At 55.3% G+C, this 55,915-nt stretch carries 60 protein-coding genes and 1 pseudogene; 19 read left to right on the top strand and 42 right to left on the bottom strand.

Translation table 11 applies throughout. The annotated features are described in order from the left end of the window. Window positions 1-436: 436 nt before the first annotated feature. Window positions 437-1,402, top strand: coding sequence for a L,D-transpeptidase family protein (locus INF68_RS05265; protein ID WP_063440351.1), 966 nt, complete (start codon window positions 437-439; stop codon window positions 1,400-1,402). A 74-nt stretch (window positions 1,403-1,476) separates the two neighbouring features. On the opposite strand, the gene bhsA is transcribed toward INF68_RS05265, so the two are convergent. Further along, entirely contained in the window at window positions 1,477-1,734 is a 258-nt protein-coding gene (bhsA, locus tag INF68_RS05260; RefSeq protein ID WP_032639138.1) for a multiple stress resistance protein BhsA, read from the bottom strand. A 244-nt stretch (window positions 1,735-1,978) separates the two neighbouring features. Between bhsA and INF68_RS05255 the strand changes: the two genes are divergently transcribed. After that, on the top strand, window positions 1,979-2,614 hold the full coding sequence (locus INF68_RS05255) for a TetR/AcrR family transcriptional regulator (protein WP_024909039.1): 636 nt from the start codon (window positions 1,979-1,981) through the stop codon (window positions 2,612-2,614). A 61-nt stretch (window positions 2,615-2,675) separates the two neighbouring features. Here the strand turns inward: INF68_RS05255 and INF68_RS05250 are convergent, their stop codons facing one another. From INF68_RS05250 to yceD, 22 genes are all read right to left on the bottom strand, one after another. After that, window positions 2,676-3,215, bottom strand: a complete 540-nt coding sequence (locus INF68_RS05250) for a glycine zipper 2TM domain-containing protein (protein WP_126786208.1) — start codon at window positions 3,213-3,215, stop codon at window positions 2,676-2,678. Between the two features lie 193 nt (window positions 3,216-3,408). Further along, window positions 3,409-4,713, bottom strand: coding sequence for an NAD(P)/FAD-dependent oxidoreductase (locus tag INF68_RS05245; RefSeq protein WP_047742198.1), 1,305 nt, complete (start codon window positions 4,711-4,713; stop codon window positions 3,409-3,411). A 238-nt stretch (window positions 4,714-4,951) separates the two neighbouring features. Continuing rightward, entirely contained in the window at window positions 4,952-5,494 is a 543-nt protein-coding gene (ycfP, locus tag INF68_RS05240; RefSeq protein ID WP_008500781.1) for an alpha/beta hydrolase YcfP, read from the bottom strand. 34 nt (window positions 5,495-5,528) lie between these two features. Then, complete coding sequence (gene nagZ, locus INF68_RS05235) at window positions 5,529-6,554, bottom strand: beta-N-acetylhexosaminidase (protein ID WP_023311162.1); 1,026 nt, start codon at window positions 6,552-6,554, stop codon at window positions 5,529-5,531. Window positions 6,555-6,565: 11 nt separating this feature from the next. Continuing rightward, a complete protein-coding gene (gene thiK / locus INF68_RS05230; protein ID WP_193525275.1) occupies window positions 6,566-7,390 on the bottom strand; it encodes a thiamine kinase in 825 nt (274 codons plus the stop codon). Beyond that, window positions 7,371-8,018 carry a penicillin-binding protein activator LpoB gene (gene lpoB, locus INF68_RS05225; protein ID WP_126786210.1) on the bottom strand — a complete coding sequence of 216 codons (648 nt, stop codon included), beginning with the start codon at window positions 8,016-8,018 and terminating at the stop codon, window positions 7,371-7,373. The genes thiK and lpoB overlap by 20 nt, the downstream gene beginning before the upstream one ends. Before the next feature lie 10 nt (window positions 8,019-8,028). Further along, entirely contained in the window at window positions 8,029-8,403 is a 375-nt protein-coding gene (locus tag INF68_RS05220; RefSeq protein WP_023311159.1) for a YcfL family protein, read from the bottom strand. Window position 8,404: 1 nt separating this feature from the next. Beyond that, complete coding sequence (hinT, locus tag INF68_RS05215) at window positions 8,405-8,764, bottom strand: purine nucleoside phosphoramidase (protein WP_006809243.1); 360 nt, start codon at window positions 8,762-8,764, stop codon at window positions 8,405-8,407. A 248-nt stretch (window positions 8,765-9,012) separates the two neighbouring features. Continuing rightward, complete coding sequence (gene ptsG / locus INF68_RS05210; RefSeq protein WP_023311158.1) at window positions 9,013-10,446, bottom strand: PTS glucose transporter subunit IIBC; 1,434 nt, start codon at window positions 10,444-10,446, stop codon at window positions 9,013-9,015. A 297-nt stretch (window positions 10,447-10,743) separates the two neighbouring features. Further along, a complete protein-coding gene (locus tag INF68_RS05205; protein WP_023311157.1) occupies window positions 10,744-11,538 on the bottom strand; it encodes a metal-dependent hydrolase in 795 nt (264 codons plus the stop codon). A gap of 10 nt (window positions 11,539-11,548) precedes the next feature. Beyond that, window positions 11,549-12,553 (bottom strand): DNA polymerase III subunit delta', encoded by a 1,005-nt coding sequence (gene holB / locus INF68_RS05200; RefSeq protein WP_126786211.1) that lies wholly within the window; start codon window positions 12,551-12,553, stop codon window positions 11,549-11,551. Then, window positions 12,550-13,191, bottom strand: coding sequence for a dTMP kinase (gene tmk, locus INF68_RS05195; RefSeq protein WP_023311155.1), 642 nt, complete (start codon window positions 13,189-13,191; stop codon window positions 12,550-12,552). The genes holB and tmk overlap by 4 nt, the downstream gene beginning before the upstream one ends. Next, window positions 13,181-14,203 carry a cell division protein YceG gene (yceG, locus tag INF68_RS05190; RefSeq protein ID WP_126786212.1) on the bottom strand — a complete coding sequence of 341 codons (1,023 nt, stop codon included), beginning with the start codon at window positions 14,201-14,203 and terminating at the stop codon, window positions 13,181-13,183. The genes tmk and yceG overlap by 11 nt, the downstream gene beginning before the upstream one ends. 2 nt (window positions 14,204-14,205) lie before the next feature. Beyond that, a complete protein-coding gene (gene pabC / locus INF68_RS05185; RefSeq protein ID WP_126786213.1) occupies window positions 14,206-15,015 on the bottom strand; it encodes an aminodeoxychorismate lyase in 810 nt (269 codons plus the stop codon). 120 nt (window positions 15,016-15,135) lie between these two features. Further along, window positions 15,136-16,377, bottom strand: coding sequence for a beta-ketoacyl-ACP synthase II (gene fabF / locus INF68_RS05180; protein WP_023311152.1), 1,242 nt, complete (start codon window positions 16,375-16,377; stop codon window positions 15,136-15,138). Between the two features lie 93 nt (window positions 16,378-16,470). Further along, window positions 16,471-16,707 (bottom strand): acyl carrier protein, encoded by a 237-nt coding sequence (gene acpP, locus INF68_RS05175; protein WP_003857954.1) that lies wholly within the window; start codon window positions 16,705-16,707, stop codon window positions 16,471-16,473. A 154-nt stretch (window positions 16,708-16,861) separates the two neighbouring features. Continuing rightward, window positions 16,862-17,596, bottom strand: a complete 735-nt coding sequence (fabG, locus tag INF68_RS05170; RefSeq protein ID WP_008500795.1) for a 3-oxoacyl-ACP reductase FabG — start codon at window positions 17,594-17,596, stop codon at window positions 16,862-16,864. A 12-nt stretch (window positions 17,597-17,608) separates the two neighbouring features. Beyond that, window positions 17,609-18,538, bottom strand: a complete 930-nt coding sequence (gene fabD / locus INF68_RS05165) for an ACP S-malonyltransferase (protein ID WP_109844466.1) — start codon at window positions 18,536-18,538, stop codon at window positions 17,609-17,611. A 15-nt stretch (window positions 18,539-18,553) separates the two neighbouring features. Beyond that, entirely contained in the window at window positions 18,554-19,507 is a 954-nt protein-coding gene (locus tag INF68_RS05160) for a beta-ketoacyl-ACP synthase III (RefSeq protein ID WP_023311150.1), read from the bottom strand. A gap of 6 nt (window positions 19,508-19,513) precedes the next feature. After that, window positions 19,514-20,548 (bottom strand): phosphate acyltransferase PlsX, encoded by a 1,035-nt coding sequence (gene plsX, locus INF68_RS05155; protein ID WP_059290957.1) that lies wholly within the window; start codon window positions 20,546-20,548, stop codon window positions 19,514-19,516. A gap of 80 nt (window positions 20,549-20,628) precedes the next feature. Then, window positions 20,629-20,802 (bottom strand): 50S ribosomal protein L32, encoded by a 174-nt coding sequence (rpmF, locus tag INF68_RS05150; RefSeq protein ID WP_003857964.1) that lies wholly within the window; start codon window positions 20,800-20,802, stop codon window positions 20,629-20,631. 16 nt (window positions 20,803-20,818) lie between these two features. After that, window positions 20,819-21,340 carry a 23S rRNA accumulation protein YceD gene (gene yceD, locus INF68_RS05145; protein WP_014883375.1) on the bottom strand — a complete coding sequence of 174 codons (522 nt, stop codon included), beginning with the start codon at window positions 21,338-21,340 and terminating at the stop codon, window positions 20,819-20,821. A 140-nt stretch (window positions 21,341-21,480) separates the two neighbouring features. Between yceD and INF68_RS05140 the strand changes: the two genes are divergently transcribed. Next, window positions 21,481-22,065, top strand: a complete 585-nt coding sequence (locus INF68_RS05140; protein WP_047648098.1) for a nucleoside triphosphate pyrophosphatase — start codon at window positions 21,481-21,483, stop codon at window positions 22,063-22,065. Window positions 22,066-22,131: 66 nt separating this feature from the next. Here INF68_RS05140 and rluC read toward each other — a convergent pair whose 3' ends face one another. Further along, window positions 22,132-23,079, bottom strand: a complete 948-nt coding sequence (gene rluC, locus INF68_RS05135) for a 23S rRNA pseudouridine(955/2504/2580) synthase RluC (RefSeq protein WP_024909023.1) — start codon at window positions 23,077-23,079, stop codon at window positions 22,132-22,134. A gap of 572 nt (window positions 23,080-23,651) precedes the next feature. Between rluC and rne the strand changes: the two genes are divergently transcribed. Beyond that, complete coding sequence (gene rne / locus INF68_RS05130) at window positions 23,652-26,768, top strand: ribonuclease E (RefSeq protein WP_126786214.1); 3,117 nt, start codon at window positions 23,652-23,654, stop codon at window positions 26,766-26,768. Window positions 26,769-26,808: 40 nt separating this feature from the next. Here the strand turns inward: rne and INF68_RS05125 are convergent, their stop codons facing one another. After that, window positions 26,809-27,711, bottom strand: coding sequence for a LysR family transcriptional regulator (locus INF68_RS05125; protein WP_370552419.1), 903 nt, complete (start codon window positions 27,709-27,711; stop codon window positions 26,809-26,811). Window positions 27,712-27,856: 145 nt separating this feature from the next. Here INF68_RS05125 and INF68_RS05120 point away from each other — a divergent pair, with 145 nt between their 5' ends. Continuing rightward, on the top strand, window positions 27,857-29,071 hold the full coding sequence (locus tag INF68_RS05120) for an MFS transporter (RefSeq protein WP_193525273.1): 1,215 nt from the start codon (window positions 27,857-27,859) through the stop codon (window positions 29,069-29,071). 74 nt (window positions 29,072-29,145) lie between these two features. Here INF68_RS05120 and flgL read toward each other — a convergent pair whose 3' ends face one another. The 11 genes from flgL to flgB all read right to left on the bottom strand — a co-directional run bounded on the left by flgL (window position 29,146) and on the right by flgB (window position 39,042). Then, window positions 29,146-30,099: a flagellar hook-associated protein FlgL gene (flgL, locus tag INF68_RS05115; protein ID WP_047648101.1), complete on the bottom strand. Its 954-nt coding sequence runs from the start codon at window positions 30,097-30,099 to the stop codon at window positions 29,146-29,148. Between the two features lie 14 nt (window positions 30,100-30,113). Continuing rightward, on the bottom strand, window positions 30,114-31,754 hold the full coding sequence (flgK, locus tag INF68_RS05110) for a flagellar hook-associated protein FlgK (RefSeq protein WP_109844470.1): 1,641 nt from the start codon (window positions 31,752-31,754) through the stop codon (window positions 30,114-30,116). A 75-nt stretch (window positions 31,755-31,829) separates the two neighbouring features. Beyond that, on the bottom strand, window positions 31,830-32,783 hold the full coding sequence (flgJ, locus tag INF68_RS05105) for a flagellar assembly peptidoglycan hydrolase FlgJ (protein WP_109844471.1): 954 nt from the start codon (window positions 32,781-32,783) through the stop codon (window positions 31,830-31,832). Then, window positions 32,783-33,880, bottom strand: coding sequence for a flagellar basal body P-ring protein FlgI (locus INF68_RS05100; protein WP_029740346.1), 1,098 nt, complete (start codon window positions 33,878-33,880; stop codon window positions 32,783-32,785). The genes flgJ and INF68_RS05100 overlap by 1 nt, the downstream gene beginning before the upstream one ends. Window positions 33,881-33,892: 12 nt before the next feature. Continuing rightward, window positions 33,893-34,591: a flagellar basal body L-ring protein FlgH gene (flgH, locus tag INF68_RS05095; RefSeq protein WP_023311139.1), complete on the bottom strand. Its 699-nt coding sequence runs from the start codon at window positions 34,589-34,591 to the stop codon at window positions 33,893-33,895. Window positions 34,592-34,648: 57 nt separating this feature from the next. Next, window positions 34,649-35,431: a flagellar basal-body rod protein FlgG gene (gene flgG, locus INF68_RS05090; RefSeq protein ID WP_008500810.1), complete on the bottom strand. Its 783-nt coding sequence runs from the start codon at window positions 35,429-35,431 to the stop codon at window positions 34,649-34,651. A gap of 11 nt (window positions 35,432-35,442) precedes the next feature. Next, a complete protein-coding gene (locus INF68_RS05085; protein WP_023311138.1) occupies window positions 35,443-36,198 on the bottom strand; it encodes a flagellar basal body rod protein FlgF in 756 nt (251 codons plus the stop codon). Between the two features lie 20 nt (window positions 36,199-36,218). Next, the gene (gene flgE, locus INF68_RS05080) at window positions 36,219-37,469 is read right to left on the bottom strand and encodes a flagellar hook protein FlgE (RefSeq protein WP_023311137.1); all 1,251 of its coding nucleotides are present in this window, start codon (window positions 37,467-37,469) and stop codon (window positions 36,219-36,221) included. Window positions 37,470-37,495: 26 nt separating this feature from the next. Then, a complete protein-coding gene (gene flgD / locus INF68_RS05075) occupies window positions 37,496-38,206 on the bottom strand; it encodes a flagellar hook assembly protein FlgD (RefSeq protein ID WP_023615711.1) in 711 nt (236 codons plus the stop codon). Window positions 38,207-38,217: 11 nt separating this feature from the next. Then, window positions 38,218-38,622, bottom strand: coding sequence for a flagellar basal body rod protein FlgC (gene flgC, locus INF68_RS05070; RefSeq protein ID WP_008500814.1), 405 nt, complete (start codon window positions 38,620-38,622; stop codon window positions 38,218-38,220). A gap of 3 nt (window positions 38,623-38,625) precedes the next feature. Further along, complete coding sequence (flgB, locus tag INF68_RS05065) at window positions 38,626-39,042, bottom strand: flagellar basal body rod protein FlgB (RefSeq protein WP_023311135.1); 417 nt, start codon at window positions 39,040-39,042, stop codon at window positions 38,626-38,628. A 157-nt stretch (window positions 39,043-39,199) separates the two neighbouring features. Between flgB and flgA the strand changes: the two genes are divergently transcribed. The 3 genes from flgA to flgN all read left to right on the top strand — a co-directional run bounded on the left by flgA (window position 39,200) and on the right by flgN (window position 40,676). Beyond that, complete coding sequence (flgA, locus tag INF68_RS05060) at window positions 39,200-39,859, top strand: flagellar basal body P-ring formation chaperone FlgA (protein WP_023311134.1); 660 nt, start codon at window positions 39,200-39,202, stop codon at window positions 39,857-39,859. 93 nt (window positions 39,860-39,952) lie between these two features. Then, window positions 39,953-40,246: a flagellar biosynthesis anti-sigma factor FlgM gene (flgM, locus tag INF68_RS05055; protein WP_023311133.1), complete on the top strand. Its 294-nt coding sequence runs from the start codon at window positions 39,953-39,955 to the stop codon at window positions 40,244-40,246. 4 nt (window positions 40,247-40,250) lie between these two features. Continuing rightward, on the top strand, window positions 40,251-40,676 hold the full coding sequence (gene flgN / locus INF68_RS05050; protein ID WP_008500818.1) for a flagella biosynthesis chaperone FlgN: 426 nt from the start codon (window positions 40,251-40,253) through the stop codon (window positions 40,674-40,676). Between the two features lie 59 nt (window positions 40,677-40,735). On the opposite strand, the gene murJ is transcribed toward flgN, so the two are convergent. From murJ to rimJ, 4 genes are all read right to left on the bottom strand, one after another. Next, window positions 40,736-42,271, bottom strand: a complete 1,536-nt coding sequence (gene murJ, locus INF68_RS05045; protein WP_045357088.1) for a murein biosynthesis integral membrane protein MurJ — start codon at window positions 42,269-42,271, stop codon at window positions 40,736-40,738. A 129-nt stretch (window positions 42,272-42,400) separates the two neighbouring features. Next, on the bottom strand, window positions 42,401-43,324 hold the full coding sequence (locus INF68_RS05040; protein WP_126786218.1) for a Gfo/Idh/MocA family protein: 924 nt from the start codon (window positions 43,322-43,324) through the stop codon (window positions 42,401-42,403). A 2-nt stretch (window positions 43,325-43,326) separates the two neighbouring features. Beyond that, complete coding sequence (locus INF68_RS05035) at window positions 43,327-43,983, bottom strand: YceH family protein (protein WP_109844475.1); 657 nt, start codon at window positions 43,981-43,983, stop codon at window positions 43,327-43,329. 9 nt (window positions 43,984-43,992) lie between these two features. Next, window positions 43,993-44,577 (bottom strand): ribosomal protein S5-alanine N-acetyltransferase, encoded by a 585-nt coding sequence (gene rimJ, locus INF68_RS05030; RefSeq protein ID WP_008500822.1) that lies wholly within the window; start codon window positions 44,575-44,577, stop codon window positions 43,993-43,995. A gap of 236 nt (window positions 44,578-44,813) precedes the next feature. Here rimJ and mdtH point away from each other — a divergent pair, with 236 nt between their 5' ends. The 9 genes from mdtH (at window position 44,814) to INF68_RS04985 (ending at window position 51,491) form a co-directional block, all read left to right on the top strand. After that, complete coding sequence (gene mdtH, locus INF68_RS05025; RefSeq protein ID WP_126786219.1) at window positions 44,814-46,022, top strand: multidrug efflux MFS transporter MdtH; 1,209 nt, start codon at window positions 44,814-44,816, stop codon at window positions 46,020-46,022. A 123-nt stretch (window positions 46,023-46,145) separates the two neighbouring features. Then, a complete protein-coding gene (locus INF68_RS05020; RefSeq protein WP_023311126.1) occupies window positions 46,146-46,706 on the top strand; it encodes a lipoprotein in 561 nt (186 codons plus the stop codon). Window positions 46,707-46,833: 127 nt separating this feature from the next. Next, window positions 46,834-47,880, top strand: coding sequence for a dihydroorotase (gene pyrC, locus INF68_RS05015; RefSeq protein ID WP_023311125.1), 1,047 nt, complete (start codon window positions 46,834-46,836; stop codon window positions 47,878-47,880). 74 nt (window positions 47,881-47,954) lie between these two features. Next, on the top strand, window positions 47,955-48,200 hold the full coding sequence (dinI, locus tag INF68_RS05010) for a DNA damage-inducible protein I (RefSeq protein WP_126786220.1): 246 nt from the start codon (window positions 47,955-47,957) through the stop codon (window positions 48,198-48,200). A 273-nt stretch (window positions 48,201-48,473) separates the two neighbouring features. Beyond that, on the top strand, window positions 48,474-48,728 hold the full coding sequence (gene bssS / locus INF68_RS05005) for a biofilm formation regulator BssS (protein WP_008500827.1): 255 nt from the start codon (window positions 48,474-48,476) through the stop codon (window positions 48,726-48,728). 116 nt (window positions 48,729-48,844) lie between these two features. Next, entirely contained in the window at window positions 48,845-49,963 is a 1,119-nt protein-coding gene (gene solA / locus INF68_RS05000; RefSeq protein WP_109844482.1) for an N-methyl-L-tryptophan oxidase, read from the top strand. A gap of 60 nt (window positions 49,964-50,023) precedes the next feature. Then, entirely contained in the window at window positions 50,024-50,137 is a 114-nt protein-coding gene (locus tag INF68_RS04995; RefSeq protein ID WP_032639612.1) for a YceO family protein, read from the top strand. 207 nt (window positions 50,138-50,344) lie between these two features. Then, window positions 50,345-50,911 (top strand): cytochrome b, encoded by a 567-nt coding sequence (locus INF68_RS04990; RefSeq protein WP_126786221.1) that lies wholly within the window; start codon window positions 50,345-50,347, stop codon window positions 50,909-50,911. 1 nt (window position 50,912) lies between these two features. Continuing rightward, complete coding sequence (locus INF68_RS04985; RefSeq protein ID WP_063928061.1) at window positions 50,913-51,491, top strand: YceI family protein; 579 nt, start codon at window positions 50,913-50,915, stop codon at window positions 51,489-51,491. Between the two features lie 41 nt (window positions 51,492-51,532). On the opposite strand, the gene INF68_RS04980 is transcribed toward INF68_RS04985, so the two are convergent. After that, entirely contained in the window at window positions 51,533-52,582 is a 1,050-nt protein-coding gene (locus INF68_RS04980) for a rhodanese-related sulfurtransferase (protein WP_039261862.1), read from the bottom strand. Window positions 52,583-52,803: 221 nt separating this feature from the next. Here INF68_RS04980 and INF68_RS04975 point away from each other — a divergent pair, with 221 nt between their 5' ends. Both INF68_RS04975 and mdtG read left to right on the top strand, forming a co-directional pair. After that, on the top strand, window positions 52,804-53,730 hold the full coding sequence (locus INF68_RS04975; RefSeq protein ID WP_126786222.1) for a Kdo(2)-lipid IV(A) acyltransferase: 927 nt from the start codon (window positions 52,804-52,806) through the stop codon (window positions 53,728-53,730). Window positions 53,731-53,870: 140 nt separating this feature from the next. After that, complete coding sequence (mdtG, locus tag INF68_RS04970) at window positions 53,871-55,088, top strand: multidrug efflux MFS transporter MdtG (RefSeq protein ID WP_126786223.1); 1,218 nt, start codon at window positions 53,871-53,873, stop codon at window positions 55,086-55,088. A gap of 389 nt (window positions 55,089-55,477) precedes the next feature. Here mdtG and INF68_RS23195 read toward each other — a convergent pair. After that, window positions 55,478-55,915 (bottom strand): annotated as a pseudogene (locus INF68_RS23195) (methyltransferase); the annotation flags it as partial.

Raw genomic sequence — 55,915 nt, 5'->3', positions numbered from 1 at the left:
CAGGGATGCGCCGAGAGGGCGGGCTTTACAGGGATGTTACCTCCGCCCGTCCCCGAAAAGCCGGAAGGAATAAGCCGAAGGTACCGCGTAGCGGCTATTTACCGCCGGGAGCCCGGGTCGCCAGGGTGGTGGCGACTGAGCCACCCTGGCACGTTCACAGGTCATGTCGTTACAGAGTACTAAGGAACATAAAGTGAACGGAATGACCACCAGAGTCGTATGTTCCCCCTCACCCCAGCCCTCTCCCTCAAGGGAGAGGGGGTCGTCCGTGCAGGCATTATTTTATGGGGATCCCTTCCCCTGTTAGCCCGGCGCTACGGGGGGACAATTTACAAACTCTTTGCACTTCACCCGATCTTCCCGACACACCCATTCGCCATAATTATGTTTAACGCCTTATAAAACAATAACCTTATCGTTTACATGGATTATGGTGATGATGACCTCTTCGCGTTTTACTCGCTGGATGACCCTGTTTGCGCTGGCAGCCACCGTCGCGGTTGCGCTTCCCGCTCGGGCAAACACCTGGCCCCTTCCCCCTCCCGGCAGCAATGTCGTGGGCGAAAACCGCTTTCATGTGGTTGAAAATAATGGTGGTTCACTGGAAGCGATTGCCAAAAAATATAACGTCGGTTTTCTGGCCCTGCTGCAGGCGAACCCCGGCGTCGACCCGTATGTCCCGCGCGCGGGCAGCGTACTGACCATCCCGTTACAAACTATCCTGCCGGATGCCCCGCGCGAGGGGATGGTGATAAACCTCGCCGAGCTGCGCCTGTACTATTACCCGCCGGGTAAAAATGAAGTCACCGTCTACCCTATCGGTATTGGTCAGCTGGGCGGCGACACGCTGACGCCAACGATGGTCACCACCGTCTCGGATAAACGCGCGAATCCAACCTGGACCCCGACGGCCAATATTCGTGCCCGTTATAAAGCTCAGGGCATCGATCTTCCAGCCGTGGTGCCGGCAGGTCCGGATAACCCGATGGGACACCACGCGATACGCCTCGCGGCATATGGCGGCGTCTACCTGCTGCACGGAACGAATGCGGACTTTGGCATCGGCATGCGCGTCAGCTCCGGCTGTATTCGTCTGCGCGATGACGATATCAAAACGCTGTTTAACGTCGTTACGCCGGGAACCAAAGTGAATATTATCAATACGCCGATTAAAGTTTCAGAAGAGCCGGGCGGCGTGCGGCTGGTTGAGATTCATCAGCCGTTATCGAAAAACATTGGCGACGATCCGCAGACGCTGCCCATTAACCTGAATGCCGCGATGGTAAGCTTCAAAACGAATGCGAATACCAACAGCGTGGTGATGGAGCGCGCGATGGAAGCCCGGTCAGGTATGCCGACCGATGTCACCCGGCATCACGATGTCGTCCAGCAGTCGATGTAAATCAGAAATAAAAAACGCCCTGCTGAGCAGGGCGTTTTTTATTGCAGTGGCATAAATGAGGGTTTATGCCCGGCTTATTTGTAGATAACCGCCGTGCCGTGCAGGGTGTTAGGACCGGTCACAGAGGTGATGCGGTAAGATTTTGCACCCATCTCTTGCGCTTTTTGTGCCAGCTGATCTTCCAGGGAACTCAGGTTAGTACCGGCAGAGGCAGAGATTGTCCCGACTTTATGCTGGTCAGCAGGGGTGGATTGCACTTGTACAGCAGCAAAGCTTGCGAAAGAGAGTGAACTCAGAACAGCAGCAGCGATGAGGGTTTTTACGTTTTTCATGATGTTTACCTTTAGCAGATGAATTTGGAGGTCGTTAATCATTTAGTTAACGATCGATAGGTAAATCATAAACGTGATCCAGGTCACGCGTCAACATAATTTTATAACGACCATTAACTTAATTTTAAAATTGTTATTTTTCATACATATATGATTAATTTATTTTTAAGCATTCTGCGCTGGTGGTGGGTTGCGTTTATTTTTATAATGGTCATTCACCAAACCAACAGAGGACCAACGGCAAATGACAACCGATGTCACGAGTTGTGCGAAGAAAAGCCGTGGCCGACCAAAAGTGTTTGACAGGGATGCAGCGCTTGATAAGGCCATGACTCTCTTCTGGCAACATGGGTATGAAGCAACCTCGCTTTCCGATCTGGTAGAAGCTACCGGAGCCAAAGCGCCGACGCTGTATGCCGAATTTACCAATAAAGAGGGGCTGTTCAGGGCGGTGCTGGACAGATACATTTCGCGCTTTGCGGCGAAACACGAAGCCCAGCTGTTCTGCGAAGAGAAAAGCGTTGAACAGGCGCTTCGGGACTATTTCACCGCCGTCGCGACCTGCTTCACCAGTAAAGAGACGCCTGCGGGCTGCTTTATGATTAACACCTCTGCCACCCTGGCGGCGTCCTCGAAAGAGATTGCCAATACGGTGAAATCGCGTCATGCGATGCAGGAGGAGACGCTGAGCGCCTTTCTGGCACAGCGCCAGCAGCGCGGTGAAATCCCTGCGCAGTGCAACCCTCAGCTGCTGGCACAATACCTGAGCTGTATTTTGCAGGGGATGTCGATCAGCGCCCGTGAAGGGGCAACGCTGGAAAAACTGCAGAATATTAGCGAAACCACGCTGCGGCTGTGGCCTGAGCTACTCAAAATCTGAAGCAAAAAAAAAAGCTCCTCAGCCTGAGCGCATGAGGAGCTAAATTCAGAGAACATCTTTTTTACACTTTGTTATTCAGAACCAGCTGGCCGTTTCCATCGAGCGGAATTTGCGTGCCCGGGTCTTTATCCATGCGGATTTTGCCCTGCTGATCGCCAATTTTGTACGTCACGTCATAACCCAGCATTTTTTCCGACTTGTCATAGACGGTTTTGCAGCGTTGCTGAGTCGTGGTGTAGGTATCGTTATCCTGCATCGCACCCTGCACCTGGTTACCGGCATAGCCGCCACCCAGCGCGCCGACCACGGTCGCTACGTCTTTACCCCGGCCGCCGCCAAACTGGTGACCAATCACGCCACCCGCTACCGCACCCAGAAAAGAACCGGCAATGCGGTTTTCATCCTGCACCGGACGACGGTGCGTCACGGAAACGTTGCGGCACTCCTGACGAGGGGTTTTTACGGTTTCTTTAATCGGTGTAGCAGAAACCACCTGTGCATACTGCGGGCCGCGATCTAATACGTTGAGACTGGCAACGGCAGCCACACCTAACGCAGCTGCGACGCCAATCCCTATACCCGCCAACATTGATTTATTCACGGGACTTCCTCCTTTGTTGCTATTGGTAACAATTTTGCAATGGAGGCACGGCTTCGCCAATAAGATAAAGGATCAAAAAAGGAGCGTAGAGAGGAGATATATTGTATTTAGGAGAACTCTTAAGCAGTCAAACTGTGATCTACAGCATGAAATGCTAAAAACTCCCTCCGGAGGGCCCGGAGGGAGTGAAAGATTAGTGCAGCTTCAGACGCGGACGGATCACGCGGTTGATTCTGCCCACCAGCATCATCAGCCCGGTTTTGAAGTAGCCGTGCAGCGCAATCTGGTGCATGCGGTACAGGGAGATATACACGAAGCGGGCAATGCGCCCTTCTACCATCATTGAGCCGCGCATCAGGTTGCCCATCAGGCTGCCGACGGTAGAGAAGTTTGACAGCGACACCAGTGAACCGTGGTCTTTGTAGACATAGGCTTTCATTGGCTTGCCTTTGTACTGCGCCAGAATGTTGTGCAGCACCAGGCTTGCCATCTGGTGAGCGGCCTGCGCGCGCGGCGGCACGAATCCACCTTCAGGACGCGCGCAGGAGGCACAGTCACCGATGGCAAAGATTTCAGGATCGCGCGTGGTTTGCAGCGTTGGCTCGGTTACCAGCTGGTTAATGCGGTTGGTTTCCAGACCGCCGATCTCTTTCATAAAGTCAGGCGCTTTGATACCTGCCGCCCAGACCATCAGATCCGCTTTGATATACTCGCCGTCTTTGGTATGCAGGCCGCCTTCGTCGGCGCTGGTCACCATGGTCTGCGTCAGCACCCGCACGCCCAATTTGGTGAGCTCATTGTGCGCCGCACCGGAAATACGCGGAGGCAGCGCAGGCAGGATGCGTTCACCGGCTTCAACCAGCGTGACGTTCAGCGCTTCGTTAGTTAACCCTTTATAACCGTAGCTGTGCAGCTGTTTCACCGCATTGTGCAGCTCCGCTGACAGCTCAACGCCCGTCGCGCCGCCGCCGACAATAGCGATATTCACCTTACCGTTCGCACCCATATTGCTGGTGTACTTCAGGAACAGGTTCAGCATTTCCTGATGGAAACGACGCGCCTGGTGCGGGTTATCGAGGAAGATACAGTGCTCTTTCACCCCCGGCGTGTTGAAGTCGTTGGAGGTACTGCCCAGCGCCATGACCAGCGTGTCGTACGCCAGTTTACGCTCGGGAACCAGCAGATCCCCTTTCTCATCGCGCAGCTCTGCCAGGGTGATCGTTTTGCTTTCACGGTTGATGTCCACCACCGAGCCCAGCTGGAACTGGAAATGATGGTTGCGCGCGTGCGCCAGATAGCTGAGCGCGTCCACGCCCTCATCCAGAGAACCGGTCGCCACTTCGTGCAGCAGCGGTTTCCACAGGTGGCTGTGGTTACGATCCACCAGCGTGATTTTGGCTTTTTTACCGCGCCCCAGCTTCTTACCCAACTGTGTCGCCAGCTCCAGCCCGCCAGCACCACCGCCTACAATCACTATCTTTTTCAATGGCGTAGTCAACGTGACCCCCTCAAATTATTAACCAATTGTTAATTAAAAGTTATAAAAATAACCCTTAATTAACAACAGGTTACAGCACTGAAACCATTCAGGTGCATTGAGAATACCACGTCAGGCGCATTGGTCATACCAAAATTGATATGCATCAAGTTTTGATGGCTTAAAAGTAGACAATTCTGGTCAAAAAGAAAGCCCGGTACGCTTTCGCGGCCGGGCTTTGATGCATGCGGGTAATTGATTAACCCAGCGTTTTAAACGCTTTGATACGCTGCAGATGCGGAGAGATGTTTTTGAACTTGTGGGTCTGTTCTTCGTCCCAGACGATCTCATAGTAATGATGCAGGAGCTCGGCTGCACGATGGCTGTTGAGCGCTTCATCATTACGCGAAAGGATCACCAGGCAGCGGTCGCGATTTTTCTCACGGAAGTTGCTCACGCACTTGGTCGCAATATCGACATACTCTTCCGGGCGGTCAATTTTGCCTTCCATGTTCTCGTTCGGGAACAGATTAGGATTGAACACCACCTGGCGAATGTCGCACAGGAAGCCAATCCGCTCCGCCCAGTAGCCGCCCAGCCCCACGCCGCAAATCAACGGGCGATCGTCGACGTTGAGCTGCAGCATCTTGTCCACCTCTTTGAGCAGATGCTGCATATCATGCTTCGGATGGCGCGTGCTGTAGCTGATCAACCGTACATCCGGATCGATAAACTGCAGCTGCAGCACCTTCTCATGATTACCAGGACTGTTTGAGTCAAAACCGTGTAAATAGATGATCATCGTCTTCTCACCACGCTACGCCTTCCGGGAGGGTTTACAGGCTGGCTTTATGTGCCTGCCAGCGCTCATTCAGGTCTTCAAGCCGGGCGTTGACCGTCTTCCAGCGCGCCGAATCCATCAGCTCCTGACGGCTAAATGAACCTTTATGATACAATTGTGTAACACGCTCTGCATTGATCGGCGACAGGTTATCCAGCACGCTAACGGCACCTTTACGATTATTGCAGACGAGGATCATATCGCAACCCGCATCCAGCGATGCCTGACCGCGTTCAGCGTAGCTGCCCATGATCGCGGCCCCTTCCATCGACAAATCGTCAGAGAAAATCACGCCGTTGAAGCCCAGCTCCTGACGCAGAACGGTTTTCAGCCAGTGCGGAGAGCCGCTGGCAGGACGCGGGTCGACGTCGCTGTAAATCACGTGCGCGGGCATAATGGCATCCAGCTTGTTATCGGTGATAAGCGACTGGAAAACCGACATATCTTTGGCGCGAATCTCCGCTTCCGGGCGCGGATCGCGCGGCGTCTCTTTGTGGGAATCGGCCGTCACCGCCCCGTGACCCGGGAAGTGCTTCCCGGTGGTTTTCATCCCTGCGTCGTGCATGCCGTCGATGAACCGGGTGGCCATTGCCAGCGCAATACGCGGGTCTTCATGGTATGAGCGCTCGCCAATGGCAGCGCTGATATGCCCTACATCCAGCACCGGGGCAAAGCTGATGTCGATATCCATGGCAATCATTTCGCTGGCCATCAGCCAGCCGGCCTCCTGCGCCAGTTTTCCACCCTCTTCTGTGCCGAGCAGCGCGGCAAATGACTGGGCTGCCGGGAGACGGGTAAAACCGTCGCGAAAACGCTGCACGCGCCCGCCTTCCTGATCGACGGCCACCACCAGATGATTGCGCGATGCGGCGCGGATCTGACGCACCAGCTCACGCAGCTGCGCCGGATCGTGATAGTTGCGGGTAAACAGGATCAGTCCACCCACCAGCGGATGCGCCAGAATTTCACGCTCCTCCGCATCCAGCTCAAACCCTTCTACATCCAACATGACTGGACCCACATCCACCTCTCTTATCCTTTAGTTTGTAACTGACGCCAGGCATCGTCTGCCAGCGCAATAAATTGTTTGTCTCTGGACTGCCGATAGCGCATTTCAAACCAGCCAGCCATTAACATGACGACCCAGGGCCGCCAGCGTTTGACCTGACGCCTCAGCGCGTCGGGATCAATATGTGCCATCCGGGCGTAGCCCCTGATGAGCATCTGCCGCGCGGCTTCACTCTCTGTCCAGACTGCCGCCAGCTCCAGCGCCACATCGCCATCTCCCGCATATTCCCAGTCGATAAGCCTGATGCCTGCTGGCGTATGAACAATATTCCCGGCATGAACATCCATATGCAACGGCGCGAGCCGAATCGGCTGCGGCTCGCCCGTTTTACGCAGCCGCTTAAGACGTGCCAGCCACACTGGAGTACGTCTGTCTGGCAGGGCTTGCTGCCAGTAATGTTCCAGTAGAGGGAATAACGTCGTTCGCCACCCCAGTCGTGGCTGCCGGTGCAGATGATACAGCATCGCCGCAAGCTCAGGCGTGTCCGGCAGCTCGCTTTTAACTTCACCTTCCAGATAGTCCACGGCCATCCAGCCCTGTCTGAAAAAACGAGGGGTAGGTACGAGATCCGCCGGAAGACGTCTCAGGGCACGAAACTGACGACGAAAATGAGAGGCAGGAGCAGAGGGGTCGTGATTTTGCCGCAAGACCAGCCGTCGTTCGCCCTGCTCTATAATGCAACTCGCGCCGCCAAGCCCGGAATGGGCCTGCGGCGCGATAAGGCGGTACTGAGGAAAATAGCGCGTCAGAATCCCTTCACGCGTGCTGTCATTGTTGCGTAACCGCACCTTTACCTGACCAGATAATTTCGCCTGTCTGAACCAGCATCAGCTGCATCTGCAGGGCTGGGGTATTCACGTTACCGGTGGCGTTAGAGTACAGCACATACTGTGCGCCAACGTTACGGGCAATGCCGATCGCCTTGCTGCGGGTGCCGAGGCTATCCTGCGGCGACAGGCCCAGCTGCTGTTTGGCGACGGCGAGCTGCTGAGCCGAGACCAGCGTAAACTTGCCGTTGTTAGCCAGAGCATTACGCAGGGTTTCCGTCGCTTCACCCGCGTTCAGCGAACCGTTGGTACGGTTGTTGACGCTGTCGACCAGCAACACGCTGCCCGCCGTCACGCCCTGCGCCTGCAGCATTTTGCCTACCATCGGCTGCATTGCCCCGTTCCAGTCGTAATGGCGCACGCGCGGCGTGGGCTGTGACGTCTGGTCCGGATGTTCAATCGGGCCTGGCTGCGCCGGAATAGCCGGTACAGACGGCACGGTTGGCTGCTGCTGCGTTGGCGGCGTCGGCTGTTCAGTACCCGGTTTAGCCTCTTCCACAGGCGCAGGCTGTTCAGTTCGGGTCACACACCCTGCGAGAAACAGAGCGAAAGCTGTCACGAGCGCATAGCGGCTCAAATTTTTAATCAAGGTTCACCCCTCAGAGATAAAGATAAAGTCTCACCTTATGCGCACCCAGATAGTTGGCGCTGCCATAGAGCGTTACCGACGACCTGGCCGGAATGGTGACGCTGCGCGGCGCCTCCAGCGGATGCATTTCAAGACCTCTTACGTCATACCAGAAAAAACGGTAGTGGACCGTCACTGGTTCATGTCTTTCATTAAAGAGCGTAGAGGAGGCAGATGAGTTGATTTCGCTGATGGTCAACGCGGGCTGTTGCGCCGTAATACCCGCGGCAAGCACGGAGGACTCCATGACCAGCGTCTGTTCATCATTCACGGGGATCGCCGGACGCGAGCTGCACCCCACAATCATCATCGCCATTACCAGCGCTGCAATACGCCCTTTCAGCATGTCAAAGACCTTTATGTGCCAGCATCGGCCCCAGAGGACGACCACCCAGCAGATGCATGTGAATATGATAAACTTCCTGACCACCATGGCGGTTGCAGTTCATGATCAGACGGTAACCGTCTTCTGCAATCCCTTCCTGTTCAGCGATTTTGGCAGCCACCGTCAGCATACGACCTAACGCCACTTCATGCTCGGTTTTTACGTCGTTTACAGTCGGAATCAGAATATTGGGAATGATAAGGATGTGCGTCGGAGCCTGAGGGGAAATGTCCCGGAAAGCCGTCACCAGTTCATCCTGATAGACGATATCTGACGGAATTTCGCGGCGGATAATTTTACTGAAAATCGTTTCTTCAGCCATGACCTTTTCCTTTTTTGTTTAATCTGGCGCAATGCGTCCGCTGTAAACACACTCCCGGGGTTCGGTGTGTGACACAATCCAAGAGTATGAGCGAGTTTCTCCTGTCCTTTCAACCTCCTCCCTCGATTTCTTTCCTGAATGTTCATCAGCTGACTGAAGAGTGACCGCTCTCGCGTCTCAGTGGCGTTTTTTAAGACACAAATAAAAAAGGCAGCCATTCGGCTGCCTTAGTCTCCCCAGGTCACAACTTAGTTGCTGCGGATGTACTCATCCATTTCGGTTTTCAGGTTATCGGATTTGGTACCGAAGATTGCCTGTACACCAGAACCTGCAACAACTACGCCCGCTGCGCCCAGTTTTTTCAGACCCGGCTGGTCTACTTTCGCTACGTCGGCAACGCTCACACGCAGACGAGTGATGCACGCGTCCAGGTTAGTGATGTTCTCTTTACCGCCGAACGCTGCGACCAGTGCCGGAGCCATTTCGCTGGTCGCGCCAGCTTTGCTGTCTTCTGTCGCATCTTCACGACCCGGAGTTTTCAGGTCCAGTGCTTTAATCAGCACGCGGAAGATGGTGTAGTAAACGACGGCATAGCACGCACCCACGATTGGGAACAGCCACAGTTTGCTGCTGTTACCGGACAGAACGATGAAGTCGATCAGACCGTGAGAGAAGGACGTACCGTCACGCATACCCAGCAGGATACAGATTGGGAACGCCAAGCCCGCCAGAATCGCGTGGATAACGTACAGGATCGGCGCAACGAACATGAAGGAGAACTCGATCGGCTCGGTGATACCGGTCAGGAACGAGGTCAGCGCTGCGGAGATCATGATACCGCCCACTTTTGCACGGTTCTCTGGCTTAGCAGAGTGCCAGATAGCAATCGCCGCGGCCGGCAGACCGTACATTTTGAACAGGAAGCCACCAGACAGTTTACCTGCAGTTGGGTCGCCCGCCATATAACGTGGGATATCGCCGTGGAATACCTGGCCTGCTGCGTTGGTGAATTCACCAATCTGCATCTGGAATGGAACGTTCCAGATGTGGTGCAGACCGAATGGCACCAGGCAACGCTCGATGAAGCCGTAGATACCAAACGCCACAACCGGGTTCTGGTAAGCAGCCCACTGAGAGAAGGTCTGGATAGCAGAGCCGATTGGTGGCCAGATGAAGGACAGGATCACGCCAGTGAAAATCGCTGCCAGACCAGAGATGATCGGAACGAAACGCTTGCCCGCGAAGAAGCCCAGATACTCAGGCAGCTTGATGCGATAGAAGCGGTTAAACATATACGCTGCAATCGCACCGGAGATGATACCGCCCAGAACACCGGTGTCCGCCAGGTGTTTCGCGGCGATCTCTTCTGCCGGTAAATGCAGAACCAGCGGCGCAACCACAGCCATGGTTTTCACCATGATGCCGTAGGCAACCACTGCAGCCAGCGCAGAAACGCCGTCGTTATTGGTGAAGCCCAGAGCCACACCGATCGCGAAGATCAGTGGCATGTTAGCAAAGACAGAACCGCCTGCTTCGGCCATCACGTGGGACACTACGGCTGGCAGCCAGCTGAAGTTAGCAGAACCGACACCCAGCAGGATACCTGCGATAGGCAGTACGGATACTGGCAGCATCAGCGATTTACCGACCTTTTGCAGGTTAGCAAATGCATTCTTAAACATAATTGAGAGTGCTCCTGAGTATTTGTGCTTTTTTTACGCTTTCACGCATTGGCCCGGGGGGAGTACCGTGCCGTGGACAGGACATCTAAGCGCCCTTTATTTATTACACAGAGTAAAATAATTCCCTCTGAGTTTGTTTGACGGCTATCACGTTTCAGCTTAAGGCGGTCGAAAAACTTTCAGTTATTTACAAAAAGCATGTCCGGATGTGTCTAAATACACACTCACCGCCCCAAATGAGGCGGTGAACTTTACTCGCTTTACTTATTAATTACGAGCCTAAAAAAAACAGGTGTATCAGACAGATTGCAGGCGGGCGGGGTCGATATGGAACAGCGTGGAGAAGTTTTCCGTCGTCACACGGGCCAGCTCATCGATGCTGACGCCCTTCAGTACGGCCATGTACTCAGCCACGTCTCTCGTCATAGCGGGCTGGTTCTCTTTACCGCGATGCGGTACCGGTGCCAGGTACGGAGAATCCGTCTCCACCAGAATGCGATCGAGCGGAACATAACGTGCAGCATCACGCAGCTGCTCAGCGTTACGGAACGTCACGATCCCCGAAAACGAGATATAAAACCCCAAATCAAGCAGCTTCCCCGCCGTTTCTCTGTCTTCTGTGAAACAGTGTAGTACGCCACCGCAATCCGTCACCTTTTCTTCCCGGAGGATAGCCAGGGTATCCGCGCGCGCATCGCGGGTGTGGACGATAACCGGCTTGTTCAGTTCCCGGCCAATGCGAATATGGTTGCGGAAGGACTCCTGCTGGCGCGGTTTGGTTTCCGGCGTGTAAAAATAGTCCAGCCCGGTCTCGCCCATCGCCACCACGCCCTCTTCGGCTGCCAGTCGGCGCAGATCCTCAACGTCGTAGGCCTCGTCCTGATTCAACGGATGTACGCCGCAGGAGAACACCACGTTATCGCGAACGCCCACCAGCTCACGCATGGAGCGATAGCCCGGCAGCGTCGTCGCCACCGCAAGACAGAATTTCACATCGCGGGCAGCGGCTTTTGCCAGCACGTCATCCACGTTTTTGTGCAGGGATTGATAATCCAGGCCATCAAGATGGCAGTGTGAGTCGACTAAAAACATAATGTCTCTCTCAGAGATGGGAAACTGGCGGTGTGACGCCGGGTTGCAGGTAATGTTCGATACGCAGTAACTGGTCGGTCAATAAAAGCTCGCGATTAAGCCCCGTCACGGTTAAAAGCTGTTCACGGCTTTGGCAAATTTCATGAAGCATAGCGTGAAGAACCGTCCCTGAGAGGCGGTTCGCCAGCGTATTCACCAGCGGCCACGCGTCCGGGTTGGTCAAAAGCGTTGCCCCTTGCTGGATTTTGAGCGCATCCAGCAGCAAGGAGGCCAGCCAGTGCAGCCGATCAACGGCCCGCTCGCTGTTAAGCGCAGGTAGTAAACTTAGCCAGTCGTGGTTATTCAGTGCCGTTTCGATGGCACGGCAGAGCGTTTCTCGCTCTGACCAGACGTCAGGCTGCAGTAATGCCAGCGCCGCCGCAGGCGCGCCGCTGCTCAGACGCAAGGCGGACAGCGCGCTCTCAGGTAACGTTGTCACCTCTCGTTCCAGCCAGCTCAGCGCCCACGATTCCTGAGGAACCGCAAGGTGATGAAGACGACAGCGGCTACGCAGCGTCGCCAGTAATCTTCCCGGGTCGCGGCACGAGAGGAAAAACCACGTTTTTACCGGCGGCTCTTCCAGGGTTTTCAGCAGGGCATTAGCGGCCGCCTCGGTCAGCTGCGTGGCGTCTTTAAGCCAGACCACTTTAGCGCCGCCCAGTCGCGCATGTTCATACAATTTTTCACTGACCTCACGCACGGCATCAATACCGAGCGCGCTTTTGCCCTTCTCAGGCTCAAGAGTGTAGTAGTCAGGATGCGTGCCCGCCTGCATCAGCTGGCAGCCACGGCATTTACCACAGCTCTTGTGCCCTTCCGGCTGCTGACACAGCAGAAAACGGGTGATGGCATAAATCAACGCATCATCACCCATTCCTGGCAATGCCTGAATCAGTAACGCATGATGCCCCCGACCCGCCTGATAGCTGCCGATCAGCTGTTCAAAGTGTGGGCGCAACCATGGATACCATTTCATGCCTGCTGCTCCTGCACCCACTGCGTAATGGTGTGCTGAATGTCGCGCGTGACGTCGTCCAGGGACTGCGTCGCATCGATGGTACAAATTGAGCTGTCCTGTGCGGCCAGCTCAAGATAGCGCGCACGAGTGCGGTTAAAGAAATCAAACGACTCTTGTTCAATGCGGTCCAGCTCGCCGCGCGCGCGCGCACGTTTGAGACCCACTTCCGGGGTCACATCCAGATAGAGCGTCAGGTCGGGGCGAAAATCACCCAATACGGCATTACGCAGCGTTGCGAGCATTGTCTGGTCGATGCCACGTCCTCCGCCCTGATACGCCTGAGTCGACAGATCGTGACGGTCGCCGATCACCCACTTGCCCTCGGCCAGGGCGGGTTTGATCACCGTCTCAACCAGCTGAACGCGCGCCGCGTAGAACATCAGCACTTCGGCCTTGTCAGTGATAACCTCGTCGCCGACGGATTTGATATCCAGCACCAGGCTGCGCAGCTTTTCAGCCAGCTGCGTGCCGCCCGGCTCGCGGGTAAATACCATGTCCGCCACGCCAAGCGCTTTGAGCGTATCCACCACCACGTTGCGGGCAGTGGTTTTACCCGCCCCTTCGAGTCCCTCAATGACAATGTATTTACTGCGCATTTTTTTCCTTAAGTGCCTTCAGATAGTCCTGAACAGAGCGATTGTGGCTGGCAAGGTTGGTGTTAAAGGTATGCCCCCCTTTTCCATCAGCCACAAAATAGAGATACGGTGTTTTAGCCGGATGCGCGGCGGCTTTCAGCGACGCTTCGCTCGGCGTGGCAATCGGGCCCGGCGGTAAACCGCTAATCACGTAAGTATTATACGCCGTTGGCGTCTCCAGATCTTTTCTTGAGATTTTGCCCGTGTAGCTCTCGCCCATGCCGTAGATTACGGTAGGGTCGGTTTGCAGACGCATGCCGATGCGCAGACGGTTGATAAATACTGACGCCACCCGATCGCGCTCAGCAGCGACGGCCGTCTCTTTCTCGATGATCGAGGCCATGGTGACGAACTGGTTCGGATCGCTGTAAGGCAATCCTTCCATCCGCCCTTCCCAGGCGGCATCTACGGCGGCAACCATTTTTTTGTGCGCCCGCTTCAGGATAGCCACATCGGTCGTGCCTGCCGTGTACATCCAGGTGTCTGGCCAGAACCAGCCTTCCACCCATTCCGGATGTTCAAGCTTCAGCGCTTCTGCCACCGTCTGATAGCTATCGTCTTGTAAGGTATGTTTGATATACGGCGCGTCACGCAGCTGTTTAAGGTAATCGCTCAGGCGCATCCCTTCCACAAACCGCAGTGGGAACTGGGCTTCTTTACCGCTTTCCAGCAGCTGCAGCATCTCTCTGACGGTCATTCCCGGCGTAAAGCGATAGGTACCAGCTTTGAAATGTGACAGCTCAGGCTCCACACGCAATAGCCACTGGAATACCCGTGGACGATTGATAATCTTGTCGCCATAGAGCTGTTCCCCAAGCGCCTGACGGCCGGTTCCCGCTTTCAGGGTAAAGATCGTTTCGTCTTTAACCAGGATCTTGCTGTCCGCCAGCTGGCGAACTTTCCATATGCCCGCTCCGCCGGCGACGCCCAGCGCAACGATGAGGATAAGGACAAAGCGCAACATTTTTTTCATGACTATCTGGTTTGCTCACATATCGGGGCTAAAAAATGAAACAGTTCGCGCGAAGACCATCGTTGTTGACCATACGCACGGACGGGTACAACAGGCATCAGCGCATTGCAGATGATGACTTCATCGGCGGTCTGTAGCGCGGCTTCTCCTGCGCTAACTTCGACAACGCGAAAGCCAGAGCGTGCCAGCTGTTGCAGACAAAACTGACGCATTAACCCATTTACGCCAGCGTATTCCAGCGACGGAGTGAACACCTCTTCCCCCTGCCGCCAGAGTAAATTAGCCGCACAGCATTCCGTAATGAACCCTTCGCTGTCAAGAACCAGCGCCTCATCGGCGTCCGTCTGTTCAAGATGAGTACGAATGAGCACCTGCTCCAGGCGATTGAGATGCTTAAGCCCGGCCAGCATCGGGTTTCGTCCCAGTCGTACAGGGCTCAGCGTCAGCGTGACGCCGTCTTCTCGCCAGCGAGAATAATGCGCGGGATAAGCAGAAACGGAGAGGATACGCGTTGGGTTGAGGCACGATGCAGCGCTGTAACCCCGGCCACCACTGCCGCGGCTGATGATGACTTTGAGTACGCCGCTGTCCTTCCCGGTTCCCAGCTCGCACATTTCCTGACGCAGCGTGTCCCATTGCGTAAAGGGGATCATTAGCTTTTCACAGCCATGCTGCAGGCGTCGAATGTGCGCCTCCAGCAGGCAGACATCACCGTCCAGAATGCGCGCCGTCGTAAAGCAACCATCACCGAACTGTATCGCCCTGTCGCTGGCAGGCAGCGTGTCCTGCTCAAGGCCATTGATTAAAAACATGGTGGCTCCTTATGCGTGGGCAATTAGTCTGGCAGGATGTCATGCAGCCGACAAGAAGATTAGGCTTAATAAAAAAGGCCCGGCAAGCGGACCTTTTTAAATGCGACAGGGACGTCAGGATCAGATCTTTTTGAAGATCAGAGAACCGTTGGTACCACCGAAGCCGAAGGAGTTACACAGGGTGTACTCCATACCGCTAACCTGACGCGCTTCGTGAGGAACGAAGTCCAGATCGCAACCTTCATCCGGGTTATCCAGGTTGATGGTTGGCGGAACAGCCTGATCGCGCAGCGCAAGGATGGAGTAGATTGACTCTACCGCACCCGCCGCACCCAGCAGGTGACCGGTCATGGACTTGGTGGAGCTCACCATTACGCGGCTGGCAGATTCGCCGAAGATAGACTTAACCGCCTGAGCTTCAGCTTTATCGCCTGCAGGTGTAGAAGTACCGTGCGCGTTCACGTAGCCAATTTGTGCTGGGGTAATACCCGCATCACGAATCGCGTTTTCCATCGCCAGCGCAGCACCCGCGCCGTTCTCAGGAGGAGACGTCATGTGGTAAGCATCGCTGCTCATGCCGAAACCAACGATTTCAGCATAAATTTTCGCGCCGCGTTTTTTCGCGTGTTCGTACTCTTCCAGTACGATCATGCCCGCCCCGTCGCCCAGCACGAAGCCGTCACGGTCTTTATCCCACGGACGGCTCGCCGCCTGCGGGTTATCGTTACGGGTAGACAGCGCACGCGCCGCACCGAAACCGCCGACACCCAGTGGGGTACTGGCTTTTTCAGCACCGCCCGCAACCATAGCATCTGCATCGCCGTACGCAATAATGCGCGCGGCCTGGCCGATGTTATGTACGCCAGACGTACAGGCAGTCGCGATTGAAATGCTTGGCCCACGCAGGCCGAACATGATGGTCAGGTGACCTGCCACCATGTTAACAATCGTGGACGGAACGAAGAACGGGCTGATCTTACGCGGGCCGCCATTCATCAGAGATGTATGGTTTTCCTCGATCAGGCCAAGACCGCCAATCCCGGAGCCGATAGCGGCGCCGATACGGGTTGCGTTCTCTTCCGTAATCTCAAGACCAGAATCCTGCATGGCCTGAACGCCAGCGACAATTCCATATTGAATGAAGGCATCCATCTTGCGCTGTTCTTTGCGCGAGATGATATCTTCACAGTTAAAATCCTTTACTAAGCCAGCAAATTTTGTTGCATAGGCGCTAGTATCGAAATGGTCGATTAGGCTGATGCCGCTCTGACCGGCAAGGAGAGCTTTCCAGGTGGACTCTACGGTATTGCCGACAGGAGACAACATGCCAAGTCCGGTCACAACTACACGACGCTTAGACACGTTTGTCCTCCAGGGAGGGATAAAAAAAAGAGATTCGTGGGACTAAATAAAGATAAAACTCAGGCGGTCGAATGACCGCCTGGAGATGTTCACTTACGCCTGGTGACCGTTGATGTAATCAATGGCAGCCTGAACGGTGGTGATCTTCTCAGCTTCTTCGTCCGGAATCTCAGTATCAAACTCTTCTTCCAGAGCCATTACCAGCTCAACGGTGTCAAGAGAATCTGCGCCCAGGTCTTCAACGAAGGAAGCGGAGTTCACAACTTCTTCCTGCTTAACGCCCAGCTGTTCGCCGATAATTTTCTTAACGCGTTCTTCGATAGTGCTCATACTCTTAAATTTCCTATCAAAACTCGCTTTCGCGATGGTTTTCGTAGTGTATAAAATGTTGAAAAATTTGCAACTAAATCCCGGCAGTTCGTACCACGATTTTACGTTATTTTGAGGCCATTCGCCCTAATAACGCAAATATTTTTCATCGTGGTTAAACCATATACATCCCGCCGTTGACGTGGAGGGTCTCACCAGTAATGTAACCCGCTTCGTCAGAGGCTAAAAATGCAACCGCACTGGCGATTTCTTTAGGGTCGCCAAGACGACCCGCCGGAACTGCCGCCAGCGTACCCGCACGCTGCTCATCAGTCAGCGCACGCGTCATGTCCGTTTCAATAAAGCCCGGAGCAACAACGTTTACAGTAATACCGCGGGACGCGACTTCACGCGCCAGCGACTTACTGAAACCAATCAGACCTGCTTTCGCCGCAGCGTAGTTAGCCTGACCAGCATTTCCCATGGTACCAACCACAGAACCGACAGTGATAATACGACCATGACGCTTTTTCATCATAGCGCGCATTACCGCTTTTGACAGACGGAATACAGATGACAGGTTGGTTTCGATGATATCGTTCCACTCGTCGTCTTTCATTCGCATTAACAGGTTATCGCGAGTGATCCCGGCATTGTTTACCAGAATATCCACTTCACCAAACTCTGCGCGAATATTTTCCAGAACAGATTCGATAGATGCAGGTTCGGTCACATTCAGTACCAGACCTTTACCGTTTGCACCCAGATACTCGCTGATGGCCTGAGCGCCATTCTCGCTGGTTGCTGTACCAATCACCTTCGCGCCGCGCGCAACCAGTGTTTCAGCAATTGCACGCCCGATACCGCGGCTTGCGCCAGTGACCAGGGCGATTTTTCCTTCAAAACTCATGGTATTCCTCTTTTATTGCGAGAGTGCCGCTGACATCGCTTCCGGCTCGTTAATCGCCGAGGCTGTCAGGGTGTCAACAATACGTTTTGTCAGACCGGTGAGGACTTTACCTGGGCCGACTTCATACAGATGCTCAACGCCCTGAGCGGCCATAAACTCAACGGTTTTGGTCCACTGTACCGGGCTGTAGAGCTGGCGAACCAGTGCGTCACGGATAGCTTCCGGCGTGGTTTCGCATTTCACATCGACGTTGTTCACAACGGAAATCGTCGGTGTGTTAAACGTAATTTTTTCCAGCTCAACCGCCAGCTTCTCGGCGGCAGGCTTCATCAGAGCACAGTGAGACGGCACGCTGACCGGCAGCGGCAGCGCACGCTTAGCACCCGCTGCTTTACAGGCCGCCCCCGCGCGTTCAACCGCTTCTTTATGACCGGCAATAACCACCTGGCCCGGCGAGTTGAAGTTTACCGGAGAGACAACCTGGCCTTCAGCAGATTCTTCACACGCTTTTGCAATTGCAGCATCATCCAGACCGATGATGGCAGACATGCCGCCCGTGCCTTCCGGCACCGCTTCCTGCATGAATTTACCGCGCAGTTCAACCAGACGTACCGCGTCAGCAAACGCGATCACGCCAGCACACACCAGCGCAGAGTATTCACCCAGGCTATGACCCGCGAGCAGCGCTGGCGCTTTACCGCCCTGCTGCTGCCAGGCGCGCCACAGCGCAACTGACGCGGTCAGCAGCGCTGGCTGAGTCTGCCAGGTTTTGTTCAGTTCTTCAGCCGGACCCTGCTGGGTCAGCGCCCATAAATCATAACCCAGTGCATCAGAAGCTTCACGGAAAGTCTCTTCAATTACCGGGTAGTTTGCTGCCATTTCAGACAACATCCCAACGGTTTGAGAGCCCTGGCCCGGGAACACAAAAGCAAATTGCGTCATTTTTTATTCCTTATACTAGAAACGAACCAGCGCGGAACCCCAGGTGAACCCGCCACCGAAGGCTTCAAGCAAGACCAACTGGCCCCGTTTGATTCGTCCATCGCGTACCGCTTCATCAAATGCGCACGGTACCGACGCCGCAGAGGTGTTGCCGTGACGATCCAGCGTCACCACAACGTTATCCATCGACATGCCCAGCTTTTTCGCGGTCGCGCTGATGATACGCAGGTTCGCCTGATGCGGCACCAGCCAGTCGAGCGCGGTACGCTCAAGGTTATTCGCTTCCAGCGTTTCATCAACGATATGTGCAAGCTCGGTTACCGCCACCTTGAACACCTCGTTCCCTGCCATAGTCAGGTAAATCGAGTTGTCCGGATTAACGCGATCGGCGTTAGGCAGGGTCAACAGTTCGCCGTAGCTGCCATCAGCATGCAGATGCGTAGAGATGATACCCGGCTCTTCGGACTGCCCCAGCAGCACCGCGCCCGCACCATCACCAAAAATAATGATCGTTCCACGATCGGTAGGATCGCAGGTACGCGCCAGCACGTCAGCACCGATCACCAGCGCATATTTAACGGCACCGGATTTCACGTACTGATCGGCGACGCTCAGCGCATAGGTGAAGCCTGCGCACGCGGCAGCGACGTCAAACGCCGGACAGCCTTTAATACCGAGCATGTTCTGCACCTGGCATGCCGCGCTTGGGAAAGCATGCGTGGCAGACGTCGTGGCGACCACGATCAAACCAATCTGTTCTTTATCAATGCCCGCCATTTCGATAGCACGCTGTGCGGCTTCGTAACCCATGGTCGACACGGTTTCGTCTGGCGCGGCAATACGACGTTCACGGATACCTGTGCGCGTGACAATCCACTCGTCAGACGTATCTACCATTTTTTCCAGATCGGCGTTGGTACGCACTTGTTTTGGCAGGTAGCTGCCGGTACCTAAAATCTTCGTATACATGTACGCTCAGTCACTTTTAGCTAATACAGATTCCAGGCGAGCGGCAATCCGCTGAGGGACTTGTCGCTGCACCGCCTGCACTGCCTGTTCAATCGCGACAGCAAATGCTCGCTGATTGGCGGCGCCATGACTCTTAATCACGATGCCGCGCAATCCTAACAGACAGGCGCCATTATACTGGTCGGGGTTGAGGTGACTGAATCGCCGCGTCAGGCTCTTTTGTAACCAACGCTTCAATAAAATCAGCCACCAGGCGCTTTTTTTACCTTCTCCCTGAGATTTCAGCAGAGAAAGAAACATGCGTACGACCCCTTCCATGGTCTTCAACGTGACGTTTCCGGTGAAGCCATCGCACACCAGAACATCCGTTTTACCCGTCAGCAACTCATTGGCTTCGAGATAACCAATATAGTTGATGGAGGGAACCTGTTTGAGCAATTCAGCCGCTTCGCGAATGCTGTCCAGGCCTTTGGTCTCTTCTTCACCAATGTTCAGTAACGCAACACGGGGTGTATTGATTCCGACAACTTCTTCTGCCAGCACCGATCCCATCACGGCAAACTGAGCCAGCATAGTACTATCACAGTCGACGTTAGCGCCCAAATCGAGCACTACCGTCTTGCCCTTCTGCTGATGCGGTAACACCGTTACCAGCGCCGGACGCTCAATACCTTCAATAGGTTTGAGCAGCAATTTCGAGAGGCCCATCAGCGCGCCGGTATTCCCCGCGCTGACGCAAGCCTGAGCTCGCCCTTCTTTCACCAGCTCCAGTGCTATCCGCATAGAGCTGCCACGACTATTGCGAATGGCCTGCGAGGGTCGGGCATCACTGGCAATAACTGACTGCGCAGGAATAATCTGCAGACGCGAACGTTGTTCAAAGTCAGCTTTTGCGAGTAATGGCGTGATTGTGTCGGGATTGCCGACTAAAAGAAGTGTGAGTTGCGAATTAGAATTCAGTGCCTGCAATGCTGCAGGCACTGTCACGGAAGGGCCAAAATCTCCCCCCATGACATCTAACGCCAGGGTTAGACGTGTCAAGGTATCGTCGCAGCCTGGTTCGGTAAATTCCCCGTTTGCACGGGGAAATCCTCACTAAGCCTAATCACGCTTGCGCGTGATTACTTAGTGATAACCTTGCGGCCGCGGTAGAAACCGTCAGCGGTGATGTGGTGACGCAGGTGTTTCTCACCAGAAGTCTTGTCTACAGACAGGCTGGTAACTGCAGTCAGCGCGTCATGGGAACGACGCATGCCACGTTTGGAACGGGTTGGTTTATTCTGTTGTACGGCCATGGACCTTACTCCTCAATTACTTACGCTTTAAGCTGGCTAATACGGCAAATGGGTTTGGTTTTTGCGCTTCATCAGGCAGTTCCCCAAAGACCATGTCCGCCTCGGACACTTCACAGTGTTCAGAATCATGCACCGGAACCACTGGCAAGGTGAGGATGATTTCATCTTCAACCAGAGCCAGAAGATCGATTTCACCGAATTCGTTAACCTCAATCGGCTCATACGCTTCCGGGAGTGCTTCAGCCTGTTCGTCAGAACGAACCGGACTGAAACAATACGTTGTGTGAACATGCTGTACAAACGGTTTCCCGCAACGCTGACACTCGAGCGTTACCGTCACCTTTGCATCACCGGTTAAAACGGCGAGACGCTGGTTGTCGATAGCGAACGACATGGAGCATTCTACATCACTGTCCACACTGACTACGGATTCGGCAATACGCTCAGCCTGATCGGAAGTATAGATACCTTCGTAATCGAGGCGTTTTTGAGCCGTACGAACCGGATCAAGAGTCAGGGGTAATTTTACCTTTTGCATAGGGCGCGCATATTAACTTTGTAACGTCATAGAGTCAAAGAAAAAGGCAACCAGAGCTGCCTTTTGCCAATTATTCGCACACATTGCGGCCTGTAGTTTAAAATGGCTGGCATCGATACGCTATATCTGGTGATAAAAATATGCCAAATCTCGTCCTTGCTTCCACGTCTCCCTACCGCCGAATGCTGCTGGAAAAGCTCGGGATCCCGTTTGAATGCGCCGCGCCAGAGGTTGATGAGACGCCACAGCCGGGCGAATCACCGCGTCATCTGGTGATGCGTCTTGCTAAAGAGAAAGCGCAGTCGCTGGCCGCACGTTACCCCGCACATTTGATTATAGGCTCAGACCAGGTTTGCGTGCTGGACGGCGAAATCACCGGCAAGCCCCATACGGAGGAGAACGCCTGTCAGCAGCTTCTGCGTGCGCGAGGCACTATCGTGACCTTTTATACCGGCCTGGCGCTGTATAACTCCGCCACCGGTCATCTGCAAACCGAATGCGAGCCGTTCGACGTACACTTCCGCCATCTCAGCGAGCAAGAGATCGTGGATTATGTGCGCCGGGAACGTCCGCTGAACTGTGCTGGAAGCTTTAAAAGTGAAGGATTGGGGATTGCGCTGTTCGACAAGCTGGACGGACGCGATCCCAACACGCTGGTGGGGTTACCGCTGATTGCTTTGTGTCAGATGTTAAGACGAGAAGAGTGTAATCCGCTGACCATGTGACTGGAAGGTTGCGGCCTGATGCCCTCACCCCAGCCCTCTCCCACAGGGAGAGGGAGGAACGCAAACTCAGCCGCGCAGAACCTTAAGACAGCGTTTCAGCTGCTCGTCCAGCGGCGCTTCAATACGGATGACTTCCCCCGTATTAGGATGGGTAAACTTCAGCGCTGCCGCATGCAGGAACAGACGCGACAGCCCCGTCCCCGCCAGCTGCTTATCAAACTCGCGGTCGCCATAGCGGTCATCAAAGGCAATTGGGTGCCCTGCAAACTGCGTATGCACGCGGATCTGGTGGGTACGACCGGTCACCGGACTGCAGCGCACCAGCGTGGCAAACTCATAGCGCTCTTCAACTTTAAAGCGCGTCTCAGACGGTTTTCCTTCCTGGCTCACGCGGACAATACGTTCGCCGCTTTGCAGAATGTTCTTCAGCAGCGGCGCCTGCACCACTTTTACATGGGACTGCCACTGACCGCGCACCAGCGCCAGGTAGTCTTTCTGCATCCCTTTTTCACGCAGCTGTTCATGCAGCGAACGCAGCGCAGAACGCTTTTTCGCCACCAGCAGTACGCCAGAGGTATCACGGTCAAGACGGTGCACCAGTTCAAGGAAGCGCGCTTCCGGGCGCAGGGCTCGCAGCCCTTCAATCACGCCGAAGCTCAGACCGCTGCCGCCATGGACAGCCGTTCCTGACGGTTTATTGAGCACCAGAATGTGGTCATCTTCGTAAAGGATCACATCGCTCAGGGCCGCCACTTTCTGTAGCTTCGGTGAAACGGTCTCTTCTTCACGTTCCGCAACGCGCACCGGCGGAATACGCACTTCATCGCCCGCCTCGAGTTTGTACTCGGGCTTCACGCGTTTTTTGTTAACCCGCACCTCGCCCTTGCGCAGGATGCGGTAAATCATGCTCTTTGGCACACCTTTCAACTGGGTGCGCAAAAAGTTATCGATACGTTGCCCCGCGTCATCTTCGGCGATGGCAACCATTTTTACGGCTGGAGTCTCTGTTTTCATGGTTGGCGATTCTAAATATCGTCAGCCATTAGCGCCACTCATTTTTCTATGCTTATATTTACTTTTATCCGGCCTGCTCCCCGTTTCGCGCAATCGATTTGGTGGTTATTAAACCAATCGCCATTCTGAAGTGAAGAAACTGTGAGTAACCGGGTGATAATTGGTAAAAGTCATCTTGCTATAACCCGGCGAGCAGTGGAATAATGAGGCTGTTTTCCGTGTTAAATCCTGGTTAAGTAAGGATGTTGACGGAATGACCAATTTTGTCTGACCGATCATCCACGCAGCAATGGCGTAAGACGTATTGATCTTTCAGGCAGTTAGCGGGCTGCGGGTTGCAGTACTTCCCGGTATAAGGATTGTTCTCTGGAGAGTTCTACCCAGGCAATTCCCCTGATAATTGCGCTGTGTTTCCGTATGAAACACAGGCAACCGACACTCTGCGCCTCTTAAGCGAGCGACAACCGTGAGGTTGGCGACGTGAACAGACACGAGGCCATCGGTTCATACCCCGGAAAGCGTCACCTTGCCCGCAGCTTTGTCGTCAATGTAAGAATAACGAGTAAGTTACGATGAAAAGAATGTTAATCAACGCAACTCAGCAAGAAGAGTTGCGTGTCGCCCTTGTGGATGGGCAGCGCCTGTACGATCTGGATATCGAAAGTCCTGGACACGAACAGAAAAAAGCGAACATTTACAAAGGTAAAATCACCCGCATTGAACCAAGCCTTGAAGCTGCATTTGTCGATTACGGTGCTGAGCGTCATGGTTTCCTCCCTCTGAAAGAAATCGCCCGCGAATATTTCCCCGCAAACTACAACGCCCATGGCCGCCCAAACATCAAAGATGTTCTGCGTGAAGGTCAGGAAGTTATCGTTCAGATTGATAAAGAAGAGCGTGGCAACAAAGGTGCCGCGCTGACCACCTTTATCAGCCTCGCAGGGAGCTATCTGGTTCTGATGCCTAACAACCCGCGTGCGGGTGGCATCTCTCGCCGTATCGAAGGTGATGACCGTACCGAGCTGAAAGAAGCGCTGGCAAGCCTCGAACTGCCTGATGGCATGGGGCTTATCGTGCGTACCGCAGGCGTTGGTAAATCAGCCGAAGCGCTACAGTGGGACCTGAGCTTCCGTCTGAAGCACTGGGAAGCCATTCAGAAAGCAGCCGAAAGCCGCCCTGCTCCGTTCCTGATCCACCAGGAAAGCAACGTTATCGTGCGTGCCTTCCGTGATTACCTGCGTCAGGACATCGGTGAGATTCTGATCGATAACCCGAAAGTGCTTGAGCTGGCGCGCCAGCACATCGCCGCGCTGGGTCGTCCGGATTTCACCAGCAAAATTAAACTGTACACCGGCGAAATCCCGCTGTTCAGCCACTATCAGATCGAATCCCAGATTGAGTCCGCCTTCCAGCGTGAAGTGCGTCTGCCATCCGGCGGTTCTATCGTTATCGATACCACTGAAGCGCTGACCGCTATCGACATCAACTCCGCGCGTGCAACGCGCGGTGGCGATATCGAAGAGACCGCCTACAACACTAACCTCGAAGCCGCTGATGAAATCGCCCGCCAGCTCCGCCTGCGCGACCTGGGTGGTCTGATTGTTATCGACTTCATCGACATGACCCCTGTTCGCCACCAGCGTGCGGTTGAAAACCGTCTGCGCGAAGCGGTGCGTCAGGACAGAGCGCGTATCCAGATTAGCCATATCTCACGCTTTGGCCTGCTGGAGATGTCCCGTCAGCGTCTGAGCCCGTCTCTCGGCGAGTCCAGCCATCACGTTTGTCCGCGCTGCTCCGGCACCGGTACCGTGCGTGATAACGAATCGCTGTCCCTCTCCATTCTGCGTCTGATTGAAGAAGAAGCGCTGAAAGAGAACACCAAAGAGGTTCACGCCATTGTGCCGGTGCCCGTTGCCTCTTACCTGCTTAACGAAAAACGTGCAGCGGTAAGTGCGATTGAAGCGCGTCAGGGTGGCGTTCGCTGTATCATCGTGCCAAACGACCAGATGCAGACCCCACACTATCACGTGCTGCGCGTGCGTAAGGGCGAAGAGACGACCACCCTCAGCTACCTGCTGCCGAAGCTGCATGAAGAAGAGATGTCCCTGCCTTCCGATGAAGAGCCAGCCGAGCGCAAACTGCCAGAGCAGCCTGCGTTAGCGACCTTCATCATGCCTGAAGCACCACCGGAAGCAGCTCTGGAAAAACCTGCTGCCAAACCTGCAGCGCAGAAACCAGAAGCAGCGGTAGCGAAAGCCCAGCCGGCACAGCCGGGTCTGCTGAGCCGCTTCTTCGGCGCGCTGAAGAAGATGTTTGCTGAAGAAGAAGTTCAGCCAGAGCAGCCGAAAGAAGAGCCAAAAGCAGCCAAGCCAGAGCGTCAGCAGGACCGTCGCAAGCGTCAGAACAACCGCCGCGATCGTAATGACCGCAACGAGCGTCGTGACAACCGTGACAACCGCTCTGAGAATAACGAAGGCCGTGAGCAACGCGAAGATAACCGTCGCAACCGTCGCGAGAAACAGCAGCAGAATGTTGAAGATCGTGAAATTCGCCAGCAGGCGGGCGATGAGTCTGAGAAGAGCAAACAGCGTGACGACCAGCAGCCGCGCCGTGAACGCAGCCGTCGCCGTAACGATGAGAAGCGTCAGGCACAGCAGGAAGTCAAAAACCTGAACCGCGAAGAGCCTGTTGAACAGCAGGACGGCGAGCAGGAAGAACGCACTCAGGTAATGCCGCGTCGTAAGCAGCGCCAGCTTTCTCAGAAAGTTCGCTTCGCTTCTGAAGCAACCGAAGAGTCAGGCGCTATCGCGGTTGAAACCAGCGAGATCGCAACCGGTACACAAGTGGCAAAAGTTGACCTGCCAGCGGTCGTTGAAAACAACGTTGAGCAGGATGATAACGGCGAAAACCGTGATAACGCCGGTATGCCGCGCCGTTCACGTCGTTCTCCACGTCATCTGCGCGTCAGCGGCCAGCGCCGTCGTCGCTATCGTGACGAACGTTACCCGACTCAGTCGCCAATGCCGCTGACCATTGCCTGTGCTTCACCAGAAATGGCCTCCGGTAAAGTCTGGATCCGCTACCCGGTTGCTCGCCCGGAGCAGGTTGTTGAAGAACAGCCTGTAACCGAAGAGGTGATTGCACCAGCAGCCGCGGTAGAAGCTGTCGTGACTGAAGCGGTAACCGTGGTTGAACCTGAGGTTGTTGAACCTGAGGTTGTTGAAGCTGAAGCACCTCACACAGTGGAAGTTGAAACCACCCATCCAGAAGTGATTGCCGCGCCGGTTGATGCCGCACCGCAGCTTATCGCCGAAGAAGATGCCGTGGTGGCTGAGGAAGTGGCTGAAGAGGCTGAACCTGTAGCCGCAGTGGAAGACACCGCTGAAACCCTGGTTGAAACCACCACTGAAGAAGTTGTTCAGGACGTTGAGATTCAGGTTGAACCGGTTGCCGAAGAAGCGAAAGCGCCTGAGGTGAAACCTGAGCCGGTTGTTTCTGCACCAGCCGCATCCCACGTGGCGACAGCACCAATGACGCGCGCCCCGGCGCCGGATTACGTGCCTGAAGCCCCGCGTCACAGTGACTGGGTACGCCCGGCGTTCAGCTTCGACGGTAAAGGCGCTGCAGGCGGCCACAGTGCAACGCATCAGGCGACTGCACCGGCGACGCGTCCGCAGTCTGTCGAATAACGACGCTGAAAGCAAAAAGCCGACCTTCGGGTCGGCTTTTTTATGGCTGCTGTACAGGCTTTCTCATCCCGGTCACCTCAGGCATGACCTGCCGCATCAACTCCAGAAAACGCCGCAAGCGTGCCGGATAATAGCGCGACCAGGGGTAAACCAGATGCACCGGTAACGCCGCTGGCTGCCACTCTGGCAGCAAATGCACCAGCCGCCCTTCCCGAATATCATCCTGTACCGTCCAGCTGGATACCACCGCCACGCCAAGCCCGGTGAGCGCCGTATTGCGTGCGACATACAGGCTGTCGGTGCTCAGCCGTGGCGTAATAGCAATCCGCGCGGTGGCGGGTGATGCATCGTGAAACAGCTCCACATGGCGCTGGTAGAATGAGCTGATCGCTATCCAGGGAAACAGCTGCAAATCCTCCGGCGTGGTAACCGTTGGGAAACGGGCCAGCAGCGCCGGAGAAGCCACCACCGAGCGCGGCACTTCGGCCAGCAGCACGGACACGGTCGCAGGATCGACTTCCACGCCCACCCGAATAGCACAGTCAAGGTTGTCGCCGAGGAAGTCTGCCGACCGATCGTTGAGCATCCACTCAATCGAAAGCTGCGGATAGCGTTGCAAAAACTCGGTTACGGGTTTCAGAAGCTGGTCCTGACCAAACGCGTGCGGAGCGCGCACCCGCAGAACGCCTACCGGCTCATCTTCCGTCTGCCCCACCTCATCTTCCAGCGCCAGCCAGCTGTCAATCACCCGACGGGCGTGCTGATAGCAGCGCTCGCCGTCATCCGTCAGCCGCGTCGTGTGGGTGGTGCGCAAAATCAGGCGCACGCCCAGCATGGTCTCAAGTGACTGTAACCGTCTGCTTACCGTGGCCTGGGTGGTGGCGAGTTGCCGTGCCGCCGCAGAGAGGGAACCCGCCTCCACGATGCGAACAAACGTCCGCATTAGCTCCACCCTGTCTATACGCTCAGCTCTTTTCATCGCCTTTTCACTTATACGTTCAACGTATAAGCGTTTTACCACCGGGCCCGCTACCGTCGCAAGGCGTACTGATAAAAAATAGCCTCACACGACGAATGAGGAACTTCTTATGAACACAACAACCGCCGCCCATGCCGTGAGCCGCTGGGTGATTTTAATGCTGGCGATCGGTGCAGGTTTCAGCGTGGCATCAATCTATTATGCCCAGCCTCTGCTGCCGCTGATGGGCGCAGACCTTCATCTGAGTATCGAAGGAATGGGCATGGTCCCGACGCTCACCCAGGCGGGATATGCCCTTGGGATCCTGTTCCTGCTTCCGCTCGGCGATCGCCACGACCGCAGGACGTTAATCCTGATAAAGAGTGCGGCGCTGGCGCTGTTTCTTCTCGGCTGTAGCCTGACCGGGCAGATCCACTCTCTGCTGCTGGCAAGCCTGCTCATCGGCATGGCCGCCACTATGGCACAGGATATCGTCCCTGCGGCAGCCATCCTTGCGCCGGAAGGTAAACAGGGGAAAACCGTGGGCACGGTAATGACCGGGCTGCTGATGGGGATCTTATTATCCAGAACCGTGAGCGGCGTGGTGGGCGAAGCGTTTGGCTGGCGCGTCATGTACCAGCTGGCGGCGGCGAGCATTGCGTTCATCGGGGTGATGATGTGGTTTGTGCTTCCGCGTTTTGCTATTCACTCCACGCTGAGTTACCCGGCGCTGATGCGCTCAATGGAACATCTCTGGCGTCGCTATCCGGCGCTGCGCCGTGCGGCGCTGGCTCAGGGTTTTCTGTCGATTGCCTTTAGCGCCTTCTGGTCTACGCTTGCGGTCATGCTGCTGGAACGCTATCACCTGGGGAGTGCCGTAGCGGGTGGTTTTGGTATTGCAGGTGCCGCCGGTGCGTTAGCTGCCCCGCTGGCAGGGGGGCTGGCAGACAAACTGGGCGCAGGAAAAGTCACGCAGCTTGGTGCCGTTCTTGTGACCGTATCATTCGCCCTGATGTTCCTGATGCCCGCGCTGGGCGTTCATGGACAGCTGATTCTGATCGCCATCTCCGCCGTCGGGTTCGACCTGGGTCTGCAGTCCAGCCTGGTCGCTCACCAGAACCTGGTATACAGCCTTGAACCGCAGGCGCGCGGTCGTCTCAACGCCCTGCTCTTTACGGTGGTCTTTATCGGGATGGCGCTGGGTTCCGCGTTAGGCAGCAATATTTACTCGCTGGCCGGCTGGACGGGCGTGGTCGCGCTGGCGACGGTCTGTGGCGTCATTGCGCTGGCAATCCGTCTGATAGAAAGTGCACGAGTCACCTCCGCATCAGCAGAAGTTGCATAAAAAAATGCCCAATCCAGACGGATTGGGCAGTAAAACATGCCCAGTTTCAAGACATGTTCCAAGAGGTCAAGATGTTATTTGTTCAGCTGGAACAGAGACATGCCCTGCATATCGCTAAACGCTTTATAAGACGCCTGCAGGGCCGCCTGCTGCATGGTGTAAGAGGAAATCGCTTCGTTCCAGTCAACATCAACCAGGTCACTCATCTGCTTGGTCTGACCCAGCGCGCGGTCATCGCCCAGCGTGTCGAGTTTTTCCAGCTCGTTCATCTTGGTTCCCACATCCGCAACGACCGTGAGGATATTGTTCTGGGAGTTTTTGATGCCGATTTGCGCATTGGCAATCACCTGGCTTTGCGCCGTTGCGGCAGCCGGATCGTTCTCAATCGGTGTCTTCAGCGATGCAATAGCAGAGTCCAGGATTTTGAACATGTTGGTCTGGCCATATCCACCGCCCGGCAGCTGTTCCGCATTACTGGTAATGCTTTCGAAAATTTGCTGGCCGGTATGGCTAATGGTCATATTTCGCGCCGTATCAACCTGCTGCGTGATGGCCTCTGCGCCGCCGTTGTAATCTCCGGTCGCGGCATCAAACGGTGCGCTCTCGGTTTTGTATCCCGCAAAGATAAAGCGACCATTACCATCCGTCGTGTTGGCCAGGTTCATCAGCTGATCGCGGATCCCCTGAATATCGGTCGCCAGAGAAAGACGGTCGTCATCGCTTAATGTACCGTTTGAGGCGTAAACCAGCTTCTCGCGCACGCTCGAGATCGCAGTGTTGACCTGGGTTAACACGTTATCTTCCAGCGAGACCTTCTGCGTAGCAAAGGTACGCGCGAGCGCAAACTGGCTGTTTTGCGACTGAGACTGTGACAGAACGATGGCCTGCGACGCGGCGATAGGATCGTCCGAAGGACGGTTCACGCGCTTACCGGTGGACATCTGCTCACCGTAGTTCAGCCATCTGCTCTGGGAATCGGTAATCCCACGCATGTTCTGCTCGTACATCATCTGGGTGCTAATACGCATTGTTCACCTCAACCTTAACGAATGTTGATAATTGCATCGAAGAGCGTACTGGCAGTTTGTAGAACCTGGGCATTGGCCAGGTAATACTGCTGATAACGCTGCAAATTGCCATACTCTTCGTCGAGGTTTACCCCAGAGATGGTCTGCTGCTGCTTGATTAACTGCGTTTCCACGTTGGCTTTCGTCTGGCTGCTCACCTTCAGTGACGCCGTTGAGCTACCGACGGTACTGACGAGAGAGGCATACGCATCGTTGAAGGTTTTATTTCCACCCACCACTTTGCCGTTTTGCAGATCGAGCAGTTTCTGGCCGTTACGGTTGTCACTTTCGCCGCCGTTCTGCACCGATGCCATCGCCAGTTTAGACTCGTCGCTGATCGCGAGATCCATGTTCATGATGACGTTGGAAACAGGCTTCACGGTAAAGCTGTCTTTGGTATTTGCCGTGCCGCTCACGTTGACGTTAAGGCCATCAAACGACAGATTGCCGCTGGCATCCGGGCTCATCGTAAAGCTGGTTTTGTCTGACGTGCGGGTGACCGTCCAGTCAGTGCCGTTAAACTGCAGCTTATAGTCTGTCGCCTGGACCTGTTTGCTGTCCGTCACAGAAGCCGTAACAACGGCCGAACCGCCGTTCTTGCTGTTGGAAAGGACCGCCGGAGAACCAAAGTTGAACAGTTTACCGCCCGCATCACCGTTCGCATCAAAACCGGCTTCATGCTGCGTGTTCATCGCGTCGGCAAAGGCCAGCGCCATCTGGTTCAGGCTGTTACGGGCTTTATCCAGATCTTCCGTGCGGAAGGTCAGTAAACCGCCTAAAGAACCGGTGGTGATAAGTTTCTCCGGGATCTCAATATTGCCCGCCACGTCATCGACGTAGGCGATAGTAGTACGAGCCGGATCGGCGCTGGACTTCACGGCCGCCAGCTGGCTGGCTTTGCTGCCCTGTACCAGGCTGTAACCGTTACCGAGAGAGATATTAAACGTGCCGCTATCCTGCACGGAGACTTCCACGCCCACGATTTTGTTCAGTTCAGTCACGAGCTGATCGCGCTGGTCCAGAAGATCGTTAGGTGACGCGCCCGCGCCAACCCCGGTCAGACGCGAGATCTGATCGTTCAGATTCGCAATCTGTGCCGCGTAGTTATTAATCTGAGACACGCTGCTTGAGATGGCGGTATTGACCTGCGAATCCTGGTCACGGAGATACTGATCGTTGGTTTTAAACTGATTGACCAGTCCGCTCGCTTTGCCCAGCACCGTCTGACGTGCAGCCGGGTCTTCCGCATTACTCACCAGGGTTTGCAGACTTTTGAAGAAATCCTGCAGGGTGGTGGAGAGCGAGTTGGTGGTATCGGAGAGCACATCGTCAATTTTTGACATCTGCTGATAGCGCGTCGTCAGACCGCTGCTCTGCGTCTGCGCGGCGCGCAGCTGGTTGGTGATGAAGGCGTCATACTCACGCTGGACACCGGAGACATAAACCCCGTTACCCACCCAGCCACCGCCGGTCAGCGTGCTGTTAGATGCGCCCAGCACCGTGGTCTGGCGGGTGTAACCTGCCACGTTATAGCTTGAAATATTATTACTGACGGTATTGAGTGCCGACTGCGCAGCACTGAGGCCACTCATGGCGCTGTTAATCAAACTGGACATGGGGGTTCCTTTTATACGTTCAGACACGAGTCCTGATGAAGGTTATCGGCAACCTCCACCGGGACTTGAGAACTTTCAGAACAGATTTTCAATATCTGTGCTATAGGCTTTGCTGACCTTCTCGCCCATGGATTTCAGCTGCTGGATCATGCTGGTGAGCTTGCGTGCATAGTTCGGGTCAGTCGCGTAGCCCGCGTTTTGTAAGGCCTGAGCGCCCTGCTCCGCCGTCGCCGCCTGCGTAACGGCGGTATAACGCGGATTGCGGCTCAGCAGGCCAACGTAGTCGGACAATGCTTCCAGATAGGAGCTGTAGACGCGGAATTTTGCTTTGACCTTCACCGCCGCACCGTTCTCGTATTCGGTGGTCGTGATCTCCGTTGTTGGCCCCTTCCAGCTGGAGGTGGCCTTCACGCCGAAGATGTTGAAGCTCGGATCGCCGTTTTCCTTGCGGATCTGACGCTGTCCCCAGCCCGACTCCAGCGCGGCCTGCGCCAGAATCAGGTGATGCGGCACGCCGCTCTGTTCGCTGGCGAGACGCGCGGGCAGAGAAAGCTGCGCCAGGAAGTCTTTGCTGTCACCGGAGAGCGGCTCATCGCCGCTGCCCGTGGCTTTTGGCATCGCTTTACGCACCATTTGCGTCAGAGCCTGGTTCTGATAACTGGTCACCGTTTCCAGGTCGAACTTCATCGGCACCTGCTGCGTCTGCTCCTGAGGCTGAATGCCCTGCGCGGCTTCGGTCTGTTTCGCAATCATGTCAGCCAGACCGAGGCCTTTACCGGCGGTCATCTGCTGCGCAATCTGCTGGTCATACATGCTGGTGTAGAGACGCGTTGAATCACTGCTGAACATCCCGTCTTTGGGCAGGGTTTCGCGCATGCTTTTCAGCATCATCTGTACAAACATCCCTTCCACCTGGCGGGCGACCGGGCGGATGTTCGCCGCCGGGTCTTTGCCTGCTTTGGTTTTCAGTTCGTTGAGCGACTGAGCGTCCCAGGCTGCACTGGTCAACAGTTTGCTATCGGTCAGCATTAGATGATTTCCAGTTTGGCGCGCAGGCAGCCCGCGCTTTGCATGGATTGCAGGATGGACATCAGATCCATCGGCGTTGCGCCCAGGGCGTTCAGGGCACGCACCACGCTGTTCAGGTTGGCGCTGGAGCGAACGCTCTGCAGTGAACCGCCGCTCTGACGCATGTCAATCTGCGTTTGTGGTGTTACCACCGTCTGACCGCCGCCAAATGGCGTATTCGGCTGGCTCACGTTCGCGGAGCGGTTTACCGTTACGGAGAGGTTGCCCTGCGCTACGGCACAGCTGTCCAGCGACACTTCCCGGTTCATGACCACCGAGCCGGTACGGGAGTTGATGATCACCTTGGCATCCTGAACCGGAACGTTCACTTCCATATTCTGGATATCTGCCAGCATGCGCACCTGGTTGCTGCTGCCGGTAGAGGTACGGATCTGCACGGTGCGCGCATCGAGTGCCGTTGCATTACCGTAGCCGCGGCTGCGGTTGATGGTATCGGCAATTTGCTGCGCCATCGTGAAGTCTTCATTATTAAGCTGTAGGTTGATGGTGTTGCCCGCGCCAAACTGGGTCGGCAGTTCACGCTCAATGATTGCACCGTTGGTGATACGTCCACCGTTCAGCTGGTTCACCTGCACGCTGCTTCCGCCTGCGGATGCCCCCGCACCGCCAACCAGAATGTTCCCCTGCGCCAGCGCATACACCTGGCTATCAACGCCTTTCAGCGGGGTCATCAGCAGCGTACCGCCGCGCAGGCTTTTGGCGTTACCCATTGAGGAGACCACCACGTCAATGGTCTGCCCCTGACGCGCAAACGCCGGGTAGGACGCGGTGACCATTACCGCGGCCACGTTTTTCAGCTGCATGTTGGTTCCCGCCGGCACGGTAATGCCGAGTTGGGAAAGCATGTTGTTCAGGCTTTGGGTGGTGAACGGCGTCTGGGTCGTCTGGTCACCGGTACCATCCAGACCAACCACCAGGCCATAGCCAATCAGGGAGTTTTCACGAACGCCCTGAACGCTGGTGAGGTCGCGAATACGGTCAGCCTGGGCAAACGTTGCCACCAGCGCGAGCGCCACGGCGAAGATCGATTTAAACATGGGTCACCTCGCTTACATCGGCGATAAATTAAGGAAGAAGCGCTGCAGCCAACCCATATTTTGCGCTTCATTGATATAGCCGTTCCCGACGTACTCAATGCGCGCATCCGCCACCTGGGTGGACGGAACGGTGTTGGTGCCGCTGATGGTGCGAGGGTTAACCACGCCCGAGAAGCGAATGAATTCAGTGCCCTGGTTGATGGCGATCTGTTTTTCACCCACAACGTGCAAGTTGCCGTTAACCAGTACCTGGTCAACCGTGACGGTCAGCGTACCGCTGAAGGTGTTGCTGGCGTTCGCGCCGCCTTTACCGTTAAAGGTATTGCCGCCAGAGGCCTCGACATCCGCACGGGCATTGCCGAACAGTCCCTGCAGGTAGCGCGGGACGGTATCGAAGCCAAAATTCGTTTTGCCATCGCGGCTGGCGTTCGCCGACGAGCTCTTGCTCGCGCTGACGTTTTCCTGCAGCACAATGGTCAATGTATCGCCGACGTTACGCGGGCGGCGATCTTCAAACAGCGGCTGATAGCCGTAATTAATCGGCTGCGCGGTCTGGAAAATGGAGCCGTTGACCACTGGCGCAGGGCCGGGAACGGGTTGGGCAGTCGTCGCACCCTGGACCAATGGTTTAGACGGGATCAAAGCACACCCGCTGAGGGTGACAGCCAGAACAGTCAGTATCGGATAACGAAACGCCGCGTTTTTTTGCATTGCCTTCATCTTCGAAAACAGGGAGCCGGCGCGGCGTTTACCGCACCGGGCTACACCTTAGAGTTGCGTCAGTTTCTGCAGCATCTGGTCGGTCGTCGACACTGCTTTACTGTTAATTTCATACGCGCGCTGGACCTGGATCATATTCACCAGCTCTTCCGCCACGTTCACGTTGGACGTTTCAACATAACCCTGGTACAGCAGACCCGCGCCGTTCAGGCCCGGGGTGCTCTCATTCGGCGTACCGGAGGATTGCGTTTCGGTGTAGAGGTTTTCACCAATGCTTTCCAGACCGGTATCGTTCATGAAGGTGGTCAGGTTGAGCTGCCCAACCTGAACCGGCGCGGCCTGTCCCTGCTGGGTCACGCTGACCACACCGTCACGTCCGATGGTGATGCTCAGGGCGTTCGCCGGGATAGTAATCGCAGGCTGAACCTGGAAACCGCCCGCCGTCACCAGCTGGCCGTTCTGATCGACCTGGAACGAACCGTCGCGGGTATAGGCCGAGGTCCCGTCAGGCAGTTGCACCTGGAAGAAGCCCTGGCCTTTGATTGCTACGTCTTTACTGTTGTTGGTCTGAGACAGGTTGCCCTGGCTGTGCAGACGCTCGGTAGCCACCGGGCGAACGCCGGTACCAATCTGCAGGCCCGACGGCAGCGTCGTCTGTTCAGAAGACTGCGCGCCCGGCTGACGGATGGTTTGATAAAGCAAATCTTCGAAAACGGCACGCTGACGCTTGAAACCATTGGTGCTCACGTTTGCCAGGTTGTTGGCAATCACGTCCATATTGGTTTGCTGGGCGTCCAGGCCAGTTTTCGCGATCCATAAAGAACTGATCATAAGGAGTCCTGTTAACTCATAGCCAGAAGTTGGTTAGCTTTGCCCGCGTTTTCATCCACGCTGCTGATGATCTTCATCTGCATTTCAAAACGACGGGCGCTGGCAATCATGTCGCTCATAGCGGCTACCGGCTTGACGTTGCTGCCTTCCAGAACGCCGGACATCACACGGATGCTCGGATCGGCCTGTAACGTGGCACCGCGCGTCGCCTGCGCCGCCTGGGTCAGACGGAACATGCCGTCGTCGCCGCGCTGCACCTCTTTGCCTTCCGCTTTAACCAGCTTCAGACGTCCGACGGGTGCAACGGTGTTGGCCGGATCGCCCGGGTTCAGCGCCGAAATGGTGCCGTCCGCGGCGATAGTCAGCTCAGAGCCTTCCGGCACGGTCAGCGGACCCGCTTCCCCCATAACCGGATGCCCCTGAATCGTCAGCTGGCCCGTCGCGCTCACCTGGATATTGCCGTTACGGGTATAGCCTTCGCTGCCGTCGGCCGTTTGCACCGCCAGCCAGCCGTCCTGCTGCAGGGCAACGTCCAGCGGGCGCGAGGTGTAGTCCATCTGCCCTGGCGTCATATCTGCGCCAGGGGTTGATGCCGTCACCAGCGTACGGGTCGGCAGGGACAGCCCTTCAACCGGCACCGCGCGCAGCGCGTTAAGCTGCGCGCGAAAGCCCGGCGTAGAGGCGTTTGCCAGGTTGCTGGCGGTAACGGCCTGCTGATTGAGCGTCTGACTTGCCGCGCCCATCGCGGTATATATTGCGTGATCCATTGCGCTTTCCTGTTAGCCGCTTAACGCAGGTTAACCAGCGTGTTGAGGATCTGGTCCTGGGTTTTGATGGTCTGCGCGTTCGACTGATAGTTACGCTGCGCGACGATCATGTTCACCAGTTCTTTACTCATATCCACGTTGGAAGCCTCCAGCGCGCCGTTGGTCAGCTTGCCGAAGTTACCGGTGCCTGCGGTACCCAGCAGCGCCACGCCGGAGGACTGTGTGGCAGACCAGACGTTGTCGCCTTCCGATTTCAGGCCTTCGTTGTTGGCGAAGTTTGCCAGCACGATCTGCCCCAGAACCTGAGACTGTTCGTTAGAGTAGCTTCCCACCACGGTGCCATCGTCGTTGATCTGGTAGCTCACCAGGTCGCCAGGCTTGTAGCCGTTCTGATTGGTTGCCACAACGCTGTTTGCACCGGTGTTCTGCTGCATGGAGTTCTGGAAGCTCAGGGAGAAGGTCGCCGCCGTCGCACCGCTGACAGAACCCGTGGTGATGTTAATGGCCGGCGTGGCGTTTGGCGTTGCGCTCAGTACACCCGCAGCGTCGTAGTTGTAGACACCCGCCAGGTTACCGTTCGCATCAAAGTTCATTTGCGCCGCTTTTGCCGCTGTTGAACCCGCAACGCTGCCGTCCTGAGTATAAAGATCCCATTTATTGTTGGCCGTCTTCACGTAGTAGACGTACATGTTGTGGGCGTTACCCTGGCTGTCGAATACGGTCACGGTCCCTTTTTTGTTATAGGTGTCCGGGTTGGTCGCATCGAACGGGGCAGTTTGAACAGGATCGGTTGAGTTCAGGTTGATCTGCTGCGTCGCGGTGGTGGTTGATTTCGCCGCCATCAGGGTGTTCGGGATAGTAATCGCCTGAGGGTTCGCACCGGTCTGAACGGTTGGAGGCGTTCCGGCTGCCGGGTAGCCCGTCAGCTGCATGCCCTGCATGTTAACCAGCGTACGGTTTTCGTCCAGCTTGAACTGGCCGTTACGGCTGTAGAACACTGAACCGTTGGAATCGACCATACGGAAGAAGCCGTTCTGGCTGATAGCAACGTCCAGACCACGACCGGTGTTAGTGGTGGTGCCGTCGGTAAAGTCCTGAGTGATGCCCGCAACTTTCACGCCCAGGCCGACTTTGGAACCGGCAAACATGTCCGCAAATGAAGCAGAACCGGATTTAAAACCATAGGTCGCGGAGTTGGCGATGTTGTTGCCAATGACGTCCAGGTTGGTGGCCGCAGCATTCAGGCCGCTGACCGCTTGAGAAAAGGCCATGACTTACTCCTGATAAGTGTTAAGGCTTAGATAATCTGCCGAACTTCGTCGAGTGTGGTGGAACCAGAGGTTCCCAAATCCAGTTTGTTGCCGTCGCTTCCTTTAATCACGCCCTGGACCAGCGCGAACTGCAGCGGCTGCGCCACCAGCTGGGTTGTCCCGTTGCTGGCGCTGATCGCTACTTTGTAAGAACCGTTTGGTGCTTTAGTGCCGTCGGTCAGGCTGCCATCCCACGTAAAGGTGTGAACGCCCGCCTTCAGCTCGCCGATATCAATGGTGCGCACGACCGTGCCGTTGCTGTCGGTAATGGTGGCAGTAACTTTCTCCGCCGCCTGCTGCAACTCAACGCCAAACGGCGTGGTGGTCGTTGTGGTGTTGCCTTCGGTGGTGCTGGTGCCCGCCAGAATCGTGGTTCCCGGGATCATCACCCCGTGGCCAATCAGGCTTGCCGCCTGCAGAGACTGGGCGCTGTTAATCTGCCCGGAGACGGAGCCGAGGGTGGTGTTGAGTTTCTCAATGCCGCTAACGGTGCTGATCTGCGCAAGCTGCGTGGTCAGTTCGTTGTTCTGCATTGGGTTGGTGGGATCCTGGTTCTTAAGCTGCGCCACCAGCAGCGTCAGAAAGCTGCCCTGAAGATCGGCGGCATTGCTCCCGGTGAGGGAGTTAGAACCCGTTGTACTCTTCGTGTTATTAACACCCGAGTTCGTAGGATCATTCACATTTACGGCGATGGACATGCATGTCTCCTTTACTGGCCGAGAGTGAGCGTTTTGAGCATCATGCTCTTCACGGTATTAAGCACTTCGACGTTGGCCTGGTAGCTACGGGAAGCCGACATGGAGTTCACCATCTCACCTACCACATCCACGTTTGGCATTTTTACGTATCCGCTGGCATCCGCGAGCGGGTTACCCGGCTCATACACCAGCCTGTCCGGCGCCTGGCTCTCTACCACATCAGACACCTTCACGCCGCCCGTCGCCGCGCCCGGCGCAGCATCGACCTGAAAGACAACCTGTTTGGCACGATAAGGCTGGCCGTCTGGTCCGGTTACGCTGTCGGCGTTCGCCAGGTTACTGGCAGCCACGTTCAGGCGTTTGGACTGCGCGGTTAACGCCGAACCGGCAATATCAAAAATATTCAACAAGGCCATCTATCAGTTCCCCCCCTGCAGGACGTTCATCATGCCTTTGATTTGTCCGCCGAGTACGGTCAGGCCCGTCTGGTATTTCAGACTGTTATCGGCAAACTGCGTACGCTCCCGGTCCATATCCACGGTGTTACCGTCGAGTGAGGGCTGATCGGGAATGCGATAAAGTAAATCGGTCGCTGGCGCGGTCATCGCCTGAGCAGGAATATGGCGAGAGGATGTCATGGCAAGTGCAACACCCGTTCCTTCGGCACGTCCACGCTCCATCACCTTTTTGAGTTCACTGGAAAAATCAATATCGCGCGCCTGAAACCCTGGGGTATCGGCGTTAGCGATGTTGGCGGCTAAAATCTCCTGCCGCTGGGCGCGTAAATTGAGCGCTTCCTGCTGAAAACGTAACGCGGCGTCGAGTTTATCGAGCATGTCTCCTCCGCTGATGGCAAAATTTCAGTTCACAGCTTAAATCTCACCCGGTCTCCCCTATCGACGGAATAAGCGCAAAATGCGTCGCTATTTATTGCGTTGATGCAAAACCACTGCAGGTAGAATTCATTCAACTCTGGAAACGGTGGAACTTGCGATGCAAACGTTAAAACGTGGCCTGGTGGCAACTTTCTTGCTGTTTAGCCCTCTGGTGCAGGCTGAAGGCTTACAGGATCGGCTGACGGCTTTTTTTGCTGAAAAGCTGGCGGGCTTTAGCGATGAGGTTAACGTTACCGTGCGCACCCCACCGAATCTGTACCCGACCTGTGACCAACCGTCATTCAGCGTGACGGGAACCACCCGGCTGTGGGGAAATGTGAACGTGCTGGCACGCTGTGCGAACGAAAAACGCTATTTACAGGTTGCAGTTCAGGCGACGGGCAATTATGTTGTCGCCGCCGTACCCATTGCGCGCGGCAGCGTGCTGCAGACGAACAGCGTGACGTTAAAACGCGGCCGTCTGGATCAGCTGCCTCCACGCACCATGCTGGAAATGAACCAGGCACAGGACGCCGTCAGCCTGCGCGATGTCGCCCCCGGCCAGCCGATACAGCTCTCAATGCTGCGTCAGTCATGGCGGGTAAAAGCGGGTCAACAGGTGATGGTAGTGGCCAACGGAGATGGCTTTAGCATCAACAGTGAAGGGAAAGCGTTAAATAATGCCGCGGTGGCGCAAAACGCCCGCGTCAGAATGTCCTCAGGCCAGGTGGTGAGCGGAACCGTTGATTCTGATGGGAATATTCTGATTAACCTATAATCTTTTTAAAGATTTCGCGGCGCGTGCCGATAAATATTCCACTAATGATGATGTCAGGCGCAAACGCCGCGAACCCTCGATGAGGACAACACTATGAGCATTGATCGTACATCAGCCCTGAAGCCGGTAAGCGCTGTACAACCTCGCGAAACGAATGACGCTCCTGCGCAGAAAACGCGTCTGGAAAAACCGTCAACGTCCAACAGCACCAGCGTTACCCTGAGCGACGCGCAGGCGAAACTGATGCAGCCAGGCAGCAACGATATCAATATGGAACGTGTTGAAGCGCTGAAAACGGCTATTCGTAACGGTGAGCTGAAAATGGACACCAGCAAGATTGCTGATGCCCTGATTCAGGAAGCACAGAGTTTCTTACAGAGTAACTAACCGTATGAGTCGACTGTCAGAAATACTGGATCAAATGACGGTTGTTCTTAACGACCTGAAAACGGTAATGGACGCTGAACAGCAGCATCTCTCTTCCGGTCACATCAACGGCAGCGCGCTGCAGCGTATTACTGAAGATAAGAGTTCGCTACTGGCGACGCTGGATTATCTGGAGCAACAGCGCCGCGCTGAGCAGGATCCTAAGCGTAGCGCCAATGACGATATTATTGAGCGCTGGCAAACCATTACCGAAAAAACCCAGCACCTGCGCGACCTTAACCAGCACAACGGCTGGCTACTGGAAGGTCAGATTGAGCGTAATCAGCAGGCGCTTGAGGTATTGAAACCGCATAAAGAAACCGGACTGTACGGTGCGGATGGTCAAACAGCGACTGCGCGTATTGCGGGAGTTAAAAAGATTTCGATTTGACGCCTGGGCGACAAATCATGCAGCGGGGAGCACCATAAGGTGAACTCCCCTTTTGGCGTTTATGCCGTACGGCGGGCAAACTCTTTCACTTTGAACCCCAGCACCGCGAGCGTGGCAAAGTAAGCCACGACCCCGACGCCTACCACGGCCATCAGCCGCATCAGACGATAAGGCATAGTGCCGAGGGACCACTCCGGCATCACGTACATCATGCCGAGAAGCGCCGCCGACATCACCAGTACCGCAACGATCAGACGTACCAGGAAACTTCCCCACCCCGGCTGCGGCGTAAAGATATCTTGCTTGCGCAGCTGCCAGTACAGCAGCCCGGCATTCAGACAGGCCGCCAGACCAATAGACAGCGACAGGCCAGCATGCTTCAGCGGACCAATAAACGCCAGGTTCATCAGCTGGGTCATAATCAGAGTCACGATGGCAATTTTCACCGGCGTTTTGATGTCCTGACGCGAGTAGAACCCGGGCGCCAGCACCTTGACGACGATCAGCCCCATCAAGCCGACCGAGTAGGCAATCAGCGCGCGCTGGGTCATGGCGGCATCAAAGGCGGTGAATTTCCCGTACTGGAAGAGCGACACCGTCAGCGGTTTAGCCAGAATACCCAGCGCCACCGCGCTCGGCAGGGCCAGCAGGAAGCAGAGACGTAAACCCCAGTCCATCAGGCGGCAATATTCATCATGGTTGCCGCTGGCAAAACTTTTCGACAGCGACGGCAGCAGGATGGTCCCCAGCGCCACGCCCAGCACCCCGGACGGGAACTCCATCAGACGGTCAGCGTAGTACATCCAGGAAACCGAGCCGGACACGAGGAAAGAGGCAAAGATGGTGTTAATGATAAGCGAGATCTGGCTGACGGAGACGCCGAGAATGGCGGGCCCCATCTGCCTGATCACGCGCATCGCCCCGGCATCTTTGAGATTGATGCGCGGCAGCACCAGCATGCCGATTTTTTTCAGATGCGGCAGCTGGTACGCCAGCTGCAGCACGCCGCCGACGGTAACCGCCCAGGCCAGCGCCAACACCGGCGGGTTGAAGTGCGGCGCGGCGAACAGGGCAAAACCGATCATGCTGACGTTGAGAAACGTTGGCGCAAACGCCGGAACAGAGAAGCGGTTCCAGGTGTTCAGGATCGCCCCCACCAGCGAGGCCAGCGAGATGAGCAGAATATAGGGGAAAGTAATGCGCAGCAGCTGAGAGGTCAGCGCAAATTTGTCAGCCGTATCGGCAAAACCGGGCGCGGTCACCATAATCACCCACGGTGCGGCCAGCATCCCGAGTACGGTCACCACCGCCAAAGCCAGCGTCAGCAGCCCGGAAACATAAGAAACAAAGACGCGCGTCGCGTCTTCACCCTGCTTGCTTTTATATTCCGCCAGAATGGGCACGAATGCCTGGGAAAACGCCCCTTCAGCAAAAATACGACGCAGCAGATTTGGCAGTTTGAACGCGACGAAAAAGGCGTCCGTGGCCATCCCTGCACCAAATACCCTTGCCACAATGGCGTCGCGCGCAAAACCCAGCACGCGGGAAAACATGGTCATCGAGCTGACGGCCGCCAGCGATTTTAATAAGTTCATTAACGTGAATTTCCAGAACCATACGGATTTCCAGGACGGGCAAGCGTAAGCGCCACCCGGCAAAGCCTACAAGCGGCGCTTAGTCTACCCGGATTTCAACGAATTACTATCCGCAGATGTTACAGCGAGTTATTCGCTCATGGCATCGCGCCAGAGCCTTTCCACAATGCGCTGCGCCATAATGGCCTGCTCGCCGGACGTTTCGGGAACCGTCTGATTTTGCACGCAGGTGATAAAGTGGCGGGCGCATCCTGCGAAACCGCGCTGCTCGAGGGTGCTCTGCCAGCCCGGTGCCGGGAGCGTCACCACGCCGTTGCCCTTCTCTTCCCGCCACTCGCGCATGTCCGTAATGTCATACAGCGCGCCCTCGGTCACCGCCTGCACGGATTCACGCTGGCTTCCCGCACGACGGTGCATGCTGGTGGTAATCTGAAGATGCTCAACGGCGAAGTGGTGCTCCGCGTAGACCATCTCCCCCTGGTCATTCGTTAACAGGGTACCGCTTTTCAGCAGCGCTTCGCCGTTGCTCAGCCACAGCGCCGTATCCACAACGTGCAGATAATCATCCAGAAGGGTGAAGCGCAGATCGTTCGGCCCGATGCTGTCGGTGCGGTGCTTATCCATCCGCAGCGAGGCGAGCGTGTTCGACTGCGCCTTCAGCTGCTGGTAAAGCGGCGCGAAGCGGCGGTTGAAGCCCACCATCAGCGTCAGTTTTTTGCGCGCGGCCAGCTCAATCAGCCGTTCGGCATCCTGAACATTTTCCGCCAGCGGCTTATCCACGCAGACGTGAACCCCCAAATTGAGCAACTCGCTCACCACCTGATAGTGGGTTGCCGTTGAGGTATGCACAAAGACCGCATCACACTCGCGGGCCAGATCCTGCAGGGAGGCGGCATACGGAATGCGCCAGGTTTCGCAGATACGTTCTGCCTTTTCTCGGGTGGGTGACCATGCCCCTTGCAGGGTCCAGTCCGTCGCCGCACCTAATACAGGCAGCCAGGCTTTTTGCGCGATGCCGCCGAGCCCCACCACGCCAACGCGTAATTTTTTCACCGTCAGTCTCCCAGATGTGCCAGCAATGCATCCAGGCGCTGTTTCAGCCCGGCGACCTCGTCTTCCAGCGCCTCTACGCGCGCGGCAAGAGTGTCATTGCTTGCTGAGGATCCCGCGTCGCTCTCCGCGGTAACGGTAGCGACATCGACGTCGCCGCTGAACAGGTGCATATAGCGGCTTTCACGTTTACCCGGCTCGCGCGCCAGACGCACCACGTATGGGCCGTCTTCGCGAGAAGCTAGCCCTTCCAGGGTCTGCTCAACTTCCTGCATATCGCAGAACTCATGCATGCGGGAAGCGCGCGTGCGCAGTTCCCCCGGCGTCTGCGCCCCACGCAGCAACAGCGTGGTGATGACCGCCACTTCCGCACTGCTCAGCTTCAGGTCGCCAAATTCAGAGTTACAGAAGCGCTGTTCGTATTTGGTAACGCGGTTGCCGAAGCCGCTGACGGTGCGCAGATAGTGGCGTTTAACCAACGCATCCAGCACGTCCTGAACCTCATGCTCGCTGAGGTTCATCACCGGCTCGCGGTTGGTCTTCTGGTTGCAGGCCATGGTTACGGCGTTGACGGAGAGCGGATACTGCTCCGGCGTGGTGACCTGTTTTTCGAGTAAGCACCCAATCACGCGCGCTTCTGTACCGTTTAGCTGATACTTCATCTTTTCTCCTTAACGACCTGCGGTCCAGTCCCGGGTGGTTAACGCCGTCAGAACGTGGTCGCGCCACTCTCCGTCTATCAGCAGATAGTCTTTGGCGTAACCCTCTTTCTCGAACCCTAAGCGCGCCAGCAAATTGCCGCTGCGCTGATTATGCGGCATATAGTTCGCCATGATGCGATGGATATGCTGCGTGCGTTGCATATAGCGGATCGCCACCGTTAACGCCTCGTACATCAGCCCCTGCCCCTGCCATTTCTGGCCGATGGAGTAGCCAAGGTAGCAGGCGTGAAACGACCCGCGCACCACGTTTGAAAAATTGGCGATCCCGATAATCTCTTTCTCTTCAGGATCCAGCAGCGCGAAATAAAACGCGCTGCCCTGCTTGTGAAATTCCGTAATCATACTGAGGCGCGCCTGCCAGCCGGAAGGGTAACAATGGCTCTCATCCCGAACGGGTTCCCAGGGTTTTAAAAACTGGCGATTCTCGGCGTAATAATCCGCCAGACGCCAGGCATCACGCTCATGCACCAGACGAACGACCAGCCTGTCCGTTGTCAGACGCACTTTTGGCACATTACTGCGATAGCCAAACATCGATACCACTCCTTCCCGTCACTTCTGCTTGCCCATTAGCTTTACTATACCTGCGCCTGCGCCGTCTGTGAAAACAGTGACATACCATTTTGCCCTCTTTTCATTATTTTCGATGAGAACTCTCTATCAAAGCACCCTTTTGATAAAAAAATATTGTCACGCCCAGGGGTGGGAAAAAACGCGGCGACACCGCAGAATGTTAGCGTGCTCATCTTCTTATTTTCCCTGGAGGGAAAATGTCCCGCGTATCACAGGCCAGGAGCCTGGGTAAATATTTCCTGCTCGTCGATAACATGCTGGTCGTGCTCGGCTTTTTTGTCGTTTTTCCATTGATATCGATCCGCTTTGTCGATCAGATGGGCTGGGCGGCATTAATGGTTGGGATTGCCCTGGGGTTACGCCAGTTTGTCCAGCAGGGCCTGGGCGTCTTTGGCGGGGCCATCGCTGACCGCTTTGGCGCTAAACCGATGATCGTTACCGGTATGCTGCTGCGCGCGGCAGGTTTTGCCACGATGGCGGTCGCTCAGGAGCCCTGGCTGCTCTGGTTCTCCTGTTTCCTCTCCGGTATCGGCGGCACGCTGTTCGATCCGCCGCGCACCGCGCTGGTGGTGAAGCTTATTCGCCCCCAGCACCGCGGCCGTTTCTTCTCGATTCTGATGATGCAGGACAGTGCCGGGGCGGTTGTCGGCGCCCTGCTGGGAAGCTGGCTGCTGCAGTATGACTTCCGACTGGTCTGCGCCGCTGGGGCGGTGCTTTTTATTCTGTGCGCGCTGTTTAATGGCCTGTTCCTGCCCGCCTGGAAACTGTCGACGGTCAAAGCGCCGGTCCGGGAAGGGCTTGGCCGCGTCCTGCGCGACAAACGTTTTGTCACCTATGTGTTGACCCTGACGGGATACTACATGCTGGCTGTGCAGGTCATGCTGATGCTGCCGATCATTGTTAACGACATTGCGGGCACGCCTGCAGCCGTTAAATGGATGTACGCCATCGAAGCCTGCCTGTCGTTAACGCTGCTTTATCCGATTGCCCGCTGGAGCGAACGGCGTTTTCGTCTGGAGCATCGCCTGATGGCCGGGCTGTTCCTGATGACGCTGAGCATGATGCCGATCGGTCTGGTGAACTCTCTCCAGCAGCTGTTTACGCTGATTTGCACGTTCTATATTGGCTCAATCATCGCCGAGCCTGCCCGTGAAACGCTGAGCGCCTCGCTTGCAGATGCGCGTTCGCGCGGCAGCTATATGGGTTTCAGCCGGCTGGGGCTGGCGCTTGGCGGCGCATTAGGTTACGCCGGTGGCGGCTGGTTGTTTGATGCCGGCAAAGCGTTTAACCAGCCCGAACTCCCGTGGATGATGCTCGGCGCGGTGGGCTTTATGACGCTCCTTGCCCTGTGGTGGCAGTTCAGCCAGAAACGCAGCGCGAGCGGGATGCTCGAACCTGGCGCGTAGCCTTTCCCTCGGGCGGGAGCTACTCCCGCCCCACTTCTCAGTTTTTTCTGCTGGTTTCTGCCATTTCACACTGACATACTGGCGTAACAGGACAGAAGCGCCGATTTTTCGTTGAGGAACACTATGAAGAAAATTGTCTTTGCCGCGGCATTAGTTGTCAGCGGCCTGCTGGTTGGCTGTAACCAGCTCACGCAATATACCGTCAGTGAACAGGAAATTAATCAGGCGCTGGAAAAACATAACAATTTCTCGAAAGACATTGGCGTGCCGGGACTGGCGGACGCGCATATCGTCCTTACGAACCTGACCAGCCAGATTGGACGTGAAGAGCCAAACAAAGTCACCCTGGCCGGTGATGCGGATCTCGATATGTCATCACTCTTTGGCAATCAGAAGGCAAACATCAAGCTCAAGCTGAAAGCTCTACCCGTTTTTAACAAAGAGAAAGGGGCAATTTTCCTGCAGGAGATGGAAGTCGTCGATGCGCAGGTGTCGCCGGACAAGATGGCGCCGGTTCTGCAAACCCTGATGCCCTATCTCAACCAGTCGCTGCGAAATTACTTTAACCAGCAGCCCGCGTACGTCTTAAGCGAAGACAAAAGCAAGGGTGAAGCTCTGGCGAAAAAATATGCAAAAGGTATAGAGGTGAAACCGGGAGAAATTATCATTCCTTTCACCGATTAACCTCAAGGGCGCTGCGGCGCCCTTTTTTTTTACGGAAAAGTGTGCAAACGAAAACGTTTCCGCTTATGATTTGTGTCCGGCAAAAACAGCCATCCTTATGACTGATTCCTGACAAGCCGGAGCTTCCATGACTGCACAACCCCAGGTTCTTAAAATCCGCCGCCCTGACGACTGGCATATCCATCTGCGTGATGGCGATATGCTGAAAACCGTCGTGCCTTATACCAGCGAAATTTATGGCCGCGCGATTGTCATGCCTAACCTGGTTCCACCAGTCACCACCGTCGATGCCGCGATAGCCTATCGCCAGCGCATCCTGGATGCCGTCCCTGCGGGACACGATTTTACCCCGTTGATGACCTGCTATCTTACCGACTCGCTGGATCCGAACGAAGTGGAGCGCGGGTTTAACGAAGGCGTATTTACGGCGGCGAAACTCTACCCGGCAAATGCCACCACCAACTCCAGCCACGGCGTCACCAGCATTGATGCCATCATGCCGGTTCTGGAACGTATGCAGAAACTGGGCATGCCGCTGCTGGTCCATGGTGAAGTCACGCATGCCGAGATTGACATCTTCGACCGTGAAGCCCGTTTTATCGAGACCGTGATGGAGCCTCTGCGCCAGCGTCTGCCCGCGCTTAAAGTGGTCTTTGAGCATATCACCACCAAAGACGCGGCAGAGTATGTGCGCGACGGTAACGATCTTATCGCCGCGACCATTACGCCACAGCACCTGATGTTTAACCGTAACCACATGCTGGTTGGCGGGGTGCGTCCTCACCTGTACTGTCTGCCTATTCTCAAGCGCAACATCCACCAGCAGGCGCTGCGCGAGCTGGTTGCCAGCGGGTTCTCCCGCGCGTTCCTCGGCACCGATTCCGCCCCTCACGCCCGCCACCGCAAAGAGGCAAGCTGCGGCTGTGCAGGCTGCTTCAACGCCCCAACGGCACTGGCCAGCTACGCGACCGTCTTTGAAGAGATGAACGCGCTCGAACATTTTGAAGCGTTCTGCTCCCTTAACGGCCCGCGTTTCTACGGCCTGCCGGTCAACGACACGTTCATCGAACTGGAGCGTAAAGCGAGCCACGTTGAGGAGTCCATTGCACTGACGGATGACACGCTGATCCCATTCCTGGCGGGCGAAACCGTTAACTGGACGGTAAAACGTTAAAAAATCAATGCCCCTTGTTGTCAAACCGACAACATACCTGTATAAATAAACAGTATATTACACAGGGGGCATTTATGCGTATTGAAGTCACCATAGCCAAAACAACTGTTCTACCTGCCGGCGCGCTTGATGCACTGGCAGGCGAATTATCCCGCCGTATTAACAACACCTTTCCCGACAACGCGGGTGCCGTAACGGTGCGTTACGCCGCGGCGAACAACCTCTCCGTCATTGGTGCTGCGAAAGAAGATAAAGATCGCATCAGCGATATCCTGCAGGAAACGTGGGAAAGCGCAGACGACTGGTTTATCACAGATTAACACTGCTCCCTCATTGTGTTTTTTGCCGGGTCGCCCCGGCTTTTTTTTGTCTAAAAATCCTGCAAGTTCAAATTAATTCGGCATCTTCTTTAAAAATCGTGAACGAGATGGTGTTTTATTGTTCGAACAATCCTAAAAAGCAGAAAAATGTGTTGCCACCTGTTTATTTTTCCCGTTGGAACCCTTATTACTTGGTATACTGAAGATGCTTTCAGAAAAACATGCATTGAACCTCAAAGCCGTTGTCTTCTAACACGCATTAAGGGGGTTATAATGGAAAAGAATAGTGAAGTGATCCAGACCCATCCACTGGTTGGCTGGGATATCAGTACCGTAGATAGCTACGATGCGCTGATGCTGCGTTTGCACTACCAGACCCCGAATCAACTCAACCGTGAAGAAGCGGAAGTTGGACAGACGCTGTGGCTAACAACAGACGTCGCCCGTCAGTTTATTTCTATTTTAGAGGCAGGTATTGCAAAAATAGAATCTGGCGACTATCAGGAAAATGAGTATAAACGGCACTAAGCTTATGCCCACTTTTCTCTCTACAGGCACCCTCGCGGTGCCTTATTTATTTCTCCCTTGTCTAACCCCGCGTTGTTAATTACTCTGCTAACAAAACATCAGTTTACGAGATGCATATGAGATACGACTTAATCATTATTGGTAGCGGCTCCGTGGGTTCCGCCGCCGGTTATTACGCAACACAGGCAGGCCTGAAGGTCCTGATGATCGATGCCCACCTTCCTCCTCATTCGGAGGGCAGCCATCATGGCGATACCCGTCTCATGCGCCATGCATATGGAGAGGGCGAGCGCTATGTGCCGCTGGTGCTTCGCGCCCAGACGCTGTGGGATGAACTGGCGACACAGACCGAAGAGCGTATTTTCGAGCGTACCGGCGTTATCAACCTGGGCCCGGCCCAGTCTGAATTTCTCGCAGGCGTCGAGCGCAGCGCGAAAGCCTTTAATCTGGACGTTGAGAAGCTGGACGCGACCGGCATTACCGCGCGCTGGCCTGAAATTACCGTCCCGGAGGATTACATTGGCCTCTATGAAGCCCACTCCGGCGTGCTGCATTGTGAAACGGCGATCAAAACCTGGATCGATCTTGCCGCGAAGGCCGGCTGTGCGCAGCTGTTTAACTGTCCGGTGGAGGCCATCACCCATGACGAGAATGGCGTCACGGTAACGACTCTTGACGGCGACTATTCAGCGTCCCGCCTGCTCGTCAGCGCAGGAACCTGGGTCACGCGCCTGCTGCCGGAACTGCCGATCCAGCCGGTGCGCAAGGTCTTCTCCTGGTTCCAGTCGGATGGTCGCTACAGCGCGCAGAATAAATTCCCGGCCTTCACCGGAGAACTGCCGAATGGCGATCAGTTCTACGGTTTCCCTTCCGAGAAAGACGCGCTGAAAATCGGTAAACATAACGGTGGCCAGGCTATCGCCTCTCCTGACGAGCGTAAACCCTTCGGCGCCTTCCCACAGGATGGTTCGGAAGCCTTCTCGTTCCTGCGCACTATTCTTCCGGGCGTCGGTGGCTTGCTGTATGGCGCGGCCTGTACCTACGACAACACCCCGGATGAAGACTTTATCATTGATACGCTGCCCGGGCATGACAACGTCCTGCTGATTACCGGGCTGAGCGGCCATGGCTTTAAGTTCGCGTCCGTGCTGGGCGAGATCGCCGCACAGTTTGCCCAGGGCATCGCGCCGCAGTTTGATCTGACGCCCTTCTCACTCTCGCGTTTTAACGGATAATCCGCCACGGGCTCCGGAGGTTTCGGGGCTCGTTTCATTCACACTGCATTACGGGGCGTTATGCGCAGGATCGTTAACTTTCTGATGAATAATATTCGCGAGCATTTCATGCTCTACATCTTATTGTGGGCGCTGCTGGCCATTATTGACTTTGTTTACATTGTATTTTACTGAAAAGCCTTACTGACAATAATTGACGTTAATTTATCTTTATTGAAGCTCACCATTTCGCTTGCACGAAGAGATTGAATTAGCTTTAGCGATCCTTTTCAAAATTGCTGAAATAAATAAAATAAAAATTAATAGACAATTATTTCAGTTGCAATATCCCGCCTTCCCGTTCATTTTTACTTTCCGGTTAATTTGAAAATGGACATTCTGATGCAATTGCGTAACTCCTCCCGGCGCTACGGAATAATATCCATAGGTTTGCACTGGATATTTGCTATTGCCGTCTACGGTATGTTTGGACTTGGACTCTGGATGGTCACGCTCAGCTATTACGACGGCTGGTATCACCAGGCACCGGAGTTACATAAAAGCATTGGCGTTCTCCTGATGCTGGGTCTGGTTTTTCGCGTGATCTGGCGACATATTTCCCCGCCGCCCGCCGCGCCGAAGACCCACGGCAAAATGACCCGCCTGAGTGCCGTTGCCGCGCATGTCGCGCTCTATGCCCTGCTCTTCGCCATTCTGATTAGCGGCTACCTTATCTCGACGGCGGACGGTAAGCCGATTAACGTTTTTGGCCTGTTCGAGGTTCCGGCAACGCTTAGCGATGCTGGGACGCAGGCCGACACGGCGGGGGTTGTTCACCTCTGGCTTGCCTGGAGCGTCGTGATCCTGTCCGTGCTGCACGGGTTTGCCGCCCTCAAACACCATTTTATTGATAAAGACGATACGCTAAAGCGCATGCTTGGCCGCTCGTCAGTTGACTCTGGAGCATAAAATGAAAAAACACCTGCTGGGTATCGCCCTGGGTTCTCTGTTATTCACCGCCGGTTCCGCCGTGGCGGCGGATTATAAGATTGATAAAGAGGGCCAGCACGCTTTCGTCAATTTCCGTATTCAGCACCTCGGTTACAGCTGGCTGTACGGGACCTTTAAGGATTTTGACGGCACGTTCACCTTTGACGAGAAAAATCCTGCCGCCGACAAGGTCAGCGTGACCATTAATACTAACAGCGTGGATACCAATCATGCTGAACGTGATAAACATTTGCGCAGCGGAGAATTCCTCAATGTCGGGAAATATCCACAGGCTACTTTCACCTCCACGGAAGTGAAAAAAGAGGGTGATAAGCTGAATATTACCGGCAACCTGACGCTTAACGGCGTAACAAAACCGGTCACGCTTGATGCTAAATTACTGGGTCAGGGTGACGATCCGTGGGGCGGTAAACGCGCAGGTTTTGAAGCGGCGGGTAAAATTCACCTGAAAGATTTTAATATCACAACGGATTTAGGTCCGGCGTCTCAGGACGTTGAGCTGATTATTTCCGTTGAAGGTGTACAGCAGAAATCATAATAGATTCGCCCGGCAGGCTTTCGCCGTGCCGGGCGTTATTATCATTCCGGGTCAGGGATACCCAGTTTGGTATTCAGACGGCCGCGTGATTTATTGAAAATCTTGTTGCCGTTTTCACGTCCTGCGCGACGGCGACGCTGCTCTTCTTCCGGCAGGATGCTCTCTTCGCTGCACAGTTCGCTACAGCAGCCGTTAAACTTCTCGGCACAGGCCGGGCACTGAATGAACAGCAGATGACACCCGTCGTTTTTGCAGTTGGTGTGGGTATCGCACGGTGCGCCGCACTGGTGGCACTGAGCAATAACGTCTTCCGAGATACGCTCACCCATACGCTCGTCAAAGACAAAGTTTTTCCCGATAAAGCGCACCGGTAAACCCTGCTCGCGGGCGCGGCGGGCGTACTCGATAATGCCGCCTTCAATATGCCAGACCTTATTAAAGCCGTTGTGCTTCATCCACGCGCTGGCTTTCTCACAGCGGATACCGCCGGTGCAGTACATAACGATCTTTTTATCTTTATGTTCCTGCATCATCTCAACCGCTTTGGGCAGCTGCTCGCGGAAGGTGTCGGCCGGGATTTCCATCGCGTTCTCGAAATGCCCCACTTCGTACTCATAGTGGTTACGCATATCAATGAACACGGCATCCGGATCGTCCAGCATCGCATTCACTTCCGCGGCCTTCAGATATTCACCGACATCCGCCGGGTTAAACTCGGGATCGTCGATACCGTCCGCCACGATGCGCTCACGCACCTTCATGCGCAGCACCCAGAAGGATTTCCCGTCATCGTCCAGAGCAATGTTCAGACGCAAGCCGTCGAGGGCCGGATCGAACTGATAAAGCACGTCGCGGAAGGCGCTGACTTTGCTTTCCGGTACGCTAATTTGCGCGTTAATGCCTTCACGGGCAAGGTAGACGCGGCCGAAGACATTCAGGGCCGTGAACGCCTGATAAAGCGCATCGCGGGTCGCCTGCGGATCGTCGATCGTGAAGTATTTATAGAAAGAGATGGTTGTGCGCGGTTCGGTTTCAGCCAACATACGCGCTTTCAACATCTCATTCGACACGCGGTTGTGTAACACTGGCATGGTGTACAGTCCTAGAATCGTTAGAGAGAATTAAAAATCGGTCGGCATCATATAGCAAACAAAACCAATTTACATCCACACAATTTACGCTACATTTCACACACCCTGATTAATCAGGCTTAACAATTGCTGTATTCGTGCACGCTTCGAAAGCAGATATTTTGGCTATGTCTCAAAAAATGAGACACTAGCAAAACAGGACGTTTGAACACAGGAAAGACATGACCCAGTTACCAAAATTTACTGCCGCCCTTTTGCATCCCCGCTATTGGTTGACCTGGCTTGGCATCGGCTTTTTATGGCTTCTGGTACAGCTTCCCTACCCTGTTATTTTTCGGTTGGGTAAATTTCTGGGCCGTTTCGCACAGCTGTTTATGAAGCGTCGCGCCAGAATTGCGTACCGCAATCTTGAGCTCTGTTTTCCGCAGATGAGCGAGCCAGAGCGTCACGATATGGTCGCGAAGAATTTCGAATCCGTCGGGATGGGGCTTATGGAGACCGGCATGGCGTGGTTCTGGCCGGACAAACGCATGGCCCGCTGGAGCGAGGTGACGGGAACCGGCATGGAGCCTGTGCATACGCTTCAGGCCAACCAGACGGGCGTTTTGCTGATCGGCGTCCATTTCCTGACGCTGGAAATCGGGGCGCGCATGTTCGGCATGCAGGCGCCGGGCATTGGCGTTTATCGTCCTAACGATAACCCGGTCATCGATTTAATCCAGACCAACGGCCGCATGCGCTCCAACAAAAGCATGATCGACCGTAAGGATCTGAAGGGGATGATCCGCGCGCTGAAATCCGGCGAAGTGGTCTGGTATGCCCCCGACCACGACTATGGCCCACAGGCCAGCGTATTTGTCCCCTTCTTCGCCGTTGAAGAGGCCGCCACAACGACCGGTACCTGGATGCTGGCGCGCATGTCCAAAGCCGCCATCGTGCCCTTTGTTCCCCGCCGTAAGCCGGATGGTTCAGGCTACGAGCTGATGATGCTGGAGCCGGAACTCGCGCCGCCGCTTGACGATGCAGAAACCACCGCGCGCTGGATGAACAGCATTGTGGAGAAATGTATCATGCTGGCACCCGAGCAGTACATGTGGCTGCACCGCCGCTTTAAAACGCGGCCACAAGGCACGCCGTCCCGCTATTAATCCTCATGCGGTCCTCAGGGCCGCATGCCGTTTTAGCTTTAAAAGCTCCTCGTCATTGCGGCAATCATAACCCCGGCGCATAATTAGCAGGCTTATTACTTTATACTTCAGGTGCTCTGCACCTCATTATGCGGATAGTTATGTCACCCTCAGATGCCCCCATAAACTGGAAGCGTAACCTCGCGGTTGCGTGGCTTGGCTGTTTTCTTACCGGCGCGGCCTTTAGCCTGGTTATGCCCTTCCTGCCGCTCTACGTCGAACAGCTAGGCGTGACGGGCCACAGCGCGCTCAATATGTGGTCCGGTCTGGTATTCAGCATCACGTTTCTCTTTTCCGCGATGGCCTCGCCCTTCTGGGGTGGCCTTGCCGATCGCAAGGGGCGTAAAATTATGCTGCTGCGTTCGGCGCTGGGGATGGCCATTATCATGGCGCTGATGGGCGTGGCGCAGAACGTCTGGCAGTTTCTGATCCTGCGCGCGCTGCTGGGCCTGTTGGGTGGATTTATTCCCAACGCGAATGCCCTGATTGCCACGCAAATTCCCCGCCATAAAAGCGGCTGGGCGCTGGGCACGCTCTCAACCGGTGGCGTGAGCGGTGCTCTGCTTGGACCGCTGGCCGGGGGATTACTGGCGGATAACTACGGCCTGCGCCCGGTCTTCTTTATCACCGCCAGCGTGTTGTTCCTGTGCTTTATCGTCACCCTGCTCTGTATCCGGGAAAACTTCACGCCTGTCGCCAAAAAAGAGATTCTCCACGCCAGAGAGGTGCTGACCTCGCTCAAAAATCCCAGACTGGTGCTGAGCCTGTTCGTGACGACAATGATTATCCAGGTGGCTACCGGGTCGATTGCCCCTATTCTGACGCTGTACGTTCGCGACCTGGCGGGTAACGTCAGCAATATTGCGTTCATCAGCGGGCTGATTGCCTCCGTGCCCGGCGTGGCGGCGCTGCTGAGCGCCCCGAGGCTCGGAAAACTGGGAGACCGGGTGGGTCCGGAAAAAATCCTGATCTGCGCGCTGGTGATCTCCGTCCTGCTGCTTATCCCGATGGCGACGGTGCAAACGCCATGGCAGCTGGGCGTCCTGCGCTTTTTGCTGGGAGCCGCCGACGGCGCGTTGCTTCCCGCCGTACAGACCCTGCTGGTTTACAACTCCACGAACCAGATTGCCGGGCGTATTTTCAGCTATAACCAGTCATTCCGCGATATCGGTAACGTCACCGGACCGCTGCTCGGAGCCGGGTTCTCCGCCAGCCTCGGTTTTCGCGCCGTCTTTATCGTGACGGCGGGCGTCGTGTTATTCAATGCCATTTATTCATGGTTCAGTTTATCCCGCGCGCTGCGGCCCGTGACGGAATAAGACGAACGCCTGACAGCTTATTTTCGCATTCATACTTGCAGAATCTTATATTCAGCTATTCTTTCCCTGAAACCTTCTGGAAAACAGGGAGACACCAATGACTATGTACGCCACGCTGGAAGCAGTGTAAAGTGAAATACATCTGAAATTTGTGTCGTTTTAGCCCACACAGATTCTCCCACAAATCACTTTTGTATCGTTCCTTTCAGCCTTGTAGCAGGATAATTTGAGTTGTTACGTATATTGGCAATTTCTTGTTTTATCCGGTCGATTTCTCCCAGTACTCTCATCGCTTCCCTTAAATTCTTACGTAACTTCTGCTTCTGTTCGTCTGTAAGATCTTGTATTTTCATGATTCGTATCTATCTATGGATGTACTTACCTTACAATTAAAAGTTTGTACCGTCATAATCCACACAAACGCTCTCACAGATTACCTTCGTACCGTTCCATTCGTCCTTGTAGATACTGGTATCAATCCCTACCCCAGGTTGAAACGTGTACCCTGTATCATTAACAAACTTCTGGTACTTGGCTGTCTGTACTGTAGCGTCATAGTACCTATGGCCTGAGTACTTAAACCCTGCTGAACCTTGCGGTACTATCCATACCCCATATGATGAGAAAGTGCTCGCATGTTCAATCACCTTGTATTCGAATTCTGAGCCTGTATAACGGCCTGTATACACTTCTGATGTGTCGATCTTACCGAAAGGTGGATTGCCGTAGGCAACGTCATAGAAACGGTCTGGGGTGTACTGGAGAGCGTCACCAATGATCCATTCTGCCTCTGGTAGTACCCTCTTCCTGAAGTGGCACACTGAATT

The organism is Enterobacter cloacae complex sp. P16RS2 (assembly GCF_014982155.1).
Taxonomy (GTDB): Bacteria; Pseudomonadota; Gammaproteobacteria; order Enterobacterales; family Enterobacteriaceae; genus Enterobacter; species Enterobacter cloacae_M.
The sequence above is the reverse complement of the archived record's forward strand: the minus strand, read 5'-3'. Positions and strand labels throughout refer to the sequence as shown.

Bases quoted from the DNA above. Each gene is read 5' to 3' on its own strand.
- INF68_RS04985 (WP_063928061.1), top strand. From the start codon at position 50,913: ATGAAAAAACACCTGCTGGGTATCGCCCTGGGTTCTCTGTTATTCACC.
- rluC (WP_024909023.1), bottom strand. From the start codon at position 23,079: ATGAAAACAGAGACTCCAGCCGTAAAAATGGTTGCCATCGCCGAAGAT.
- tmk (WP_023311155.1), bottom strand. From the start codon at position 13,191: ATGCGCAGTAAATACATTGTCATTGAGGGACTCGAAGGGGCGGGTAAA.
- fabG (WP_008500795.1), bottom strand. From the start codon at position 17,596: ATGAGTTTTGAAGGAAAAATCGCCCTGGTCACTGGCGCAAGCCGCGGT.
- rimJ (WP_008500822.1), bottom strand. From the start codon at position 44,577: ATGTTTGGCTATCGCAGTAATGTGCCAAAAGTGCGTCTGACAACGGAC.
- rne (WP_126786214.1), top strand. From the start codon at position 23,652: ATGAAAAGAATGTTAATCAACGCAACTCAGCAAGAAGAGTTGCGTGTC.
- pabC (WP_126786213.1), bottom strand. From the start codon at position 15,015: ATGTTTTTAATCAATGGCCTTGAGCAGGACACGCTGCCTGCCAGCGAC.
- INF68_RS05160 (WP_023311150.1), bottom strand. From the start codon at position 19,507: ATGTATACGAAGATTTTAGGTACCGGCAGCTACCTGCCAAAACAAGTG.
- mdtG (WP_126786223.1), top strand. From the start codon at position 53,871: ATGTCACCCTCAGATGCCCCCATAAACTGGAAGCGTAACCTCGCGGTT.
- pyrC (WP_023311125.1), top strand. From the start codon at position 46,834: ATGACTGCACAACCCCAGGTTCTTAAAATCCGCCGCCCTGACGACTGG.
- flgN (WP_008500818.1), top strand. From the start codon at position 40,251: ATGAGTCGACTGTCAGAAATACTGGATCAAATGACGGTTGTTCTTAAC.
- murJ (WP_045357088.1), bottom strand. From the start codon at position 42,271: ATGAACTTATTAAAATCGCTGGCGGCCGTCAGCTCGATGACCATGTTT.
- INF68_RS05035 (WP_109844475.1), bottom strand. From the start codon at position 43,983: ATGAAGTATCAGCTAAACGGTACAGAAGCGCGCGTGATTGGGTGCTTA.
- INF68_RS04980 (WP_039261862.1), bottom strand. From the start codon at position 52,582: ATGCCAGTGTTACACAACCGCGTGTCGAATGAGATGTTGAAAGCGCGT.
- solA (WP_109844482.1), top strand. From the start codon at position 48,845: ATGAGATACGACTTAATCATTATTGGTAGCGGCTCCGTGGGTTCCGCC.
- flgG (WP_008500810.1), bottom strand. From the start codon at position 35,431: ATGATCAGTTCTTTATGGATCGCGAAAACTGGCCTGGACGCCCAGCAA.
- flgA (WP_023311134.1), top strand. From the start codon at position 39,200: ATGCAAACGTTAAAACGTGGCCTGGTGGCAACTTTCTTGCTGTTTAGC.
- flgB (WP_023311135.1), bottom strand. From the start codon at position 39,042: ATGCTCGATAAACTCGACGCCGCGTTACGTTTTCAGCAGGAAGCGCTC.
- flgC (WP_008500814.1), bottom strand. From the start codon at position 38,622: ATGGCCTTGTTGAATATTTTTGATATTGCCGGTTCGGCGTTAACCGCG.
- dinI (WP_126786220.1), top strand. From the start codon at position 47,955: ATGCGTATTGAAGTCACCATAGCCAAAACAACTGTTCTACCTGCCGGC.
- holB (WP_126786211.1), bottom strand. From the start codon at position 12,553: ATGAAATGGTATCCATGGTTGCGCCCACACTTTGAACAGCTGATCGGC.
- flgH (WP_023311139.1), bottom strand. From the start codon at position 34,591: ATGCAAAAAAACGCGGCGTTTCGTTATCCGATACTGACTGTTCTGGCT.
- mdtH (WP_126786219.1), top strand. From the start codon at position 44,814: ATGTCCCGCGTATCACAGGCCAGGAGCCTGGGTAAATATTTCCTGCTC.
- INF68_RS04975 (WP_126786222.1), top strand. From the start codon at position 52,804: ATGACCCAGTTACCAAAATTTACTGCCGCCCTTTTGCATCCCCGCTAT.
- INF68_RS04995 (WP_032639612.1), top strand. From the start codon at position 50,024: ATGCGCAGGATCGTTAACTTTCTGATGAATAATATTCGCGAGCATTTC.
- INF68_RS05100 (WP_029740346.1), bottom strand. From the start codon at position 33,880: ATGTTTAAATCGATCTTCGCCGTGGCGCTCGCGCTGGTGGCAACGTTT.
- INF68_RS04990 (WP_126786221.1), top strand. From the start codon at position 50,345: ATGCAATTGCGTAACTCCTCCCGGCGCTACGGAATAATATCCATAGGT.
- INF68_RS05140 (WP_047648098.1), top strand. From the start codon at position 21,481: ATGCCAAATCTCGTCCTTGCTTCCACGTCTCCCTACCGCCGAATGCTG.
- rpmF (WP_003857964.1), bottom strand. From the start codon at position 20,802: ATGGCCGTACAACAGAATAAACCAACCCGTTCCAAACGTGGCATGCGT.
- fabD (WP_109844466.1), bottom strand. From the start codon at position 18,538: ATGACGCAATTTGCTTTTGTGTTCCCGGGCCAGGGCTCTCAAACCGTT.
- ycfP (WP_008500781.1), bottom strand. From the start codon at position 5,494: ATGATCATCTATTTACACGGTTTTGACTCAAACAGTCCTGGTAATCAT.
- INF68_RS05125 (WP_370552419.1), bottom strand. From the start codon at position 27,711: ATGCGGACGTTTGTTCGCATCGTGGAGGCGGGTTCCCTCTCTGCGGCG.
- ptsG (WP_023311158.1), bottom strand. From the start codon at position 10,446: ATGTTTAAGAATGCATTTGCTAACCTGCAAAAGGTCGGTAAATCGCTG.
- INF68_RS05120 (WP_193525273.1), top strand. From the start codon at position 27,857: ATGAACACAACAACCGCCGCCCATGCCGTGAGCCGCTGGGTGATTTTA.
- flgM (WP_023311133.1), top strand. From the start codon at position 39,953: ATGAGCATTGATCGTACATCAGCCCTGAAGCCGGTAAGCGCTGTACAA.
- INF68_RS05085 (WP_023311138.1), bottom strand. From the start codon at position 36,198: ATGGATCACGCAATATATACCGCGATGGGCGCGGCAAGTCAGACGCTC.
- INF68_RS05220 (WP_023311159.1), bottom strand. From the start codon at position 8,403: ATGCTGAAAGGGCGTATTGCAGCGCTGGTAATGGCGATGATGATTGTG.
- bhsA (WP_032639138.1), bottom strand. From the start codon at position 1,734: ATGAAAAACGTAAAAACCCTCATCGCTGCTGCTGTTCTGAGTTCACTC.
- INF68_RS05205 (WP_023311157.1), bottom strand. From the start codon at position 11,538: ATGTTTTTAGTCGACTCACACTGCCATCTTGATGGCCTGGATTATCAA.
- hinT (WP_006809243.1), bottom strand. From the start codon at position 8,764: ATGGCTGAAGAAACGATTTTCAGTAAAATTATCCGCCGCGAAATTCCG.
- yceG (WP_126786212.1), bottom strand. From the start codon at position 14,203: ATGAAAAAAATGTTGCGCTTTGTCCTTATCCTCATCGTTGCGCTGGGC.
- flgK (WP_109844470.1), bottom strand. From the start codon at position 31,754: ATGTCCAGTTTGATTAACAGCGCCATGAGTGGCCTCAGTGCTGCGCAG.
- INF68_RS05265 (WP_063440351.1), top strand. From the start codon at position 437: ATGATGACCTCTTCGCGTTTTACTCGCTGGATGACCCTGTTTGCGCTG.
- INF68_RS05255 (WP_024909039.1), top strand. From the start codon at position 1,979: ATGACAACCGATGTCACGAGTTGTGCGAAGAAAAGCCGTGGCCGACCA.
- flgE (WP_023311137.1), bottom strand. From the start codon at position 37,469: ATGGCCTTTTCTCAAGCGGTCAGCGGCCTGAATGCTGCGGCCACCAAC.
- INF68_RS05020 (WP_023311126.1), top strand. From the start codon at position 46,146: ATGAAGAAAATTGTCTTTGCCGCGGCATTAGTTGTCAGCGGCCTGCTG.
- flgL (WP_047648101.1), bottom strand. From the start codon at position 30,099: ATGCGTATTAGCACCCAGATGATGTACGAGCAGAACATGCGTGGGATT.
- yceD (WP_014883375.1), bottom strand. From the start codon at position 21,340: ATGCAAAAGGTAAAATTACCCCTGACTCTTGATCCGGTTCGTACGGCT.
- flgD (WP_023615711.1), bottom strand. From the start codon at position 38,206: ATGTCCATCGCCGTAAATGTGAATGATCCTACGAACTCGGGTGTTAAT.
- bssS (WP_008500827.1), top strand. From the start codon at position 48,474: ATGGAAAAGAATAGTGAAGTGATCCAGACCCATCCACTGGTTGGCTGG.
- flgJ (WP_109844471.1), bottom strand. From the start codon at position 32,783: ATGCTGACCGATAGCAAACTGTTGACCAGTGCAGCCTGGGACGCTCAG.
- acpP (WP_003857954.1), bottom strand. From the start codon at position 16,707: ATGAGCACTATCGAAGAACGCGTTAAGAAAATTATCGGCGAACAGCTG.